Origin of the sequence: Arthrobacter sp. NPDC056493 (assembly GCF_042795115.1) — a bacterium.
Classification (GTDB): Bacteria; Actinomycetota; Actinomycetes; order Actinomycetales; family Micrococcaceae; genus Arthrobacter.
In genome coordinates this window covers 1-56,943 of the sequence record NZ_JBHTSL010000029.1, presented here as the reverse complement: position 1 = coordinate 56,943, position 56,943 = coordinate 1, and the positions used below count along the sequence as shown (strand labels likewise).

The window sequence follows — 56,943 nt, the reverse complement described above, 5'->3', positions numbered from 1 at the left end:
GTCGCCGTGCTGTCCGGGCAGGAGTGGGACACGATCGTGTCGTCACCGCTGGGCCGCGCGGCGGAAACCGCCGAGCTGATCGCGGCGGGCCTGGGGCTCACAGTGGCCAGGCACGTGCCGGAGCTTACCGAGCGCAGCTTCGGACCCGCCGAGGGCCTGCAGGCCGGCCCGGAACTGGAGGGACTGCGCATCCCCGGCGGCTTCCGCGGGGCAGAAAGTGACGACGAGGCGGCCTCCCGTGGCCTGGCCGCCCTGGAGGCACTGGCCGAGGAGTTCCGGGGGCGCCGCGTTTTGGTCGTAGCGCACGGCACGCTCCTCCGCCTGGCCCTCGGCCGTGCCATCGGCAGCACCCTGCAAAGCATCGACAATGCCGTGCTCAACCTGGCCCACCACCACGCCGTCGACGGCTGGCAGCTCGAATACTTCAACGGCGAACGGGTGGTCGAGGCCGCCCACAGCTGACGAATCTGGTGCTGCCTCTGTCCCCGGCGGCCTGACAGGACTACCTTTCTCCTATGGGCCGGGCAAGCAACAGGTGCACCGGGCCGCATAAAGGGTTTCTACTCAACGAGGAGTGGGACGGGCCATGAAGCCAAGAACCATAATAGTGGGGGTCATCATCCTGTTGCTGGTCGCTGGCGGGGCGGCATTTTTTTACTTCAACAACTTGAGAACCAGGGCTGCTGACTACAATCCGCAGATCACCCCGGCGGACTTCAGCACGAAAATAACCAACAAGTACTTTGCGCTTCCCGTCGGCAAGAAGATGACCTACGGGGCCGGCGGTGACAGGATCGAAATCGAAATCCTCAAGGAGACGCGCGTCATTGAGGGCATCGAAACTGTCATCTACCTGGACAAGGAATTCAAGAGCGGGCAGCTCGTCGAGGAGACGAGGGACTACCTGGCCCAGCACAAGAACGGCGACGTGTGGTACTTCGGTGAGGACGTGAATAACTTCAAGGACGGTCAGCTGCAGAACCATTCCGGCAGCTTTATCCACGGGCAGGACGGGGCAAAGGCCGGCATCTGGATGAAGGCCGAACAGCGCGTGGGCGACACCTACCGGCAGGAGTACTACCTTGGCCATGCCGAGGACATGCGGGATACCATCGCCACGGGCCAGACCGTCACCACGAAGATGGGCACCTACACAGAGTGCGTCAAGGTGGACGACTGGACACCGCTGGAGCTCAACTCGCGGGAGCACAAGTACTACTGCCCGCAGGTGGGCTCGATGGTCCTGGTTGAGGAAGCAAGCGGCAAGCGGTCAGAACTCACGAACATCGACCTGCCCTGAGCCCGTGCGGCCGAACCCGGCACTCTGGCCCGGCCGTCACCTGAAGCGTATTCTGGAAGCACGCTTTTTTGGGGTGTGAACCGCACTGATGGTACGCAAAAGCTTGGCATCGCGATCTCACACGGCCTGGGCAAGGTTGCTCGGGTTCGTGGTCCTCAGTTGCGTCTGCGGCGCGTTGGTTGCCGCCTACTTCGTTCCCCAGCTTGCCGCCGCCGGCGCCGCCGTGAACGGATCGCTCAACTTCTATAACGGCCTTCCTTCCGACCTTGCCGTGCGTCCGCCGGCGCAAACAACAAGGATTCTGACCTCGGACGGCCAATTGATCGCCTCGTTCTATGAGGAAAACCGGGTGCGGGTGTCGCTGAAACAGATGTCACCGTACATCAAGGACGCCGTGGTGGCGATCGAGGACAGCCGCTTTTACGAACACAGTGGCGTCGACCCCGTGGGTGTCCTGCGCGCGCTGGTGAGCAACGTCTCCGGCGGGGACCGGCAAGGTGCTTCCACGCTGACCCAGCAGTACGTCACCAACGTGGCCAATGAATCGAAAATTGCCTCCGGGCGCGAGGATGAGGTGGTCCTTAGCGGGGAGAAGACCATTGGCGACAAGGTGCGGGAAATGAAGCTCGCCATCGAGCTCGAGAAGAAATTCACCAAGGACCAAATCCTCGAGGGCTACCTCAACATCGTGTTCTTCAACCGCAGCGCCTACGGGATCGAGGCTGCCGCGCAGCACTTCTACAGCGTTCCGGCCAGCAAGCTCAGCCTCCCCCAGGCGGCAATGCTGGCAGGGCTCGTCAATAGCCCCAGCCTCTTCGACCCCGTGACCAATCCGGAAAACTCGCTCAAGCGGCGCAACCTTGTCCTGGATGCCATGCTGGCCCAACGAAAGATCACCAGAAAACAGCATGACACCGCAGCCGCCGCCGGCCTGGGCCTGAAAGTGCGGGTCTCCAGGCAGGGCTGCGCCGCCGCCGCCATCGCCCCGTACTTCTGCGACTACGTGTCGCATCTGATCCTCAACAACCGGGCCTACGGCGCCGACACGGAAGCCCGGGAGCAGAAGCTGTTCCGCGGCGGCCTGACCATCACCACCACGCTTGACAGCCGGCTGCAGGCAGCGGCCCAGGTCCAGGTAAACTCCACCGCCGGGGCCAACCCGGGCAAGTGGGGTGCTTCGCTGCTGACACTCCAGCCGGGCACCGGGAAAATCCTGTCAATGGCGCAGAACACGGTGTTCCTCCCGCTGCCGGGCAAGTTCGACACCCAGCTGAACTTCAACGTGGACGCCAAGGACGCCAACGGCAACGACCTCAACGGTGCGGGCGGGTTCCAGCCCGGATCCACCATGAAGCCGTTCACGTTCGCTGAGTGGCTGCACCAGGGACGGAAGATCACCGAGGAGGTGGATGCCTCACGGCGGGAGTACCCACTGGGGTTCCGCTGGCGGGACTCGTGCGCCAAGGTGGTTGGCGGCTACAGCAGCCGGCAGCGCGCCGCCGGCCTCGAAACTGCCGACGATCTGCAGAACGCCTCGGAGGGCTACTACCGCAGGATGCCCGCAAACTATGGGCTGTACAACTCCATCAACACGGCCACCTTTGCCGAGGTCGCGCAGCTGGACATCTGCGGCATCCAAAAGATGGTTGACACCCTGGGCCTGCACAGCGGCCTGGACGGGTCAGGGATCAACATGCACCAGCTGGGCAACGTGCTCGGCGGAACCGCCGTGTCACCGCTCAACCTGGCCACCGCCTTCGCCACCTTCGCCGCCGACGGCCGCTACTGCGCGCCGATGGCCATCCAGCGCGTCACCGATTTCACCGGGCGGGCGCTGCCCAGCCAGCAGTCGGCGTGCCGGACCGCTGTGGAGCCCAATATTGCCCGCGGGGTGAATTCTGTCCTGCAGGACGTCCTCAAGAAGGGTTCAGGCATCTACATCAACCCCAAAGTGCAGGGCAAGGTCCCTGTGGCGGCCAAGACCGGCACCAACAACAGCAACGGTGCCACCTGGGTATTGGGCTACACCAGCGGCATCGTCACCGCATCGTTCTTCGGTGACGCACTGAACGGCCAGAAACGGCCGGGCAGGAACATCACCGTCAACGGCACCCACTACGACCGCATTGACGGCTACATGATCGCCGGGCCGCAGTGGGCCAACTACATGCTGAAGGTGGCCAGGATGTATCCGGCCAGACCGTTCCCCAAACCCCCGGCGTCCATGATCGGGCAGGGCGGCAAGTAGCGCCGTAAGGGCAGGCCGGAGACCTACTCGAAGTGTGTCTCCACGCCTGATCCGGAGAGCCTGCCCAGGAGTTCCACGGCCACGTCGCGCAGCTTCTGGTTCCGGTTGCTGGAGACTTTGGCCAGTATGTCCATGGCTTCCTTTTGCGAGCACCGGTTCTGCGCCATGATGACGCCGCAGGCAACATCGATCGCCGTCCGGCTCTGCATGGCGGCCTCAAGGTTCAGCGCCCGCGCCTGGGCGGACCCGATCCGGACGGACAGGTGCAGGGTGCGGCTGGCCAGCTCGCCGAACTCCACCGCCCGGTCGAAGAGCTCGGCAGTGAACAGGCCCGGTGCGGGGCCGAAAAAGTTTATCGCCGCGCTGGCGCCCTCCCCGATGTCCACGGGAATGCCCAGCGTCGAGTACACATCGTGCTTGGCGAGCTGCTTCTGGTATTCCGGCCACCGTTCATCCGTGCGGACGTCGTCGAGAAGTTCGGGGGCCATGGTGAACAGCGCCCGAATACAAGGACCGTCGCCGATTGCCTGCTCGATCTGGTCCAGCTCCACTGCCCGGGGGCTGCTGCCCGCAACGGTGGCGGTGTGCCGGTGCCGCTTCAATGTCACGGCGCATTCAATGCCTGTACCCGCCAGACCGGTGAGCGTAGATGCTGCAAAGGCGGCCAGCCCGTCAAGGAAAGCCTCAACGCTGTCGGCCCCGATCAGGATGTCCTGCAGCTGCAGGACTGCCGAATCCTCGTTCGCTTCAGTCATTCCCCAATGCTAAACGCAAGGGGCCAACATGCACCCGCGTCCTCAGGCTGTCTGCGGCGTTCCGAAGAGTTCTGCGGCAAGGCGCAGCAGGCGCTCCGGGATGCTGGTGTCCTTGCCTTTGGCGTCACGGCCGACGATGACTGCCGGGCCGCGGGCAGCGCCTGCCAGGTCAAGGCCGCAGTCGTGCATGAGTTGGTCGGCGCGGAGGTTCACCGGCAGGTTGGCCGAGGTCCCCTCGGCGTTGAGGTAAAGGTGCCAGTCGCCCCGGGCGACGGACTCGAAGTCGCCCCCGAGCAGGTCTTTCAGGCTGTCCGCCCCTTCCACGGGGACAACCCGGAGGGGTTCGCCCAGGCGGGGCGGGACTATTAAGGCGGTGTGTGTAGTGTTCATTTTGGGTCACTGTTAATAACAAATTCAGGGATGCCGGTGTTCCCGCCGGCCTGCCGGCGGGGCCCCGGGATGCGGTTCTACGCAGAAGCCTGGCGCCCTGCCTGTACCTGGACGAGCTGCACTTGCACGCCAGCCTCCCTGAACAGCGCCACCTGGCCGGGGTGGGCGCCGGAGTCCGTCACCAGGGTCCACGGCAGGGCGAGTTTCGCCCAGGCGTGGAACGGGTGCTTCCCCAGCTTCCCGGAGTCTGCCAGGACATAGACGGCATCGCCGCGCCGGGCCATGAGCTCCTTGAGCCTGGTCTGTGCGTGGTCTGCCTCGCAGAGTCCGTTGTCCGCGGTGACGGCGTCCGCGCCCAGGAACACCCGGTCAAAGCTCATCCGCTCCAGGGCAGCCTCGGCAAGGGGGCCTACGAAGGTCTGGCTCACGCCCCGGAGCCGGCCACCGAGGCAGTCCACCTGGATCCCCGGCGAGTCGGCCAGCTCCTGCAGCGTGTTGATTCCCGGTGTGGTGACGGACAGATTCTCCCGTCCGCGCAGGGCGTGCGCCAGCGCACCGACGGTGGAGCCGCCGTCGAGCAGGATGTTCTCGCCGTTCTTCACCTCGGCGGCAGCCCAGGCCGCAATGGCGTGCTTCTGCTCGTACGCCTCCCCGGTCCGCTGCCGCAGGGACGGTTCGGGGTGGGCGCCCAGCGCCACGGCCCCGCCGTAGGTCCGCGCCAGCTTCCCCTCTTCGTTCAGTTGGGCGAGGTCGCGCCGGATGGTGGAGGCGGTGACCCGGAAATACCGCGACAGTTCCTCCACAGACGCCAGCCCCGTGGTGACGGCGAGGTGGTAGATCTCTTCGCGCCTGGTTTTGGCGGTGGTCATCGGTGGCTCTCCTTTGCTGTCACCATCGTAGGGGTCCGCTCGGCCCGAAGCCTCACAGGGCAGAACGCCTCACAGCGAGGCGCCGCCGCAGATCACGTAGTTCTGACCCGTGATGGACTTGCCGTGCGGCCCGAGCAGGAAACCGGCGAGCGCCGCCACGTCCCCGGGATCCACCAGCCGGCCGAGCGCGGGCAGCTTGGGCGGCGTGGCGGCACGCCCGGGGTCGGCCAGCATGGGCGTATCCGTCGGCCCCGGCGACAGCACGTTCACCGTGATGCCGCGCGGCGCGAGCTCCTGCGCCCACGTCCGTCCCATGCCCATGAGTGCCGCCTTCGTGGCCGCGTACTGGCTCTTGCCGGCCGCGCCCGTGGACGTCCGGCTGCCGATCAGCAGTACCCGGCCGCCGTCGGGCATCTGGGGCACCACCGCGTTGGCCAGCGCACTGGCAGCCCCGACGTGGACGGCGAACATGCCGGCGAGCGCCCCCGGGTCCAGCTCGCCCAACAGCGCGGTGCGCTGGTATCCGGCGGCGTGGACCAGCGCGTCTGCGGGGTCAATTGCCGCTGCCGTTTCCGCCAGCGACGACGGATCGGACAGGTCCGCGTGCAGCCACCGGAAGCCGGGCCCCAGCGAGGTCCCGCTGCGGCTCAGCCCGGTGACCGTCCAGCCGTCGGCCAGCAGCCGCTCGGCTATGGCCTTGCCGATGCCGGAGCTGCAGCCCGTGACAACTGCGTGGCGGGCGCCGGTCACTGCTCGTCGCCGCCCGGTGTCGCGCTGCCGTCATAGGCCCACTGCGGATCCACGCGGACGTACTTGATGGCCTGGCGGAAGTAGGTGTAGGCGATGTTCAGCGCACCGTCGGGGCCCTGGTGGATGGACGGGTAGGAGTACTCCCTGTTCAGGCCGTCGCGGGAGTTGTTGGACAGGCAGTAGCCGTCCCCCACGTCGAGGTTCCGCCGGATGGGCCAGCTGCGGCCCGAATCCTCGGAGATGGCAAGCGTCATGGGCGAGCGCGGCGTTCCCCAGAAGGCGCGCCGTTCGCCGTCGTCGTCGGCAACAGCAGCGCCGGGTACCGGCTCGGCGAGTTGCCCCTGTTCCTCAGCCAGGCCGTCGTCGTCGATCTCGTCGTAGAGCGACAGCCGCCGTTCGGTGTTTTCCTCCGCCCTGGCGTGGTTGTAGACCAGCGCCAGCCGGCCGTCTGCCAGCGCCGTGAACTGGATGGAGGAGTTGTTGTTGGGCAGTTCGGTGGGGACCGGTTCGCTCCAGGTGGTGCCGTCGTCGGTGGAACGTGATTCGTAGATCGAGTCTGCCCAGCGGCTGCGGAACAGCGCGAGCAGCGAGCCGTCGGCCACGGGCTGGATGTTCATGTGGACGCAGCCCAGGCTGCCCGGCAGGATGTGCTCGCTCCAGGTGGCTCCGCCGTCGTCGGAAATCATCACGGCACTGTCATCGCTGTTGCCCACCCATTTCTCCCCGGGCGTGGTGATGCAGCGGAAAATCGGGATGATCACGCGGCCGGACGGCAGCAGTACCGGCAGCTGCCGGACGAAGACGCCGCCCGTCTCGTTCGCGGCAAACAGCGTTTCCACCGGACCCCAGGTGCGGCCGCTGTCCGTGGAAGTACGACGGCGGACCTCCGCCGTGTCCTGGTTGCCCGCCTTCTGCGCGGTGTACAGGAGCCAGAGTGAATCATCCGGGGCGGTGAACAGGATCGGGTTCTGCTCGGAGCGGGTGGAGTCGTCCGACAGCTGCTCCGGGGCTGACCACTGGCTGCTGCCCGGCTCCAGGGTGGAGAACCAGATGGAGATGTCCGGCACGCCCTCCTGGGTGCCGCCGAACCACACGCAGCCCAGGCGTCCGTCGGGCAGGGTCAGGAGGTTGGCGGCGTGGCTCTGCACGGTGGGTGCCGGCAGGTACGCGAAGTCCGCGCCGTCCGCGCGCTTCACGGCGCCGTCGGGCGTGATGGTGCTGTAGCCGGCGTTGGTTGTCTGCATCCCTCAGCCCTCCGACTTGGCAGCAGCCAGGTGCGCCTTGGCAGCCAGCTCCAGGTGGGTCAGGTCCGACGCTACGGTGGTGAACGTGTAGCCCTGCCGCAGCCGCTGGGCGGCGATCTCCCCGGCGGCGGTGTGGATGCCGGCGGCGATGCCTGCGGAGGCGGCGGCGTCTGCGATGGTTTCCAGCGCCGCGTTGAACTCGGCCTCGATGGCGGGATCGCCCGGGAAGGCGCCACCGACGGCGATGGCCAGGTCCGAGGGGCCAACGTAGATGCCGTCCAGGCCGGGCGTCGCGCAGATCTCCTTCACGTTGGCCAGCCCCTCAGGCGTCTCAATCATGGCGAAGACCAGGGTGGCGGCGTTGGCTTCGGCGGGTACCGGGCCGATGCGCAGGGCCGAGCGCATGGGTCCGTAGGACCGCCCACCCAGTGGCGGGTATTTGGCCGCCGCGACGGCCGCGGCGGCGTCCGCCGCGTTGTTGACGAGCGGCACGATCACGCCGACGGCCCCGGCGTCGAGCGCCTTGCCGATCGCGGTGAAGTCGTTGGCCTCCACGCGCACCATGCCGACGGCGGTGTGCCCGGCGTCGATGGCCATCAGGCCGTTCAGCACGCCCGAGTAGCCGAGCAGCCCGTGCTGCGCGTCCAGTGCCACGTAGTCGTAGCCGAGCCTGCTGATGCGTTCCGTTGCCACGGGCGCGTCCAGCACTGCCCAGTAGCCGACGGCCTGCTCACGGGCGCGGACCTTGCGGGCGAATTCGGTAGCGAGTTCAGATGTCATGTGGTGTCTTCTGCCTTCAGTTCGGAAAATCAGCGGGGGTCGGCGGTTGATCAGCGGTTGTAGGCCGGCATGGGTCCGCGGAGGCTGGAGCCGACGGCGTCGCACGCGGCCGCAACGTCTTCGGGCAGCGGCCCCTTGGCCACGGCGGCGATGTTGGCCCGGAGCTGCTCCGCCTTCGAGCCGCCGAGCAGCATCGAACCGACGCCGTTCCGGTAGGCGAGCCAGCGCAGCGACAGCTCGGCGAGGGTGATGCCCGCCCCGTCGGCGATGCCGGCCAGGGCGTTGACGGCCTCGAACAGCTGCTGGTTCCAGTAGCGCTGGGTGTACATGGCAGCCAGCTTGGAATCGCCGAAGCGGCCTTCGGAGGGCTTGGCCTCGAAGCTGTGTTTTCCGGTGAGCAGGCCGCCGCCCAGCGGGTTGTAGACCATGGTGTGGACGTTGTGGGTGGCGGCGAACTCGAGGTATTCCTCCTCAACCCGCCGGGCCACCAGGTTGTAGAGCTGCTGCGCCACGACGGGCTTAGGCGCACCCACCTCGCGGGCAACGTGGATCACGTCGGCGATCTGCCAGGCCGCGAAGTTGGAGACGCCCAGCGCCCCGATCTTCCCTTCCGCGGCGAGGTCCGCCACGGTGCGAAGGGTGTCCTGCAGCGGGGTGGCACGGGCCGGCTGGTGCAGGTAGAACAGGTCGATGCTGTCCACGCCGAGCCGGCGCAGGCTGCCCTCCACGCTGTTGCGCAGCCCTTGCGGGGACAGCGGAGTGTGCTGGCCGTGGTCTGCGTGCGGCATGCCGGCCTTGGAAGCGAGGATGACCTCGTCGCGGCGCCCCTTGAGGAGGCGGGCGAGCATCTCCTCCGTCACACCGCCCACGTAGGCGTTGGCCGTGTCGATGGTGGTGATGCCGGCGTCGAGCGCCTCCTCCACCATGCGTCCGGCGGTGGCCTCATCGGCGGTGTCGCCGAACGTCATGGTGCCGAGGACCAGCCGCGAGATGGGAAGCTTCAGTCCTTCCACCGGGGTACCTTCTGGCTGCTTGCTCATGCGTTGATTCTCCGTGGTTGCAGTGTCGGTGTGATTGCGGTGTCTGTCGGGTCAGGAGCCGGCCTGGCGGGCCGGTTCAGGCGCCCTTCAGGGCCAGCGAGCGGACCACGTGGCGCGGCTTGAGGCCGCGCATGGTGGACGGGTCGAGGGCGGCACGGCGCAGTTTGCGGGTGTAGTCCTCCTTGGGCGCGGTCAGCACGGATGCAGTGCTGCCGGACTCCACGAGCTTGCCGCGCTGCATGACCATGACGCTATCGCTGATCTCCTGCACCACGCCAAGGTTGTGCGAGATGAACACGTAGGTGATGCCGGTTTCGTCCTGGATGGACTTCAGCAGGCGCAGCACCTGGGCCTGTACGGACACGTCCAGGGCGCTCGTGGCTTCGTCGCAGACCAGCAGCTCCGGCTTGGAGGCGAGCGCGCGGGCGATGCCGATGCGCTGCCGCTGGCCGCCGGAGAACTCCGCGGGATGGCGGTCCAGGGACCTGGCAGGCAGGCCCACCTGGTCGATCAGCTTCGCGGCTTCCTTGTGCCGCTCGGCCTTGGACCGGACGCCCTGCAGCTTCAGCGGTTCCGCCACGATCTCCTGGGCGGTGAGGTGCGGGTCCAGGGAGCCGTACGGATCCTGGAAAACCATCTGGAACTTCGAACGGAGCGGACGCAGTTTCGCTTCGCTCATCGAGGCAATGTCCGTTCCGTCCAGTTCGATCCGGCCGCTGGCCGGCGTCACCAGCCGCATCAGCGCCTTGGCGATGGTGGACTTTCCGCAGCCGGATTCACCGACGACGGCGATCGTCTTGCCCTTGTCCACCGAGAAGGAGACGTCATCCACGGCACGGAACGTTCCGCCCGGCACGTGGTAGTCCACCACGAGGTTCTCGACGGAGAGGAACGGCTTAGTCATGCTGGCCTCCGGTGCTGGTCAGGGCGGCGTCGCCGGCCGCGGTTGTAGTGGACTTCGGGTCGATGGTGCCTGCCGGGGTCTCGTCCCACGGCCCCAGGACCGGCACGGCGGCCAGCAGGTTGCGGGTGTACTCGGTAGCCGGGTGCTCGACGACCTGCTGGACGTCGCCGGACTCCACGAAGGAGCCGTCCTTCATGACGTGGATCCGGTCCGAGATGAGCCGGGCCACGCCGAGGTCGTGGGTGATCATCAGGATGCCGATGCCGCGCTGTTCCTGAAGCTCCAGCAGCAGGTCCAGGATGCCGGCCTGCACCGTGACATCCAGCGCCGAGGTGGGTTCGTCGGCCACCAGCAGCTGCGGTTCGCTGGCCAGGGCGATCGCAATCAGCACGCGCTGGAGCATGCCGCCGGAGAGCTGGTGCGGGTACTTCTTCAGCTGCACCTCCGGTGTGGGAATGTGCACCTGTTCCAGCAGCCGGACGGCGCGGGCCCGGACGGCGTCCTTGTCCTTGGAGGCGGCGCCGGCGATCCGGATGGCCTCCGAGAGCTGGCTGCCGATCGAGTGCACGGGGCTGAGCGCGGTCATGGGGTCCTGCGGAATGAGCGCGACGGTCCGGCCGCGGACCTTGTCGATGGCCTTGGGTGCGGCCACCACGTCCGCGCCGTCGATGAGCACGGTGCCGGAAAGTACCGCCAGGTCCTCCGGGAGCAGGCGCAGGATGCCCATCGCCGTCGTCGATTTTCCGGAACCGGATTCACCGATGATGGTGACGGTTTCGCCGCGGTGGATGCTGAAGTTCACCGAATCCACGGCCCGGATGATGCCGGCGTCGGTGATCAGCTCCACCTGGAAGTCGCGGACCTCGAGCAGCGGCTGTTCCTTATTGGCGTTCATGTCAGGCACCCTTCTTCTTGCGGCGGGGACGGTCGCGGAGGCCGTCGCCCAACAGGTTCACGCCCACCACCATCAGCACGATCACCAGGCCGGGCAGGGTGACCATCCACCAGGAGGTGGTGATGTAGTCCTGGCCGTCGGAGATGATGCGTCCCCAGGTGGCGAACGGACGCTGGGGGCCGGCGCCGAGGAAGCTGAGTGCGCTCTCGAGCAGGACGGCCTGGGCCAGGAGCAGCAGCACCACGAGGGTTGCCTGCTTGATGACGTTCGGGATGATGTGCTGGAGGAGGATCTGGACACGGTGCAGGCCCAGGATGCGCGCCGCGGAGACATACGGTTTTTCGCGTTCCACCAGCACCATGGACCTGGTCAGCCTGGCCACTTCCGGCCATTGCGCAATGGCGATGACGAACGTGATCACCGGGATGGACGGGCCGAAGAGCGCCACCACCAGGAGCAGCATCATGAGTAGCGGCAGGGACATCTGGGCTTCGAGGACTCGGGAGACCACCGTATCCACCCAGCCGCCGAAGTAGCCGGCGGCGGCACCGAGGATGATGCCGATGGCGCCGGAGACCACCACGGCCAGGATGCCGATGGTCAGGGACACCTGGCCCCCGTGCAGGACGCGGGAGAGCAGGTCGCGGCCCAGCTGGTCGGTGCCGAACAGGTGGCCGTCCACCAGCGGGGCAAGCCGGCGGGCGGAGAGGTCCTGGTGGTTGGCGTCCGGCAGCGGAAGCACCTGGGCCAGCAGGATGGGAATGATGACCAGCAGCGTGCAGACGGCTCCGATGCGCAGTTTCCACTTGGCGGCGTTGCGGCGGCGGGTGGCCCCCGCCTTGGCGGCGAGTTCCTTGGTGACGGCGCTCGGGGACGGTGTGCGTGTTGCGGTGTCGCTGAGGCTCATGCTGCTGCCGCCTTTCCAAGACGAACGCGGGGATCAAGAAGCGGGTAGGCGAGGTCGATGACGAGCTGGACAGCTACCGCCAGCAGCGACGTCAGCAGGACGGTCGCCTGGATGAGGGGGTAGTCGCGGGTTTCGAGGGCCCGGACAATGAGGGAGCCGACGCCGGGCCAGGCGAACACGACTTCCACCACCACCACGCCGTTGAGCATGGCCGCGAAGCGGGTGCCCAGGGCGGTGAAGACCGGGATGGCGGAGTTGCCCATGGCGTAGCGCCAGGTCAGCGCCGGGCTGCCCACTCCCCTGGACCGCGCCACGGTCAGGTACGGGGCCGCGAAGTTGGCGGTCATCTCACGCCGGACCATCCGCGAAATCAGTGCGATCTGCAGGATGGCGATGGTGAGCGTGGGAAGCACCAGCCCGCCCCAGGTGGCAAAACCGGACGCCGGGAAGATCGGGATCAGGACGGCGAAGCCGGTGAGCAGCATGATGCCGGTCCAGAAGTCCGGCATGGACTGCCCGGCGATGGTGAGGACGTTGACACCGAGTTCCCGGTTGGTGTCCGGGCGGCGGGCCATCCACACGCCCAGCGGGATGGCGATCACGGCGGTGAGGAGGATGGCCGCGGTGGCGAGGGTCAGCGTGTACGGCATCCGCTCGGCCACCACCTGCATGGCCGGCGCCTGGAAGGAGTAGGAGGTGCCGAGGTTGCCGGTGAACAGCTGCTGCAGGAAGATCCAGTACTGCTCCAGCACCGGCCGGTCCAGGCCGAACTGTTCGCGGACCCTGGCCAGTTGCTCGGTGGTGGCCAGCGGACCGGCGTAGGACACGGCCGGATCACCGGGGGCCAGGCGGATCAGGACGAAGACCGTGGAGACCGTCAGGAACACGGTCAGCAGGCCTTGGCCCAGCCGCTTGAGGATGTACGTGGTCATGACTCAGGCCTCCAGCCGGACGTCAACAAGGGGGTAGGAGTTGGTGGGCGCAAGCGCCAGGTCCGCCACGCGCTTCTGGTGGGCGAGCACCGACTTCGGAACGAAGGCCCAGGCACACGGCCAGGTGTCCCAGATGGCCTTCTGCGCGGTGGCGAGCAGCTGCTGCCGGCGTACCGGATCCACCTCGGAGGATGCGGCCTGGATCTTTGCCTGCACGTCCGGGACCACGTAGCCCTGGTACGTGTCGCGGGTCTTTTCCTTTTCCGCGGTTCCGGCGTACATGCCCTGCATCATGGTGATGGCCAGGCCGGTGGGGCTGCTGAAGCCGTTGCCCAGCAGGTCCCAGTCGCCCTGCTTGCCCTGGCGCCAGGCCAGGATGTTGCCGCCGGGTTCGAACTGCTGCAGCTGGGTCTTCACGCCGATGTTGCCGAACATCTCCACCAGCGCCTCCATCACGGAGGTGTCGGAGGCGAACTCGCCGGTTTCCCAGATGATCTTCAGGTTCAGGTCGGCGACGCCGAGGCTCTTCAGCGTGGCCTTGGCCTTTTCGGGATCGTAGGTGTAGTTGCCCGTCTTGGCGAAGCCGGTGAGGCTGGAGGGGACCACGCCCTCGGCTTCGCTGACCGAATCCACCAGGACGTCCTTGACCAGAGCCTCGCCGTCGATGGCCCAGCTGAGGGCCTCGCGGACCTTCGGATCGGCCAGCGGGTGGCCGGCGGGCTTGCGGAAGTTGTAGAAGATCTGGTTCAGCCGGAGGCTGGACGCCTCTGCCAGGACGACGCCGGGAAGTCCGGCCAGCTGCTCGCGCGAGTCAGGCGTAATGGAGTCGATGACGTCCACCTCGCCGCTGCGCAGAGCAATGACGCGGCTGGATTCCTCCGGAAGGAAGCGGACCTCGACGTTGTCCACCTTGGGGGCCGGGCCCCAGTAGTTCTCGTTGCGCTTGAGGCTGTAGGTGCCGGCGCCGCGGTTGAACTTGGTCACCACGTACGGCCCGGTGCCCACGCCCTCCTGGAGCTCCTCCGGCTTGTTCTTGGCTGCCGGGCTGATCAGGATCATGCTCATCAGCGAATCGAGGATGGGAATGGGGTTCTTGGACTCCATCCGGAACGTCCTGTCATCCACCGGGACCACCGTGGGGAATTCCGGGAAGAACCCGGCGACGAAGGAGCCCTGCACCTGCTGGTACATCTTCAGTGCCGTGGCAATGTCCTCGATGGCCACCGGGGTGCCGTCCGAGTAGCGGACGCCTTGGCGGAGGCGCACCGTCCACGCGGTGGGCGAGGTCATCTCAAAGCGGTCCGCGAGGACCAGGATCGGCTTGGTTTCGGGGCCGATGGCGGTCAGTCCCTGCCGCACGGCACGCTGGACGGTGACGGCGGCGTCGAACTGGTTGAGCTTGTTGTCCAGGCTGACGAGGGACCTGTTGAGGGCCAGCGTCAGGGTGCTGGGTCCCGGCAGGCCCGTGGGGCCGGCACACCCGGCCAGGGAGCCTGTGCCCAGGAGAAATCCGGCGGCTGCGCCAAATTGCAGGAGGCGGCGCCGTGAGATCTCACTTCCTTGAGGAAGAACGGTCATCGTTGACCTCTCGGTTGAATGGGACGGCTGGCGGCCGGATGGCCTCGCCGTGTTACGTGCATCACTCTGCCACCTCTGCGCGAAATGCGCAACCGGTCTAGCGCAATTCGCGCAGGCATGCCATCATGGTGCTACTCGATCCACGGAAGCTTGATCCACAGAAGCTTGATTCATAGAAGAAGGGAGGACGACGTGACTGCAGTCCTCATCCAGGCCGATGACTTTTCCGGCGCAGCAGAAGTAGGGCAATGCTTTGCGGCCCAGGGGCTGGACACACGGCTCCTCCTGTCCGCCGCGGAGGCGGGCACGGTTGCTGAACGCACAGACGCCGCCAGCCGCCCCGAGGTTATGGTGGTTGACACGCACTCGCGGGCTGTCGCCCCGGAGTCCGCAGCCACGGTTTCGGCAGCCGTCTTCGGCAGCACCACTGCAGACAGCGCAGGCGTTCTGTTCAAGAAAATCGATTCCCTGTGGCGGGGCAACATAGGCCCGGAACTCGCGGCACTTTCAGCTCTCGGCCACCACGTTGTGGTGGCCGGCGCACTCCCCCAGCTGAACCGGACAGTGGCCGGCGGCCGGCCCTTTGCCGACGGCGTCCGGCTGGACCGCACCGACCTCTGGCGGGCAGAGGCAACCGCCCCGCCCGCGGAGATTGCGCAACTGCTGGGCCCGGGCGCTGCGGTGCGGCTTGCGGGGCTGTCCGCGGTGCGTTCGGGCGGACTGGCGGACTTTCTGACGGAGGCCCTTACCGGTGCAGCTTCGGGGGCCACTCCCGCCGCCGTGATCGTCGACGGCGAGACTCCGGCCGACCTCGAGGCCGTCGCGGACGCGCTGCTGGAACTGGACTTCAGGGCCGGCGGACGGCGCATCGTGCTGGCCGGGACCGGCGGCATGGCCCTGCTCCTAGCGGCGAAACTGGGCAGCAACTCTGCGCGGAACGCGCAAAAACAGGAGTCAGATGGCCTGACGTCGGCGGGCGCACCCCGGCCGGTGCTGGCCGCCGTCGGCTCCGCCTCGGCACAGGCCGCGGCGCAGCTGCGGAACCTGGAAGCCTGCGGCTTCACCGCCCTGCACATTGCTCCGGACGAGCTGAAGCGTCCGGAGGATTTCCGCCCAAGGCTCGGCGAGGCGCAGCTGCTGCTGGCGGCAGGCAAACCCGCAGCCGTTACTGTCAGCGCCGGCGTCGTCAATCCGCAGGAGTCTGGCAGGATCGTGCGGAACCTGGCGGAACTGGTTGCCGCGGCGGCGGCAGGTCCCGGGCCGGCGGCAGACCTGATTCTCACCGGCGGCGAAACGGCCCGCGAGGTACTCGACGCCCTGGGTGTCCGCTCACTTACCCCGCTCGCGTCAGTACAGCACGGCGCCGTGGTGAGCCTCTCCGACGACGGACGGCTGGTAGGCACCAAGCCTGGCAGCTTCGGCGACAACGACGCCCTCGCCCAGCTTTACTCAGTCATCAAAGACCTCCGGTCTTCCAACAGCCCTTCCCATCCCTCCCACACACCTGGAGCACCAATGACATCTGCAGTGAACGCAACCGCACAGGACACCCGGCCCTTCATCGCCGTGACCATGGGCGACGGCGCCGGCGTGGGCCCCGAGGTGACCGTGGGTGCCCTTCTCGACGGGAACGCCTACCGCGACTGCCGCCCGGTGGTCATCGGCGACGTGCACCGGCTGCAGCTGGGCGCCAAGGCGCTGGGCGTGGAGGCGGACATCGTCGAGGTGGAGACCGTGGGTGAGGCTGTCTTCGACGCCGGCCGGATCAACGTGATCGACCCGAAGCTGCTTTCCGCCGACCTGCCCTGGGGCCAGGAGTCCGCCGAGGCCGGCAACGCGGCCTACCACTACATCCGGATCGCGTGCGAGCTGGGCATGGCCGGCCAGGTCCAGGGCATCTGCACGGCGCCCCTGAACAAGGCGGCCCTGCACAAGGCCGGACACATCTACCCGGGCCACACCGAACTGCTCGCGCACTTCATGGGCATCGAGGAAGTGTCCATGATGCTGTCCACGCCCAAGGTCAAGGTCATCCACGTGACCACGCACATCGGCCTCATCGATGCCATCAACAGGATCGAGCCCGGCCTGGTGGAACGGACCGTGCGCCGCGGCCACGAAGCCATGCAGCGTGCCGGCATCGCCAACCCGAAGATCGGCGTGTGCGCCATCAACCCGCACGCCGGCGAGAACGGGCTCTTCGGTTACGGCGAGGAGGCCGAGAAGATCACCCCGGCCGTCGAGAAGCTCCAGGCCGACGGCATCGACGCCCGCGGCCCGCTCCCGGCGGACACGGCGTTCTTCCTGGCCGGGCGCGGCGACTACGACCTCATCGTGGCCATGTACCACGACCAGGGCCACGGACCCATCAAGGTCCTCGGCATCGAGGCCGGCGTCAACATCACCGTGGGCCTGCCCGTCATCCGCACGTCCGTGGACCACGGCACCGCCTTCGACATCGCGGGCAAGGGCATCGTGGACGTGCGCAGCATGATCGAGGCGCTGCGCCAGGCCGCCGAGATGTCGCCCAGCCCCGCGGCAGCCTGAGCCACCCCCAGGCAGGGCACCCAGTCAGCCTCCCCGTCTGGACAACCCGGCAGGGGCAGCCCGTCAGGAGATCTGCAGGCCGCCGTTGATGTCGTAGGTCGCGGCGGTGATGTAGCCGGCGTCCTCCCCCATCAGGAACGCCATGAGGGCGGCGATGTCGCGGACAGTGCCCACGCGGCCCACGAGGATGTCCCGGGACATGTCGGCCTTGCGTTCGTCGGTCAGCGTGCCGCCCATGATATCGGTGTCCACGGGGCCCGGGGCGATGCAGTTGACGGTGATGTTGTGCTGCCCCATCTCCCGCGCGAGCGCCCGGGTGAAGCCGATGATGGCTGCCTTCGACGAACTGTACGCCACCTTGGAGTAGGTGCCGCCGCCGCGCTGCGCGGAGATGGACGAGACGCTGACCACCCGGCCGAGCCTGCGCTCGATCATGCCGCGGAGCACGCGCTGGGTGACCAGGAACGTTCCGGTCATGTTGATCCGGAACACCCGCTCCCAGGCCTCGAGCGTCTCGTCCATGAACTCCGTGGGCGAACTGATGCCGGCCAGGTTCGCGAGCGCCACGATGGGCGGCATGTTGGCCTCCACCTCGTCGATGGCGGCGTTCACGGTGGCCTGGTCGGAGACGTCGGCGCCCACACCCCTGGCCAGGACGCCGTACACGGAGGAGATGTCCTCCGCCGCGCGCCGTGCCGCATCGCCGTCGATATCGAGGATGGCCACGGACCAGCCCCCGCTGGCGAGCATTTCCGCCGTCGCCCGCCCAATGCCCCGTGCGGAAGCGGCCCCGGTCAGCACCGCGGTGCGTTCAGCCGGGAACGTGTCGTGGTGCGTCATCTCGGTGATCCCCTCTAGTGATTGGTGTCGTCGGACTAGTACTTGCTGTCGCCGAACTCGTCGGCCGCCACGGCTTCTTCACCCACGGCCGCATGCGTGCCGGGCTTGACGTGGCCTTCCGGGCGCCGGCGGGCGTACAGGAAGGTGGCGACGGCGGTAACAGCAAGGCAGGCGGCCAGGAAGACCAGGCCGGAACGGTTGTCGCCGGTGGCATCGTTGAGCACACCGACGATGTACGGCGCCACGAAGCCGCCCAGGTTGCCGAGCGAATTCACCATGGCCAGGCCGGCCGCCGCTGCGGCTCCCACCAGCGCGGTGGACGGCATCGCCAGGAACGGGGCGATGGCGGAGTAGATGCCCATCGCCGCCAGGGTCAGGGCGATCAGGGCCAGGATGGCGTTGACCTGCACCAGGCTGCCGGCAGCCACCAGGCCGACGGCGGCCATCACCATGCTGATGCTGGCATGCAGCACGCGGTTGCCGGTACGGTCCGAACGCCGGCCCCAGTAATAAACGAACACAGCGGCGATGGTGTACGGGATGGCGACGATGAAGCCCACCTGGGTGGTGCTGAACTTGCCCAGTGCGGCCACGATGGTGGGCATCCACAGGCCCAGGCCGTAGATTCCGCAGACCAGCCCGAAGTACAGGGCCGAGTAGGCGATGGTGCGGGGATCCTTCAGGCCGGCGAGGAAGTGGTGCGGCTGGCCCTTTTGCTTGTGCGCGAGTTCCTCGTCCATGGTCCGGGTGAGCCATTCCCGTTCGTCCGCGGCCAGCCAGTGCGCGTGGCTTGGCTTGTCCGTCATGAGGAGCGGAGTGAGCAGCCCGAGGAGTATGGCCGGGATGCCTTCGATGATGTACAGCCACTGCCACCCGTGCAGGCCGGCGACGCCTTCCATCTGGAGCAGAAGGCCTGACACCGGGGCGCCGAGGGCGTTGGAGACCGGCTGGGCGAGGATGAAGATGCCCAGCACCAGCACACGCTGCGGGGCGGGGAACCACAGGGTCAGGTAGAAGAGGATGGCGGGGAAGAAGCCGGCCTCGGCCGCGCCGAGCAGGAAGCGGATGACGTAGAAGGTGGTCTCCCCGTTCACCAGTGCCATGGCCGTGGCGAAGATGCCCCAGGAGATCAGGATGCGGGCGATCCACCTCCGTGCGCCGAACCGGTACATGCCGGCATTGCTGGGGATCTCCAGCAGCGCGTAGCCGATGAAGAACATGCCCGCGCCGAGGCCGTAGGCCGCTGCACTGAGGCCGATGTCCGCACTCATGGTCAGCTTGGCGAAACCGACGTTGTTGCGGTCCAGGTACGCCACAAAGTAGAGCAGCACGATGAGCGGCATGAGGCGGCCGCGCACTTTTCTCAGGGTCCGGTGGCCCAGCTCGTCCAGATGGTTCGCCGGATTCATAGCGGTCATGGTGCACCTCGCAAGGAGAGACGGGTCCGCCGGGGTTCCTCGACGGAACAATTAAGGTGTACCACTCCGTTCATGGATAGTCATGATGCTTACTAAATTATTAGCCGGGGCGCTCCGCCGCTAGTTCCTGCTGTTCAGCCACTCCAGGAGCCGGTCCAGCGGCCACGTGGTGATGATCCGTTCGGCCGGAACACCGTTGCGTTCGGCCCGCTCGGCGCCGTACTGCAGGAAGTCGAGCTGGCCCGGGGCGTGGGCGTCGCTGTCGATGCTGAACAGGCAGCCGGCCCCGAGTGCCAGCTGAATCAGGTTGTCCGGCGGATCCTGCCGTTCCGGCCGGGAGTTGATTTCGACGGCGACATTGGCTTCCGCGCAGGCCGCAAAGACCCGCCCGGCATCGAATTCGGACTCGGGCCTGGTCCCGCGGGACCCCTGCAGCAGGCGGCCGGTGCAGTGGCCCAGCACGTTGGTGTGGGGATCGGAGATGCCGCCGAGCATCCGCTCCGTCATGGTGCTCCGGTCCGAGCGGAGCTTGGAGTGCACGCTGGCCACCACCACGTCCAGCCGGTCCAGCATCTCCGGCGTCTGGTCCAGCTCGCCGTTTTCCAGGATGTCCACCTCGATGCCGGACAGCAGCCGGAAGCCGCCGTCGGCGTCGCCGTTCAGCCCTGCCACCACGTCCAGCTGCTCGCTGAGTCGCTCCGCAGTCAGCCCGTTGGCAATCTTGAGGTTCGGTGAGTGGTCCGTCAGGGCAAGGTATTCCCGGCCCAGATGCCGGGCGGCGTCGGCCATCAGCTCCGGTGGCGAACCGCCGTCGGACCAGTCGCTGTGGCTGTGCAGGTCGCCGCGAAGCAGCGGGCGCAGCCCGTCTCCCCCGGCGGCGAGGGGTTTGGCGCCGCCCTGCCGCAGCTTTTCCAGGTAGTCGGGCACGTCGCCGTCCACAGCCTGCCGGATCACGGTGAAGGTGGTGTCCCCGATCCCCTTCGTCCGCTTGAGCCTGCCGTCCCGGGCCCGTTCCGCTACCTCTTCCGGTGTCAGTCCGCTGATGACGCCGGCCGCCTTCCGGAATGCCTGGACCTTGAACGTCGGCGCGGCGGAGCGCTCGAGCCAGAAGGCAATCTCGTTGAGGGCGTCGGCGGCGTCCATGCAGTGCTAGTCCTGGTGCAGCTGGATGTAGTTGCCGCAGCCGTCATCGAACACTGCGGAGATCCCGGAGGGATCCTCCGCGGGCTCGCCACGGAACTGGACGCCGGCGGCGGCCAGTCGCTCATACTCGGCCCTGACGTCCGGTGCGCCGAAGACGATGGCGGGGATCCCGGCGTCGTACAGGCCCTTGCTGTAGGCGGAGGCGATGGGGTTGTCGCTGGGCTCCAGCAGCAGGCCCACGGTGCCGGCCGCTCCCGGGTCTTTGACAATGAAGAGGTTGCGCTCGGGCATGGCCATGAGAGTCTCGAAGCCGAGGGTCTCCGTGTAGAAGGAGTGCGCCCCGGCAGGGTCCTGGACATGGATGCTGCACATTTTGAGTCGCATGGCGCCTACGCTACGCCGCACGGCCGCAGCTGCAAACCGCCGGGCCGCCCGGGCTTCGCCGCATGGGACCTGGCTGCACCCGTTGACCGGGCGCTGCCCATTGACCGGCGCCTCCGCAGGCGATGCAATTTAACTGCGGCCCGAATTGCCGGGCAGCGCCCGTCCTTGGGAGGTGCAGTGGTGCCCGCAGTTTCCGAAGCCGCCCCCTTGGGGCTGCTGCAACTGGTCCTCTGGAGCGCAGTGCTGGTGGCCGCCGTCGCCTGCACGGTTTTCGTGGTGCGCCACCATTTAAGGACGTCCGACGGCGACAGTCCGGACCTGCTGTTCTGGGACCTTTTCGGCGGCGCGGTGGTGATCGCCCCGGCCCTGCTTATTCCCGCGGTGGCTTCGCCACTTGCCGGGCTGGCGCTGGCCGCCGTGGCGGGGGTGAGCGGCGTTGCCGCCTACCGCAGCAGCCCTGCGGTGCTTTCCTGGTACGACTCCCGGCGGCGCCGGCGGGTGGACGGCCCGCGGTGCCGGGTGGCCGCCGGCGTGCATGATGAGATCCTCGGCCGCTGGGCGCGCTATGAACTCGACCCTGCACTGGCCATCAGCTACCCGGACCTGGCGGACGTCCGGCGGCCCGAAACCGCTGCTTTTGTGAAAGCCCTCCGGGAGGCCGAGACGTTGAAGACCCTCGCTGATCCCGGGTATCCACACGCCGTCGAGCGGCTCGGGCTGGCGCTGGACTGCGCGGAAACCGCCGCGGGCGTCCCGGCAGACCTTCGGCCTGCGCCGATTACAGGTACAACGGGGTTCACAGGCACCGCGTCGTTCACAGGCCCAGCACAGCGGCGGTGAAGCCGCATCACACACCGGAATCGGACTATTTTCCCAGGCCGCACCAGCGGCCGGCCCGGTCATCGGCCGGGTCCGGAGAATAGGAGATTCAGAATGGCCAAAATCAACAAGATGACGGCGGGGATAGTCCTTGCTGCCGCCGTCGGGGGCGGGGCGATCGGGGCCGCGGCCCTCCCCGCCATGGCGGACAGCAGCACCGCGTCCTCGACGTCGGCGAACGCGCAGGGCGGCTACGGAGGCGCTGGCTACGGAGATGCCGGTGGCAGCGGCGGCCCCCGCGGCCAGCACCAGGCTAACGGGAAGACCGAGGAAATCCTGACGGGCGACACCGCTGCCAAGGTCGAGGCCGCCGTCAAGGCCGCCCAGCCCGGCGCCACCATCGAGCGGATGGAAACGGACGCCGACGGCGCCACCTACGAAGCCCACATCACCAAGGCGGACGGCACCCGTGCCACCGTCCTGTTGAATGCAAACTTCGCAGTCACCGGCACCGAGGAGGGCTTCGGCGGTCCCGGCGGGCGCGGCGGCCCGCAGGACTCCGGCGACGCCGCCGCCAACAGCTAGCGGCGGCCGCAAAAAACGGCCCGCTGCATCTCCCGGGTTGCAGCGGGCCGGTTTGGGGGCGCGGCCTTAGGATGGGGCCATGTCAACGTACTCAGTCTCGCGCAGCACAGTCATCCCCGCCCCTGCCACGGCCGTGTTTCCGCTGGTCAACAGCTTCCGCGAGTGGCCCAAGTGGTCGCCGTGGGAGGCCGTGGACCCGGACATGAAGCGGACCTACTCCGGCGCGGAATCGGGCGTCGGCGCCAAGTACGCCTGGAGCGGCAACCGCAAGGCAGGTGCCGGCAACATGGAAATCGTTGAGTCGCAGGAACCTGATGTCATTCGGATCCGGCTGGAGTTCACCAAGCCGTTCCCGGGAGTGAACCCCACCATCTTTACGTTCGTTCCGGAGGGCGGCGGCACCCGCGTCACCTGGGCCATGACAGGCGAGCACAAGGGCATTGGCAAGGTTTTTGCACTGTTCATGAACATGGACAAGATGGTGGGCGGCGACTTCGAGAAGGGGCTGGCATCGCTGGCCACTGCCGCCGGCAGCGGTCAGGCCTAGGAGCGCACCGTTCACCAACCGGCAGAGGGGCAAGGCGCATGAAGCCAGCAGCGGCGCCACGGCAGCGTCGCCTCCGGCAGGATTCAATCCGCAACCAGCAGGAACTCGTTGTGGCTGTCGGCGAACTGCTCCGCGAGGACCCGGATTCGGCGACCATGCCCGCCGTGGCTGAACGCGCGGGCCTCTCGCTGGCGACTGCCTACCGGTACTTTCCTACGCTCGATGAGCTTCACCGCAAGTTCATGCTGAGCGTCATCGACGGGCTTTACGAGTCAACGAGGGGTCTGCAAAGCAATGGAATGGACCGCTTCAAAGACACCATGGCGCAATGGCTTAAGGTGGTGGCCGAGTACGGCCCCGCCATGGTTCTGGTCCGCTCCCGCGAAGGGTTCCTGACGAGGCTGCGGGCGGGCGAACCTCACGCCCGCGCCCTTGAACGGGTATGGGGGCCGCCCGTGCGGCAACTGCTCGAGGAAGCCAACATTGACGGGAGCCAGCTTCCTTACGCGCTCTCCCTGTTCAACGCCATGTTCAACTCCAGGGAAATCATGGATTTCCGGGCGGTGGAAAGCATGCCGGACGGGCAGCTCGTGCAGCGGTGCAGCCGCCTCTACTGGAATGCCCTTCAGGGACTGCGCGGCACCAAGGACTGACCCGCCACCCCGGACGGCCGGGTCTCTTCGAACGCGATCCGGCACTAAATAAAACTGTAGTCTTAGATAAGCGCCGACCGGCCGGCGTCGTAATGGCTAGAAAACGATTGAGGACAGCGGCTTGGATGGAGTCTTAAAGGGATTCTTTGTGGTGGGCATGGTCCTGCTTGTCGGCTACATTTTGGCCAGGACGAACGCGCTCGGCCCCCACGGAACCAAGGTGCTGTCCACCCTGACGTTCATGGTGGGGCTGCCGAGCCTGATGTTCTCCACGATCGCTTCACGACACATCTCCGAAGTCCTCAGCCCCACCGGCCTCATCTCGGTCGTCACGGCACTTTGCTGCATGGCGCTGTTCGCGCTCAGCGGGACGGTCGGCAGGTGGGGCGTCCGGCGCACCACGGTCGGCGCGCTGGCCACGGGAATCGTCAATTCCACGAACCTCGGCGTTCCGCTGTCCCTGTACATCCTGGGCAGTGCCACGTTCGTAACCCCCATCATGCTGTTCCAGCTGGCGCTCGTGACCCCGGTGGCGCTGACCATCCTGGACCTGACCGATCCCGAGGGGAAAAGGGCGTCTGTGGGGAGCATCCTGACCACTCCCCTGCGCAACCCCGTCACGGTGGCGGCCATTCTCGGCGTCATCGTCAGCGCGGCCGGGCTTGAACTTCCTGCACTGGTGCTGGATCCGCTGAAGCTGGTTGCCCAGCTGACGGTTCCCTTGATGCTGATCATCTTCGGCATGTCCCTCCACGGCCTGTCACCGCGCCAGGGCACGGTGGACCGCGTCCCCACGCTGTTCGCGGTGATCCTCAAGTCGGGGGTCCAGCCGCTCCTCGCATGGCTGCTGGCCGTGTTTGTGTTCCACCTCGATACGTTCAGCACCTTCGTGGTCACGGCCTGCGCGATCCTTCCCACCGGCCAGAATGTGGTCCTCTACGCGGTCCGGTACGGCGTGGGCCAGAACCTTGCGCAATCGACGGCGGTGATTACGTCTGCCCTTGCCGTCCCGCTGCTGCTCGGGGCTGCCTGGATGTTTGGCTGAGTCCCGTTGGTTTATGTCCCGCCCGCGCTACTGACGGCGGCCACCTTCGCGGAATAGACTCGGCTCCTACGGGCCAGTGTCCCAGGGAGGCCAGCCATGGACTTGCGACGCGATGATGAGTCACCACTGAACCCCTTCCCGCACTACGAGAGGATGCGGGAATCCGCCCCCGTCTTCCATGACGAGCAGTCCGGAACCTGGCATGTGTTCCGGTACGACGACGTCCAGCGGGTTCTGTCAGAACACGGCACCTTCTCGTCAAGAATGGGAGGGGACGATCCGTCCGAAACAGGCCAGCTCTTCGCGGCGAGCCTGATCACGGCCGATCCGCCCAGGCACCGGCAGTTGCGTTCCCTGGTGACCCAGGCGTTCACGCCCAGGGCAGTCGAGGCGCTTGCTCCGCGCATCTCGGCACTGACGGAGGAGCTGCTGGATGGAATTGCCCCGAAAGGATCGGCCGATCTCATCGAGGAGCTGGCCTACCCGCTGCCTGTCATCGTGATCGCGGAGCTCATGGGCATCCCCGCCGAGGACCGCGACCGCTTCAAGACCTGGTCAGATGTCATCGTCAGCCAGACGCAGACCGGAGCCCGGACCGCCGACCACAGCACCACCAACCGGGAAATGACCGAATACTTCCTGGCCCTCATTGAACACCGCAGACGCCAGCCCGGAAATGACCTGATCAGCAACCTGCTGCTGGCCGAGATCGAAGGGCAGAAACTCAGCGTGCCCGAGCTGCTGGGCTTCTGCAGCCTGCTGCTCGTGGCCGGAAATGAGACAACCACCAACCTGATCGGCAACGCCGTCCTCTGTTTCACGGAAGCGCCGGGAGCGATGGAGCGGCTTCGCGCCGAAGCGCCCCTGCTCCCCCAAGCCATCGAAGAAGTGCTGCGCTACCGCTCTCCGGTCCAGTCGATGTACCGGGTGGCTGCGGCTGACACCACGGTGGGCGACACCCGGATTCCGGCCGGTGCGCCGCTGGTGGCCTGGATTGGCTCGGCCAACCGCGACGGGCGCCAATTCGAGCGGCCCGAACAGTTCGACGCCGGCCGGGCACCAAACAGGCACCTCGCCTTCGGCCACGGCATCCACTTCTGCCTGGGTGCCCCGCTGGCCAGGCTCGAAGCCAGGATCGCGCTGCAGGGCATTCTGGACCGGCTCCCGGAACTGAGCCTCACTCCGGGAGCACACCTCGAACGGATGGACAGCACCATCGTTTACGGAGTCAAGGAGCTGCCCGTCAGCTGGCAGGGGGCCGGCAGATGACCACTCTCAGCGACGCAGCCCCCGAAGTCCTGCAGCGCTACTACCGAATCCTGAGCGCAGGAATCGAAGCCTACGATCCGGCCGGCGAGCTTGGAACGCTCCTCGCGGACGACCTGGAGTTTGAAGGTCCGCTGGCCGGCAAGCGCAGAGGGGCCCAAGGCTTCTGCCAGGGCGTCAAGGGCTTCATCGCCAATGTCACGGCGATCGATGTCATCCAGGAAGTCCACGGACCGGACGGATCGGCAACGCTTTACGATGCCGGCATGCCCGGCGGGACAGTGCGTTTCGCCGAATTCTTCAGCATCAGCGACGGCAGGATCACGGCACTGCGGATACACTACGACGCCGCCGACTACACCCGGAAGGGCGGCCGCTGACCGCAGGCCCGGATGCGGGGCCTCTTGACCCGGCCTCCTTCGGCACCGATGCTGGTGCTTCGTTGTGTTGCCGCCAGAGGAAGGCCGATGATGTCCGCTACTCGATCCGTTCTGTCCCGTTTCCGTTGGCTACCGGTGCTGGCCGCCACCGTCCTGCTGCTGCTTCCGGCCGTCCCGGCCCAGGCAGCCGCCGCGGGAGTCGGTAACGATGTTTCCTGGCCCCAGTGCGGCAAGGCCCTGCCGAAGGGGCAGGCCTTCGGCATCGTGGGGGTCAACAACGGCCTCGCAAACACCACGAACCCTTGCCTCGCCACCCAGCTGACGTGGGCCGGGTCCTCGTCGGGCACCACGGGACAGCCCAAGGTGGCGCTGTACGTCAACACCGCAAACCCCGGATTGGCCGGCAGCTGGTGGCCCACCAGCAACACCTATGCCGGAACGGCGGTCTTCAACCCGTACGGCCAGTGCAAAGCGAACGAGGTCGGCCCGGCCTGCTCCTACATGTACGGCTGGGCCAAGGCCTACGACGACGCCTACATCCGCGGCATCAGCAACCCGTCAGGCTATACGTGGTGGCTGGATGTGGAAACCGGCAACTCCTGGTCCGCCGACAAGACGGCCAACCGGGCAGACCTGGAGGGAATGGTCGCCTTCTTCGGCAGCATCAACGCGAAGGCAGGCATCTACTCCACCGCCACCCAGTGGGCCCAGATCGCCGGCACTGTTCCGGCAACCAGCCCGCTGTACACGCTCCCCAGCTGGCTGCCCGGGGCCAGGACCCTGACCGCGGCCAGCCGCAACTGTTCCAGTGCCGCACTGACCGGCGGCGGCAAGGTCTCACTCACGCAGTACGTCTCCGGCGGCTACGACAACGACTACTCCTGCATCTGGCCACCGCCGGTGGCTGCACCCTCGGGCTGACGCTGTTGCGCGAGGTAGCCAAACAGCTGCCGCAGGCCGAAGGTCCACTCCGGCAGCTCCTCGGCCGCGCCCACCCGGTTGATGAGGGCGCCGAGGTGGCGGCTCCGGATGGTCACAACATCGCCGTGCTTGTGCGTAAACCCCTGCCCGGGCTCGTCGCGGTCCTGGGTCGGCGCGAACAGCGTGCCGGTGAACAGGGCGAAGCCGTCAGGGTACTGGTGGTGCCTGCCGCGGGTGGCCGCCACGAGCTCCTCGAACGGCCTGCTGATCCGCGCCAACGTGTTCCGCCCCTCAAGCCGGTAGCCGTCCGGGCCTTCGACGCGGAGCAGGATCTCCTCCTCGCGGAGGGTATCGAGGGTGAAGCCGCCGTCGAACAGCCGGATCAGCGGCCCCAGGGCGCTGGACGCGTTGTTGTCCTTGGCCTTGCCCAGCAGCAGGGCGCTGCGGCCCTCGACGTCGCGCAGGTTGACGTCGTTGCCCAGCGTGGCTCCCACCATCTCGCCGCGGGACGTGGCGATCAGCACCAGTTCCGGTTCCGGGTTGTTCCAGGAGGAGAACTGCGGGATGCCGATCCCGGCACCCAGGCCCACCGAGGACAGCACCGGGGCCTTGGTGAACACCTCCGGGTCCGGCCCGATGCCCACCTCGAGGTACTGCGACCAGAGACCCTCGGCGATCAGGATCCGCTTGGCCTCGGCCGCCTCCGGGGACCCGGGGCGGACCATGGTGATGCTTCCGCCGAGTGCCTGCCCGACCAGCTCGCGCATCCCGGCCGCGCGCCCGGCGTCGCCGGCACACCGTTCCTCGATCACGCGCTCAATCATGCTGTCCACGAACGTCACGCCGCAGGCCTTGATGACCTGCAGGTCCACCGGCGCGAGCAGATGCGGGCGGGCGGTGTCCCCCGCCAGCGAGGCCTCGACGACGTCGGCGGCAACCCACCGCTGTTCGGCCAGCGACGGATCCCGGAGCGCCGCGCGGACGGCGGCGGCGGGATCAGGCAGTTCGAGCAGTTCCGACACTGTGCCGGCCAGGCGGGTCAGGTCGACGGCGAAGTCTCCGCTCAGTGCCACCACACGCGGACCGCCGGTGGCGGGGTCCCAGACCCGGCCAATCAGCAGCGCCTGGTCCGCGTCCTCCGGAAGGACGTCCCGGGCGGCGCTCACAGCGCACCCTCAGGAGCACCCGGTGGCCGGCGCCAGGCGCCGTCCACCCGCTGCGGCACGTTCCACGGGTTGCTGTCCCGCAGCGGCTCCGGCAGCCGGGCCGCAGGGAACGACTGGTATGCCACCGGCCGCAGGAAGCGCCGGATGGCGGCCGTCCCCACGGAGGTGGTGGCCGACGTCGTCGCCGGGTACGGACCCCCGTGGTTCTGCGCGTAACTGACCGTGACTCCGGTGGGCCAGCCGTTCCACAGCACCCGGCCACTGATGTCGGTGAGCCGGGCGGCCAGTTCAGCCACGTCGTCGTCCTCCTCGGCCTGCAGCGTGGTGGTCAGCTGACCCTCGAGCAGTTCGGCCAGAGCGGGAAGTTCATCCTCATCCTCGTATTCGACCACCAGGCTGGCCGGGCCGAACATCTCCTGCCGCAGGATGCCGGGATCGCTGCGCACGGCATCGGCCGTAGTGCGCAGGACCGTGGGCGCTGGCGCCGCGGCGAAGTCTCCCTCGAGCAGCACGTCCACGCCGGCAGTGCCGCTGAGCCGGCGGACGGCGTCAGTGTAGCCGCCATGTAGCCGTTCGCTCAGCAGCTGCGCCGGGCTGAACCCTGCCAGCGCTCCGGCGAGGACGCCGCGCAGCTCCCCGGGCCCTGCGACGGATCCGGCGGCAGGAACGAACAGCAGCCCCGGCTTGGTGCAGAACTGGCCCATGCCGAGGGTGAAGGATCCGGCGTAGCCCGCGAGGATCTCCTCGCGGCGGCCCACCCAGGCCCTCGGCGTGACGAAGACGGCGTTGATGCCGCCCAGTTCGCCAAAGAACGGGATGGGCTCGGACCGCGCGGCGGTGCGGTCCAGCAGCGCCCGGCCACCCGCCGTCGAGCCTGTGAAGCCGATGGCCTTGACCAGCGGGTGGTCCACCAGCGCTTCGGCGGCCCGCCGTCCGGTAACCAGGGAGAACAGGCCCGACGGCGCCCCGGCAGCGTCCAGCGCGGAGGTCACCGTCTCAGCGGTGCGGGCCGCGAGCCCGCGGTGTCCGTCGTGCGCCTTGTGCACAACGGCGCAGCCGGCCGCGAGAGCCGACGCACTGTCCCCGCCCATCACGCTGAACGCGAAGGGAAAATTGGACGCTCCGAAGACGCCTACGACGCCGAGGGGAACGTTGTAGCGCCGCAAGTCCGGCCGCGGCCCCATGCCCCAGTGGGGATCGGCGTGGTCGATCGTGGCGTCGAAGTGCTCGCCCTGCAGGATCTCGGCTGCGAAGAGCCGGAGCTGGAAGACCGCGCGCCTGAGCTCACCCTTCAGGCGGGGAATGCCCAGATGGGTTTCCCGGGCGGCGATCTCCACGAGCGCGGCCGCGTCCTGTTCCAGGCCGATGGCCACGGCCTCAAGCCAGGCCCCCCGCGTAGCCGGATCCGCCGCCCGGGCCTTTTCGAAGGCGGACTGCGCGGACTCCACCGCCGCGTCCAGCTCCACGACGGCGGTGGGCTGCCCGGCGTCGGTACCCGCGCCGGTCATCGGGCGGCCCCCGCGGGAACGAGGTTTGCTCCGGTGACGGCAGCCCGGCTGCCCACTTCCTGCCAGCCGGAGCCTGCCGGGAATTCCCAGCGGGTGCGGGAAGCGCTCAGCATCTCGGCCCCGGTGCCGGGGAGAACCGGGGCGGCATACCGTCCGTTGGTGATCCGGACGGGCTCGGCGAAGTGCTCGTGGAGGTGGTCGACGTATTCGATCATGCGGCCCTCCTGGCTGCGGCTGATGACGGCGTAGTCGAAGAAGGAAAAGTGCTGGACCAGTTCACACAGGCCCACGCCGCCCGCGTGCGGGCAGACCGGAACGCCGAACTTGGCCGCGAGCAGGAGGATGGCGATGTTCTCGTTGACGCCGGCCACGCGGGTGGAATCGAGCTGGAGGACATCGATGGCGCCGGCCTGCAGCAGCTGCTTGAACACGATGCGGCTGGCGACTGCCTCACCGGTGGCCACCCGGACCGGTGCAACGCCTCTCCGGATATCGGCGTGGCCCAGGATGTCGTCGGTGCTGGTGGGCTCTTCGATCCAGTACGGGTTGAATTCCGCCAGCTGGTTGACCCAGCCGACCGCTTCGGACACTTCCCAGCGCTGGTTGGCATCAATCGCGATCGGCAGGTCGCCGACGGCTTCGCGGGCGAGGGCCATGCGGCGGCGGTCATCGCCGATGTCGCCGCCTACCTTCAGCTTGATCATGGAGAATCCGTCCGCGGCGGCCTCTTTGCTCAGCCGCACCAGTTTCTCGTCGCTGTAGCCGAGCCAGCCGGGTGAGGTGGTGTACGCCGGATATCCGCCAGCCGTGAGTTCGGCGATGCGGGCAGCTTTCCCAGCCTGGCCCGCCCGAAGAATCTCCAGCGCCTCCTCGGGGCTGAGGGCGTCCCGGATGTGCGTGAAGTCAACGACGCTCACGAGCTCTTCCGGGCTCATATCGCTGAGCAGGAGCCACAGCGGCTTGTTTTCGCGGCGCGCCCGGATGTCCCACAGGGCACTGACCAGCGCGCCGCAGGCCATCTGCGTCACACCCTTCTCCGGCCCCAGCCAGCGCAGCTGGGAGTCGTGGACCAGGCGCCGGGACGCGCCGCCCAGGTCATGGATCAGTTCGTCGATGTCCAGGCCCACGAGGAGGCGTGCGTAGGCATCGATGGCGGCGGTGAGGATCTCGTTGCCGCGGCCGCAGCTGAAGACGAAGCCGTGGCCCTCGTCGCCCGCGTCGGTGCGGATGACCACGTAGGCGGCGGAGTAGTCCGGGTCAACGTTGACCGCGTCGGAGCCGTCGAGTTCAAGAGACGTGGGGAACCGGACGTCCTGGGTGCTGATAGAGGTGATGGAAGGCATGGTGCTTCTTTCGGATGTTCGGACTGGCAGAGGCTGGACTGGCGATTTCCTATATGAATTTCAGCAATCATATAGGAACTGTGATCCAAATCAATAGCCTTTCCGCCCTCGCGTTCCAGCCACCCCTCCGACCAAGCACGAAAAACCCCGGCGCAGCGGCCGGGGTTTGACTGGCGGCGCCGAAGCATCGGCCCCCCTATTTGATGATCCGCTTCCCGGGCGGCCCGACGTCCTCCAGCGGGGCCAGCTCACCCTCAAACGCCTGGGCGAACCTGTCGAAAGAGTTGCGGATATGCCGGGTCATGGCAGCCTCCGCCGCCTCGGGATCACATGCCTCGATGGCGTCCGTGACGGCGGAATGCTCCGCCACGGTGATGGCGCCGTCCACATCCGCGGGATAAAGCCGGAAGGTATGGAGATGGCAGTGCGTCTGTGCGAAGGCGTGCCGGACCACGGGATTCCCCGAGGCGGCCAGGATGGTGTCGTGGAAGCGGGTGTCGTGCGCCACCAGATCCTGGCGCAGGTCCTTCGTAACGCCCATGGTTTCCCGGAAGACGGCGAGCTCCCTCTCCAAGGCGGACGCCGGATTGGCCAGCCGGTCGACGGCTGCGGCCCGGGCCGCCCAGGGTTCCACGAGGAGCCGGAATTCAAACAGCGAGCGCAGCTCGGCCAGATCCAGCAGCGGCGTGGTGCTGTACCCGCGGCCGGGGCTGTAGACCACCAGATTGTCGCCTTCCAGGCGCTGGAGCACCTCGCGGACCGGCGTCTGGGAAACACCGAGGCTGCGTGAGACCGCGTCGATGTTGATGCGGGCGCCAGGGGCCATGTCCCCCTCAAGAATGGCAGCTCGCATGGACGCATAGACGTCGCTGACGGCCGCCTTTCCGCGGGAAGTATCGGACGGTTGACGTGGTGGCACGCGGTTACCTCGTGATTCTGGACTGGCTGGACTCGCTGGGGGAATCATAAGCCACGCACTCCGGGTCCCCGCGGAAACTTTTTTCGGCCGCTACTTGATCCGCGTCACAAGATCTATATGATTAACCAGATTCCTATATGATTTGGCGCCGATCTCTTCGGCGTCTTTCCCTCCCGCCGGTGCCCACAGCACCCGAAGCCATGTTCACGTCGAAGGAGACCCGCATGACTGCGCTCGGAAGCAAGACCGCCGCCACGTCATCCACAACAGCACCCCGCCAGATAATGACCCGCAAACGCTGGGTCATCATATGGCTCGCCTTTATCGGCCTCAGCATCAACTACCTCGACCGCTCGAGCCTCAGCGTCGCCCTGCCGTTCATGGGCAAGGACTTTGAGCTCAGCGCCACCCAGCAGGGGCTCATCTTTGCCGCCTTCTTCTGGGCCTATGACTTCTGCCAGCTCGCCGCCGGCTGGTACGTGGACAAGGTGGGCCCCCGCCGGTCGTTCTCCCTGGCGGCCATCTGGTGGTCGGTCTTCACCATGGTGACAGCGGCCGCATCCAGCTTTTGGTCGCTCTTCGCGGCCAGGTTCCTCCTGGGTGTCGGTGAGAGCCCGGCCCCCAGCACCGCCGCCAAGGTGGTGGCCACGTGGTTCCCTGTCCGGGAGCGTGCCTTCGCCACTAGCATCTGGGACTCCGGGTCCCGCGTCGGCGCCGTGATCGCACTGCCGATCGTCACCCTGATCGTTGCCCTCACCTCCTGGCACGCGGTATTTATTATCATCGGCGTCGCCGGCGTCATCTGGGCCGCAGCCTGGTGGAAGTACTACCGCAGCCCCGGCGAACACCGGGGAGCCAATGCCGCGGAGGTGGCCTACATCCGGGATGGCGGCGCCCGTGACGAGGCGAGCGATGATGCCGACGCAGCCAGGCTGCCGTGGCGGTCCCTCTTCAAGTACCGCACGGTGCTCAGCATGATGTTCGGCTTCTTCTGCCTGAACAGCGCCATCTACTTCTTCATCACGTTCTTCCCCAGCTACCTGGTGAAGGAACGCGGCTTCGATCTCCTGAAGCTGGGCTTCTTTGGCGCCATCCCGGGCATCTGCGCGGTGCTGTGCGGCTGGCTCGGAGGCTACCTGGCCGATCGCGCGGTCCGGGCGGGCGCCTCCGTGACCAAGGTCCGCAAAACCGCCATCGCCGGCGGCCTGGCCGGCGGCTCAGTCATCATGTTCGCCGCCCTGGTGCCAGAGGCATGGATGGCCCTCGCGCTGCTTTCCGTGGCCTACTCCAGCCTGACCGTCGCCGCCACCGGCATCTGGTCGCTGCCTGCCGATGTGGCCCCAAGCTCCCGGCACGTGGGTTCCATCGGCGGCCTGCAGAACTTCGCGTCCAACCTGGCGGGCATCTTCACTCCGATCCTGATCGGCGTGCTGGTCGACCAGACGGGATCGTTCATCGCCCCGCTGGCCGTGATCGGCGCAGTGTCGCTGATCGGTGCCGCCAACTACCTGTTCATCATGGGCAAGATCGAACCCCTCAAGGTCAGGGAAGCCTAGAAACAGCAACGCGGGGCCACTTAGCGCCGAATCCGCCCCCCGGACCCGGCGCTAAGTGACCCCGCGTTGGAGTTTGGAGCGGGAATTACAGTTCCACGGTCCCGCTCTCGCCGACGTCCATGCGGCTGTGGGTGACCTTCGACTTGACCCACTGCAGGACCGTCGCCGCCGTGCCTCCGGGGCTGGTCCAGTACTCCGCGGAGTCGGAATCCACGCGCAGCAGAACCACCTCGGGCGTGTCCGGACCGTCCGGGAACCAGGCCTCGACGGACTGGTTCCACAGCTCGCGGATCTTGGCCCGGTCACGCACCACTTCAGCAGTCCCCGCCACCGACACCCACTCCGTGCGCTTGCCGAATGACACGTTAACCCTGGCATCGGCGGAGATGTGGGCCACCTGGGAGGTCCCCTCCCCCGTGAAGAACCACATGTCGCCGTCGTCCTTCACGTCCTGGACGGCCAGCGGCCGGCTGACCAGGGCGCCTTGCCCGTCGATCGTGGTGAACATTCCGATATGGGAATCGTTGATGATGTCCGTGACCTTGCTGATGCTTTCCGTGCCGGTCATGCTGTCACCTCGTTCTGCTCGAGTACGTTCTCAGTACGTTCAGTTGAACCGGGTCAGTGCCCTAGTAAGCACCCTATTGGTAAGTGTGCTTAGTTTCCAGTCACAGACCGCGCGCCAGCACCTTGCCCCTGAAGAACTCGGGCCGGATCCGGGCCATTACCAGCATGCTGACCACGCCAAGCAGGATGACGCCCATGCCCAGAATGAACACCATGCCCACGCCGCCCACCGAGGACCCTGAACCGTACGCCGGATCCATCGAGTCGTAGGCCGTTTTGACGAACATCACCAGCAGGATCACGCCGCCCAGCAGCGGAGCCAGGAACTTGAAGAGGAACGCCCGGGCGCCGGTGAAGGCCACCGCGCGGAAGAACCACACGCACGCGAGCGCCGTGATCCCGTAGTAGAAGCAGATCATCATGCCCAGCGCCGTGATGGTGTCCCACAACGCGTTCTCCGACGTGGTCCGGGTGATGATGTAGAACGCCGCCGCGGCAACAGCCGCCGCAATGGTGGCGTAGCTGGGCGACTTGAACGTGGGGCTGACCTTGCCGAACTTATCCGGCAGGGCTTTGTAGTGGCCCATGGCCAGCAGCGTCCGTGCCGGGGAGACGAACGTGGACTGCAGCGAGGCGGCGGAACTGCTCAGAATGGCCAGCGACATGAGGATGGCAAAAGGCCCCATGACCGGCCCGGACAGGACCGCGAAGATGCTGGACTGGTTCTCCGGATTGCCGGTGCCCAGGCCGGCCTCCCCGACGCCGGCGAAGGACAGCGTGGCCAGCGCCGCCAGCATGTAAATGGCCACGATGACGACGACGGTCACGGTGGCCGCCCGTCCGGGGGTCTTCTCCGGGTTCCGGGTCTCCTCGTTCATGGTCAGGGTCACGTCCCAGCCCCAGTAAATGAAGATCGACAGTGACACCCCGGCCGCGAACGCAGAGAAGGAATCGATGGCGAAGGGGTTGAACCAGTCCGGCGAGATGGCGGTGGCGTCGAACGCGGTCCCGTTGGCCACGTGGACGAACGCGGAGACGGCGAACCACCCCAGCACCAGCAGCTGGAATCCCACCAGGACGTACTGGACGCCCTTGGTGGTTTCCATGCCGCGGTAGGAGATCCAGCACGCCGCCGCGATGAACACCAGCGTGGTGGCGATGTTCAGCGGCAGGTTCTTTGACAGCTCAGCGATCGCGGGATTGCCGAGCAGCTGGGCGAGCATCAGGTAGAAGAAGTCGACGGCGACCGCCGCCAGGTTGGACAGCACGATGATGGTGGCGGCGATCAGCCCCCAGCCTCCCATCCAGCCGATCCACGGGCCAAAGGCGCGCGTTGCCCACGTAAAGGAGGTTCCGGCGTCGGGCATTGCGTTGTTGAGTTCCCGGTAGCCGAGCGCCACGAGCAGCATGGGGATGAACCCCACGAGGAAGACCGCCGGCAGGTGCACGCCCACCTCGGACACGGTGGGCCCGAGGGCCGCGGTGAGCGTGTACGCCGGCGCGATGCAGGACACCCCGATCACCACGGCGCCGACCAGCCCGACGGATCCGGCCTTGAGGCCCTTTTCACTCAGACTTTTGTGCGTGTCCTGGGTGACGGGGGTCTTTTGTGCTCATGGGATTGCCTCTCCGGAGTGTCATTCCTCATCGAATGGGGTGCGGCCGCTGCGTGCGGGTGCGGCCAGTGGGTTAGACGACGGCGGCCGTCGCGTTCGCCAGCGCAGGCTCGCCGTGCGCGGCGGCAGCCGCGGCGGCAGCCTTCGCGATGCGGGCCGCCGTGGCCTGGCCCATGCGGACCGCCCCGTCCACGTGCTGGTAGCCTTCGGCGGCGAGGTCGGACGAGCACCAGTAGATGGGGCCGACGGCGGCGTGCTGGTCCCTGCCGTAGCGGTGCAGTCCGCCCAGGTCGTAGCTCGCGGCGTAGGCGCCCCGCGTCCATTCCTCGGAGCCCCAGTCGGATTCGTAGTACACCTCGGGCTCCAGGGCCTTCTCGCCCAGGAAACCGGCGACCGATTCCAGGATGGCGCGGCGGCGATCGTCGGCACCCAGCTCGAAGACGGCGTCGGCCTTTTCATCGGAGACAAAGCCCACGAGCGTTCCGCGGGTGTCGCCGTGGTTGGTGTTGTCGTAGACCTCCTGGACCAGCGAGCCGGCGCCGAACCCGGTGCCGGAGAGGCCCTCCTCGCGCCAGAACGGCGTGCTGTAGACCGCATGGACCTTGATGACCAGGCCCAGCGACTGGTGCTGGTGCATCTGGTGCTGGCGGCGCGGCATCGGCGGGTTGAAGGAGACCCGGGAGTACAGGTTGGGCGGCACCGCCATGATCACGAAGCGCGCGTTGACCGTGGCCCGGTCGGAGACGGCGGTGACCCGGTGGCCGTTTTCGCCGTCGGCCTCCCAGTGGATGGTACGCACGGGGCTATTAAGGACGACGTCGGCACCCAGTTCCGCTGCCTGCAGCAGGGAGACCTGCTGCATCCCGCCGATAACCCGCTTGTCCAGGATGAAGTCCTCATCCGTGAGGTGGGTGAACGAACCTGCGGAGGCGGCCATCAGGACGGCCTGCAGGGCCGAGAAGGCGTGCGCCGGCTTGGTGAGCATGCCGCCGGCGATGAACAGCCCGATGTTGTTGCAGGCTTCCTCGTCCGCGGAATTCCGGCGCAGCCAGTGGTGGAAGGAGACGGTGTCCAACTCCCGCGCCTTGGGGTGCGCCCAGGGTTCGGTGGCGCCGATCTGTGCCGCCAGTTCGTCCAGCAGGGCGGTGAGCTTGTCCATCTCGGCAGCCGTGGTGGCGCTGACCGGGAACGTGTCCCCCGTGTAGCGGACCGGCGCGCCGTCCGCCCCGATGTAGACGGACTCGCCCTCGCGGTAGCGGGAGTAGGTGTCCAGGCCAAGCTCGTCCAGCAGGGCCAGCAGTGCGGTCTGGTCCGGCGATACCCACTGGCCGCCGATCTCGAGCATGGCACCGTCCACCGTGTCGGTCCACGTCCGGCCGCCGACGCGGTCACGGGCTTCGAGTACGGCGACCGTCAGGCCCGCCTTTTTCAGTTCGCGGGCAGCGGTGAGGCCGGAGGGGCCGGCGCCGACGATCACTACGTCGCGGTCAAGATTCAGCATGATGTCCTTTCTCTGTGGCCGCGCGAGTGATGCGAACCACTAAATGAATGCCATTCATTTATAAGAACTATAGAGCCTTTGACGAGGGAGCGGAAGAGGCTGATGGAATAATGCGAAAGGACGTCCAACCGCAGAAAGGTCAGCCATGCCGGCAACACCAGCCGTAGCAACAGCCGGTTCAGCAACGGCTGGCTCAGCAACAGACCGACAGGGCAGCCGGCGCCGCGCCGGGCGCCCCGTGGGAGGCGTGCTGGACAAGGGCGGCATTACGGAAGCCGCGCTGCGGCTTATTGAAAAGAAGGGGTACGACGGCCTCACCATGGCCGCACTGGCCCGCTTACTGAACGTGGCGCCGTCGGCCCTCTACAACCACGTGAAATCCAAGCGGGACGTTCTTCTGCTGGTGGAGGACCACCTGGCATCACTCGTGGACGTCTCGGCCTTCGGCGGCGGACCATGGGAGGACGCCGTGCGGAAGTGGGCGTGGAGCTACCGCGACGTTTTCTCCCAGCACACCCCGCTGATACCGGTCATTGCCGTGCTGCCCGTGACCGACGCGCCGCAGACCCTGGCCATGTACGAGACGGTCAGCGCCGGCTTCCGCGACGCCGGTTTTCCCGAGGAACGGATCGTCTCGTCCATCGTCGCGCTGGAATCCTTCATCTTCGGCTCGGCCTATGACGTCACGGCGCCGGCGGACATCTTCGACCCCGGGACCATGGCGGAAGCGACGCCCAGCTTCACGGGCGCCGTCCGGAGCCTGGCCGAGCAGGGCCACGAACGGCCGGCCGACGTCGCCTTCAGCCTTGGCCTGGAGGCACTGATCAGCGGGCTGGGCGGCCTGCGGGACTGATCAGCGATATGCTCGTGTCCGGATGGCGTCCGCGGGGGGATGCGGCCGCCGCCGTAGGCAAAGGTCTCCGCCGTGGCTGTTCTGAAAGTCCTTGTCGCCGCCCTTCTCGCACTGGCCGTTCCGGCGGGGGCTGTGGCCCTGGCCCCGCGGGCGAACGCGTCAGCGCAGGTCTACAACCCCTGCGCCAGGCTCAGCGCCGGGCAGACGAAATTTTCCGGTTTCGGGGCGAACAGGGTCACGTTCGCCACGGCCACCACGCGCAATACCAGCCTGCTCACCATCACCGGCTGCGTCCGTTCCGGCAGCCGCTACGTCCAGGAGTGGCAGGACTGGGGCTACGGCGGACAGTACGGGTTCGCGGCGCAGAACCGGGAATGGGAGGACACCTACCGGTCCCCCACCGGCTCGTTCAGTTTTACTGAGGCCCTGGGGCGCAGCAATCCCGGCACCGCACTGAAGTACTACAGGATCAACTCCCGGTCCCGCTGGGGCGGTGAATGGAACCGGAACTACAACCAGTACTTTGAAGGCGCCGGCGGCGACGCCGACGAGAACCTCTGGACCTTCATGAACCAGGGCTATTACGAGCAGGCCGCCGTCATCAACTACAACCGGCCGCCGGACTCCAAGACCGTCCTCGGCGCCTCGTACGCTATTTTCTTCCACGCCGGCCGCGCCCCCAGCGCCGGGTGCGTCTCCACGAGCCTGGCCACGGTCACGCGCCTGCTTCGGACCAGCCGGCCGGGAGACCGGATCATCATGGGCGCGGTGGATGACGTGTTCACGCCGTATTCGAGCAACCCGTTCGGCGCCATCACTGCCAAGTACGCCCGGACCGGCGAACCTGCCAGCTGGCTGGGCAACCCAGCCTCCCGGGAGGTGACCGGGCTGCGCAGCGGCGGGGCGTACCAGGTGTTCCGCGGCGGATCCATCTACTGGTCAGCTGCCGGCGGTGCGCACACGATCGGCGGCGCGATCCGCAGCAAATGGTCTGCCGGCGGCGCGCAGGACGGCAGGCTTGGCTACCCGACGTCGGATGAAGGGCGCGGACTCAGGAACGGCGGCGCCTACCAAGGCTTCCAGGGCGGCCGGATCCACTGGTCCCCAGCGACAGGGGCGCACATCACGCAGGGCGGAATCCTCGCCGCCTGGGCCGGGTCAGGCTACGAGCGCGGCGTGCTCGGGTACCCGACGTCGGATGAGTACGCCTTCAGCGGCGGCGCGGCACAGAACTTCCAGGGCGGCACCATCACGTGGACCGCCCAGGCCGGGGCGCGGATTGTTGCCGGCGCCATCGGCGCCAAGTTCAACTCTGCCCGCACCCTTGGGCATGCCACCACAAATGAACTCGCCACCCGGCTCGGCGGGCGCTACCAGGGTTTCCGGAACGGATACCTCGTCTGGTCCCGCGCAACGGGTGCGCACCTCTCCTCCGGTTCACACCGCACCGCCTGGCTGAACAGCGGCGCTGAAGCGGGACCGCTCGGTTTCCCCACTACCGACCCCCTTCCGGCCTCGGCGGGGGGCACCGCAACGGGCACCGTCCAGAACTACCAGCACGGACGGATTGCCATCGCCCCGGACGGTACCGTGACCGTCACACTGGACACCCCGCCGTCGTCCATTCCGTCTGCATCGCCGGCTGCTGGCTGAGCACGTCACGCGGAGGGCAGCCCGCTGTCCAGTCGGGCTGGCGAGAGCCATTCGTCCAGCTCGGCCGCCGGCACGGGGCGAAGGATGTGGAAGCCCTGCGCCTGGTCGCATCCGTAACCACCGAGCTGCTCCAGGGCCGGCCTGTCCTCCACGCCTTCGGCCACGACGATCAGGCCGAGGCTGTGCGCGAGGTTGATGGTGGAGGCCACCAGGGCTGCGGCCCGCGGGCAGTGGGTCATCGGGGCTATGAAGGAGCGGTCCAGTTTCAGCTCGTTGATGGGCAGGTCGCGCAGGTAGGCCAGGGAGCTGTATCCCGTGCCAAAGTCGTCGATGGCAATCTGGATTCCGCTGTCCTGCAGCCGGGACAGGATGTCCCTGGCGCGGCTGCGGTCCGGCATCATGAAGTCCTCGGTGATCTCCACCATCAGGGCGGACTCGGTCAGGTTCCGCGCACTGACCATCGTGGCGATCCGTTCGGGCAGTTCCGCGTCTATCAGCGTGCTGGCTGAGAGGTTGACCGCCACCGTCATCGGACGGCCCTGGCGGTGCCAGCTGGCGGCCTGGTCGAGGGCCAGGGTGAGCACCCTGCTGTTCAGGTCGTTCATGAGCCCCGCTTCCTCGGTGAGCAGAAGGAAGGAGTCGGGTGCGAGCAGCCCGCGCCGGGGGTGGTTCCAGCGGACAAGGGCCTCCACGCCCTTCACGTCGCCTGTCACAGCGTCCACCTTCGGCTGGTAATGCAGCACCAATTGGTCCTCGGCCAGGGCGGCGCGCAACTCCTGCAGCATCCGCAGCCTCTCCTCCCCCGGGTTCTGGTCCTCGCTGGCGTACACGTGGTGCCCACTGCGCGAAGTTTTCGCCCGGTACATGGCCGTGTCCGCCTTGCGCAGCAGCGTCTTCAGGTCCTCGCCCTGTTCCGGGAACAAAGCGATGCCGACGCTGATGCCCACCTGCACGGCAATGCCCTTCAGGGTCAGCGGCTCACTCAGGGCGGCGCGCAGCCGGTCAGCGATCCGGACAGCCTCGTCCTGGCCGGTGTCGAGGAGGAGAATGGCAAACTCGTCTCCGCCCAGCCGGGCAATCAGGTCCCCCGGACGCAGGCAACGGCGGAGCCGTTCACTGACCTGGATCAGCAGCCTGTCGCCCACGTCGTGGCCCAGGCTGTCATTGATCTCCTTGAACCGGTCGGCGTCCAGCAGCAGAAAGGCGCACTCTATTCCCGGCCTTGCGCTGAGCAACTCGGGGGCATCGGCGTACAGCGCGCGCCGGTTCGGCAGCCCCGTCAGCTCGTCCGTCCGCGACTGGCGCCGCACCTCAGCGAGCGTGACAAGCTTGCGGAAGGCCAGCTGGGTGCGGATACCCGCGGACAACAGCGTTGCGGCGGCAAGGGCGACGGCGAGTCCCGGCACGGGAATGCCTGTGCCCACGATCAGCACCCCGGCCCCTGCGGCCGTGGCAACCATCGGAACGGCCGGCGTCCACGAGCCTTCGCTGGCACCCTCGGCCCTTTCCTCCTGCCGGGCGAAACCGTCGGCCCAGGCTGCGATGAGGCAGAGTCCTGCCGTCCATCCTGCATCGAGTGGCGTGCCCAGCTGATAGGTGTCGTTGGCCAGCCTGAAAGCGTAGAAGGCATCGGCCACTGCGAACACGATAAGTCCCAGCATCAGGGTTGCCCCGCTGCGGGCCGTGGCAAGGCCGGGCACCGCTGCCATTCCTGCGGTCACCGCCAGGACGATGAGATCCAACAATGGGTAGGCAATGGCCACTGCCGTCGCCAGCGTGGGAAAGGAACTGGCCGCCGACAGCAACGGGGCGAGCAGGACAACCAGGACCGATGCGGCGCCGAGGGAGCCGACGACGGCGTCCAGCAGCACCGAACTTGCCAGCCTCTGGCGCAGGGAGAGCAGGTAGGCGAACAGTCCGCCAAGCACCAGCGGGTAAAACAGCAGGTAGCTAGCATCCGCAGGAGACGGGAAGGGCAGCGCAGTGCCCTCCGAGAGAGCGATAACGTAGAAGGTGCTCCCGGTTGTGTATGCGGTCAGGGCCATTGCCACCAAAACAAGCGGCAGCCGTGCTTTCGCCCGGAAGGCAGCCAGCCAGGCCACGGCAACCGGAGCCCACCCTGCCGGCACTCCAAGCCAGACGTCGACGCGCGGCAGGAGTCCCTCTTCATGAAGCATCAGGGCCGCCAGATACAGGCCCAACAGCACCCACATGCTCCACAGCAGGCCCCGCGAGCCCTGTCTCCCGCGTGGAAGATCAGCCTTTCGGCTCATGCCTGTCTTCATCCGCCCCCCAGCATCAGATGCGCCCAGCAGCTTGCTTGCCCGTCAATGAACCACAGGGGTCCGCCGGAGGCGAGGCACCGAACTAATTTCTCAATGGCGCTCTGGCCGTTTCGGACACAGAACAACCGCATATGACACGAATCGTACGGCAAATTGAGTATCCATCCGAGAGCGGAATCACCACTCGGGTTCATCCCGGGCTGGGCGAAGGGGCGCAGGTTGTTTATCGAGCCTGTCTCCCGAGGCACAGCCCTCCTATACTCGATGCACCGGCGAATCACTGCAGAAGCAGGGACGGTAGTTTGGAAAGGTCGCGGTCACCGTGGTCAGGAATCCATTCAGGCATGCCTCGCACGGACACGGAGAGGAGCCGAAGCCGGGCGTTCACCGATCTTCCTGGCTCCAGCGCGAAGACGCCGGCATCAGCCACGGCAAGAGCAGCCTGTTCTTTATCGCCCACGAATCGCCGCCGCCGCCAACGGTGACCTGCATCCAGGGACACGAGGTCCTGCCCGGAGAAAGTAGCTGCAGCCATGGCCATCCGGTCGGCTAAGTGATTCCGGACGCCAGACACCGGAGGTTTGGCCACCGAAGCCCGCACCGCCGTTCATGACGGAGGTGCGGGGCTTCCGTATTCAAGTGTTGGTCAGGAGAACCGGGCCGGGCCGGGCCGGCTCACTCGGCGTCGCCGTCGTCGTCCTTCTCGCCCTCCTTCAGGAGCAGCGCCGTGCCCTGATAGGCGCCCAGCTCCAGGAAGAAGCTGTGCAGGTCATCGACCTGCCCCACGGCCTCGCCGCTGAAGAGATCATGGACGCTGCTGCCGGGAACGAGGTGGGTTGACTGGATGCTGCCCGCGATGTCCTGGCCGGAGAAGTTGAGCACGGTGGCCTGGAGGTTCCCGTCCCCCAGCCGGTTGACCATGACCAGCAGGCCGCGCTGGGAAACCTCCGGCACGTCCAGCAGGGCGCTGGTGGCGATCCCGCTCTGTTCCCGCACGGCAAGGATTTTCTGCAGCCGCCGGGCGAAGGAATCCGGGTCCTTGAGCTGGTCCGGCAACGGGCCGTAGAGGCTGCGGGCACGCGGCATGCCGGAGGATGAAGCCGTCGCCTCTGGGCTGGTGCCCATGATGTCGTGTGCGCCGCGGTTGATCCAGCGGGTGTCGCCCTGCGCGGTGAGCTCCCGCACTTTCTGGCGGTCCAGGGCGGCCACGCCGGTGAGGTCCCAGCCGGAGAGGGCAAAGACACCGGGCTGCAGGGCGTTGTACATGGACAGCAGGATGTGGACGTCCAGGACCTGCGCCTGCTGTTCGTCGGTGAGGTTCTCCGGGTCCTGGATGCCGAGGGCCGCCATGATGAAGCTCGCTGTCGTGCAGGCGATGCCGTTGGTGGTGAACAGCGCGTTGTACGGAGTGTCCGGACCCGTCAGCCGCTCCCGCAGGGTTTGCTGGACGTGCTCGGCAAGCTCGGCTCCCGTGAGTTCCTGGCCGTTGAGTTCGAACACGTCGTCCTTGTGGCCCGCGGCGAAATGGACCAGTTCATAGGTCAGTTCGTCGTGGTTCTGGAGGGCGTGGACCAGTGATGCCTGGTCGACGCCGATGTCCATGGCCAGCCGCAGTGTCAGGCGCAGGAATTCGGTATCGGCAGTCACCAGCGCGTAGTGGTACGCCGGCCTGGTCACGAAGTCGTAGGAAAGATCCGGGCCCGCCTCCGACGTGGCCTTGATGTCGTCTATGGTCAGGTTCAGCTCCTGGAACGAGAACCCGCCCACCTTGCGGATCATTGACCCGATCAGCTGGTTGGCCGCCTCGGACAGCGGGTGCCCTTCGGACCAGCCCGGCTGTTCCTCGGCGCTCTTCTCCACACCCAGGAATCCGTTCGCGTCCAGCCGGAGTGCGCCCGTGCCCAGGTCGAGGAGCGAATGTAGGGCGTCGCCGACCACCAGGCGCATACCCGCGAAGGTCGGGTCCAGCCAGTTGATGGACGGCTGGCCGGCCTTGAAGTAGTGCAGGTAGACCCAGCGGCGGGTCTTGCCGGCCGTGTCCACGATGGGCCGGGTGGCGCTCCAGTTGGTCTCCTTGACGCCCGGTTCATAGAAGATCACGCGCTGCAGGCGGCCGATGATGTAGCCGGCCTTTTGCAGCGCCTGCTCGGCGTCCGGGCTGATATTCACCGAATCTTCACCCGCGGGGACGTCGGGCAGCAGGTGCCAGTCCTCTTCCGGGATGTCGATCATGTGGTAGATGCCGGGATAGTCGCGGAAGTTCATCTCGGCGAGCCTGAAGTCGGCCCCCTTGCCGGTGTGGCCAGGAACGATGTCATCGATCACGGTGCCGTCATGGTCGGCGGCCACCTCGCACATCTTGCGGAATTCGTCCTCGGTGCCGAACACCGGGTCGATGGCCATGCTGATGCGGTCGAAGTGCCCGTCCACGCTCGGCGTCTGGGACCAGCCGCTGATGCCGCCGGCGAGCTTGACGGGGCCGGTGTGCAGGCCCCGGATCCCGATCTCCCGGAACGCGTCCCACAACTCAGGATCCCCCAGGGCCGAGAGGAAGGACTGGCCCGGGCGGGTGATGAAGGACAGTGGGTAGGCGGTGAACCAGACGGGTGCGCGTTCCACGGCGGCCCGCGGGTTGGGGTGGGCATACGAGTTCTGCCACATGCTGGCCTGCCCGGAGAGCTGCCGCGCCATCACGTTCGCGTCCCCCAGCATCGCCTGGTTCCGCAGCCACTCGACGTAGGCGGCGTTGCGCCCGTCGAACTCGAGCGATGGGCGGTCGGCGAAGAACTGACGACGGCGGGCGATGGGCCTCAGCGCCTTGGGACGGGCCGGATAGAACTGCTCATCGTATGTGATGTCGCCTGCTTCGGAAACTTCCGGCGTTTCGCTGACTTCCTCCGCGGGCCCCTCGTCCGCTGAACCGGTGGTTTCGGAGGCTGAGCCCGTCGCTTCGACGGCGGAGGAGCCGGTCAGGCCGGCCGGGGCCGGATCGAATCCGTCGGGCGCCACGGCCAGATCGTCGTCTGCTGAAACGCTCTTGTTGAAGCTTGCTTCCCGCACAGATTGCTCCTTTATCGGTGGTTCCTGCGTGGCACCTTCCCGAGGTGTTCTTCAGTCTTCCCGTACCCCGGCGCCTTGAGAGTATTCATTTGTCGGCTTAGCCCACCGTATGTCGAGTGCCGCAGGAATAGCGACTATTTGACATCGCGGTTCTCCCCCGCGGGCGGGGCGGGCAGCACCTACTGGGGCGCCTGAGGCGCCGGCGTGCGGAAACGGCCCCGGACTCTGCGCCGCCTATGCGCTGAGGCTCCAGTGGACCCGGATTGCCTCTGCAATTGGGCCGGCGGTGACGTCCACGCGGAAAGCAACGGGCGCCGTCCCTGTCTCTTCGACTATCGCGTCGCGGTACACGCGGCCGCAGGCGGGACAGAGGGTGTGGAGGTCCTCATCCGCTGGCCACTCCGCCAGGCCGGCGGGGACGGCGGTGTTCGCTCCGGCGTGAACGGGGACGCCCTCTGAGTTTGCCTGGATCAGTCCGTCCTGGCTGACGGTATTGCCACACACGCAGGTGATGGTGGTGACATCATGACCGGTGACGACGGCGGTTTCAGCGTCCACAATGAGCTCCCCGGTACTGGAGGCGACTTTCTGCTATTAGCATATGCCCGCCGAAACGTACGGTCGCCTACATGTTGACCGGCTGTTCGTGCGGTTGGGTTTCAACCATTTCGCCGGAATGGCAATATTCCGCATTATCAAACTGGCATGCACGGTCATTCATGGGCTGGGAGGAGTCCTGCGCCAAAACGGCGGGACGGGTAGGGCGCCGCGGAAAGGTGCCCTACCCAGGCGCCATCAAGGCCGTCAGCGGGCGCCAGCGGTGTCCGCAAATCCGTCCTCGCCACCGGTTACGGAATCAGCCGGGAAACGGTGTACCAGTACCTCCGCCAAGTCCGGCTTTCCTGGAGACTCAGGCCGCCAATTCCTTCGGCCAGCCTGCCGGCCAAGCCAGAGCAACGCGCCATCAAGGATCAGCCACGCGGCAGGCTAATTGTGGCCAGAATTCAGGCTAAATTAAGGCATGAAGACGGTGCCGCTCAGCGAAGCGAAGGACAAGCTTTCCGCGCTTGTGGAGGAAGCGGACAAGACACACGAGATCATCCAGATCACCCGGCACGGGCGCCCCTCGGCCGTGCTGATGTCCGCCGATGACCTGGAATCCCTGCAGGGAACCATCCACTGGCTGTCGCAGCCGGGCATCTGTGAAGACCTGGCCCAGGCCGGGCGAGTTATCGCCGAGGGAAACACGACCAGCGGCGATGATCTCCGCCGCGAATTCGGGCTGCCGCCCCGGTGAGTGATGCACAACCTGCCGGCCAGGCGCCCTGGAAGGTGGAAGTCACCAGCCCGGCGCTGAAGGGCTTCCGGCGGTTGCGGGAGAAAGCAGCAGCCGCCATCGTCGAGTTCGTCACCGGGGTCCTGTCCGAGAACCCGTACCGGCTGAGCAAGCCCCTCACAAATGGACTACTCGGGCTGCGCACCGCCCCCCCGCGGAGACTACAAAGTGCTGTTTACCCTCGACGTTGAAGCCCACATCCTGTACGTCCACCGCATCGAACACCGCTCGGACGCCTACAAGCCCCGATAAAACCCGGGCGGTACCCGCCGCGCGTTAGCTTGGCGGAATATCGATTATCGATCCTCACAGGCGTTTAAGTAGGACGAGTCGGCGGTCACTGGATGAGAGTTTCGCGCATCGGGCGCTGACTTCGTTGCCCCTCAGTGGCGTCTATGTCGGTGCCAGATGAGGCAGGCGAAACTCCCGGCGTCAGAGGCTCTTGCCTGCGGAGCCGAGCGCCATGGCGCCGGTTCCGAGTCATTGAAACGAGACACCAAATTCTGCATGGAGATCTAACCGGACGTCTCGTCTGCTGCGTTCTCGCAACCCTCGCCTTGCGAGACATGCCAGGCACAGCTGACAGTGGCCGCGGTTGGGATAGGACTCCGCTGTGCCTGCCCCGCTTGTCTCCGTCTGGAAGGAGCCAGGTTTCAGTCCGACTACGTAATAGCCCGTCGACCCGATAAGCGGCCTGGAGCACCATTGACACCCCGGAATAGAGTGCTAGCAGCGGTTAACACGCCGCTGGATTGTTGTCGCTGTCACGCAAGCTCAGACCTCCCCGTTCCTCGCCCGCCCTCTGCACGACTCGGAGAGGGCGGACGAAGCTCGGTTGTTGTTCTTGGCCATTTTCCTGACAGGAATTACAAAGAGCTTGGATGCTGAATTCGGATTGCTTCAGCAGGTCTGGAGATTGCCCTCCGGGCCCATGAAGTGGATAAACCCGGCCCAGTTGAAGTCGATGTATATACCTTCGGACCCCATGCGTTTGTTGATTAGCCATTTGTGAGCGGCGATGGCTACCTTGACTATAGTTCGCCAGGGTTCAGGTATCGCGTCCAAGAGCCTTTCAAACTCGGGGTGGCCCATGCTTGCCCAACACCCGGCCTCGCGATTAAGGGACAGACGGGCCCCCCACCAGTGAAACTTCAGGGAAACCGGCGGTTTATTGGCCAACAACTGCGCGGTCGGGACGGCGTCGTACTTGGTAGTTCCGGATTGGGCGAAGATGCCGCCCAGACTAGCGGTACTGGCTGGCACAGCGAGGGTTGCCGCCGACGCGGGAACAGCGACGCCCGTTAATGTCACTCCGGCCGCGAGAATCGCGGCTATGCCTGCAGTGCGAAACGGATTTGTGTGCATTGAAATCCTCCGATCATTCGATAATTGTGAGCAGCTTTGATTGCAGAAATTGTTCTCTTATGCACGGGGCCAGACATTAAGGATGTAATCGGCCGTGTTGCAATGGCGAAAGCCGCGGACGCCGACCGCCTGTCACCAGCGGTTGGGGATGACCCTGTACGTGAGCTGATAGTTCGCTCCGTCCTGCGTAAACGAGGCGTATTGTTCGCCGCTGTTGACCTGACTGGCCGACGCTGTAACCTCGCCGAGGAAATCATCGTTGTCGAAGATCCCGGTGTCGGCATCGTAGAGGCGGATCTTGGCGGTTGAACTGAAGGGGACGCTGCGGTTGATGTCGAGCGAGTCTCCGTCGTTCATGCTCTGCGGGCCCCAGACCGTAACGCCATGCACACGGAGGTAGGCTTCATCGGCTCCTAGCCAGTCTTCGGTTTCCCTGCAGTCCAGGGAGACGAGAACCAGACGGTAGGAGCTACTCGATGAGGCCGCTGGCACAGTGGCGGAGGCGGCTTGAGTGCCGGTCAGGAGTGCGGCTAGAGCGAGGGTGGATCCGGCCAGAGTGACTCCAAGCCGGGGGATGCGTGACTGCATTTTCTTCTTCTTTCCCTGAGGGCGGTTCCGCTTTTCGGAGCCAGGGTTGCCCTGCAGCTCAAGAATGAGCCGAATGAGTCAGGGAATCGTCGGCCTAAAAGGGTACTTCCGGCCTGCTGCATTTGATGCATTTTAGGGAGCCAGTAAGGCAGGAATCTGATGCCTCACGCGTGGGGTGAAGTTCGGAGATGAGGGGCGCCGGGAAGCGGGGCTCTGCGGGAGCGGGGTGACTAGCGTCTTCTGCTGAGCAGGTTATTGGCCCCGTCCCGCGGTCACCGCTGGTCTCGGCATCGCTTACGGCGTCCAAAGGACTGGCGTTTCAAACTCAAGCGCGCGCCTTCGCGTGCTTGAGTGAGTAAGAACGGTTCTAGCCTGGGCGAGGGGGCGGTTGCCGCCATTTCGCCAGAGCGCACGCGGTGGTAGATCGGCCTATACACCAAAGTCCGGTTAAGACCTCGGTGGAAGGGGATCGTCGGAAGCGACCAGTCCGGTACGGTATGCCGTAGCAACGGCGCCGGCTCGGTCGTGTAGTCCCATCTTCATCAACAGTCGGCTGATATGAGTTTTGACGGTGGCCTCGGAAATGAATAAGTGGTCCGCGATTGCCCTGTTGGGCAGCCCGTGGGCGAGAAGTATCAGGACTTCACGTTCTCGATGTGTAAGGCAAGCAATCTGTTCTGAGTTGGGCAGCGGGGACTCCGGCCGACCCTTAAAATCGGCCAACAGGCGTTTCGCCACGGCTGGATCGAGCCAGGCCTCTCCGTTGGCAACGGCATGTATGGCTGCAACAAGTTCCGCTGGTGCGGCATCCTTGAGCACGAACCCAGACGCCCCCGCACGTAGAGAGCTCCGGACTGCCTCGTCAACGTGGTACGTCGTTAGCACGAGGACTGCAGGCACTGAATGACCGGTGGGATTTGATCCGATAATCCGCTTGGTGGCCTCGACGCCGTCCATCACGGGCATGCGAACGTCCATTACCACCACGTCCGGTTTCAGCCCGTCTACGCTGGTGACGGCTGCACTGCCGTCGTCTACGACGGCTACAACCTCAATGTCAGGCTCGGCGTCAAGGATCATGGCTATGCCCGTACGCATCAAGACTTCGTCATCGGCGAGCAGCACGCGGATCATGATGGAACGGCCGTCGGCAGAGTGGCATGTACCCGGTACCCGCCTTCGTCGCGGGGGCCGACGGATAGTTCGCCGCCCATGAGCTTCACCCGTTCGCGTAGCCCGACCAGGCCGTATCCGCTGCTGAGTTCCGTGGTTACGGATGGGACCGATCCGGCCTGATCGTTGTCTACATCGATGGCAAGGCTTTCTTCGTGTTTGAACAGCACTACATCGGCATGGGACCCCGGGCCTGCGTGGCGAGTTACATTGGTCAGTGCCTCCTGCACGACGCGGTAGGCAGCCATCTCGATACTCGGGTCGAGCTGGCCGGCTAGTCCACGCATGGAGAGGTTTACACTTACTCCGGCAGCCTCGGTCTGTTTGACCAGCGTTTCAAGATTCTGCAGCGTCTCCGGTGTCCCGGCCCCGGGAGCATCCCTGTCGGCGACTGACCGTAGAACTTCGAGTAGCCGGCGCAGTTCCCCCATTGCTTGTTTGCCGACGACCTCGACGGACTGAAGAGCAGCCTCGGCAAGTTCCGGGTCTCGTGTAAGTTGCCGTCTAGCGCCTGCTGCCTGCAGAACCATTACTGTCACTGCGTGGGCCACAATATCGTGCAGCTCGCGCGCTATCCGTAACCGTTCTGAGGCCACGGCATCCGCGGCCATAGCAGCCCACGTCTCGACCAGTTCCCGTGCACGGCGGCTCGTTGCGGCAGCCGACCTCCCGAAAAACCAAACCGCAAGGTCCATCATCGAAAAAATGGCAGCTACTCCGATGACAGAAGCCCAGCTGCTCAACGCGGCCGAGCTTTCATAGAGGGCAATGAGCGAGTGCGTCCCCAGGGTTGCCGCCAGACACCATCCGCATTGCTGCAAAGGCCGCAGCGCCGCCGCGGTGTAGAGCGCGACGAACAGGCTCAGTAAGGGACGTGATCCCACACTAAGAGTAAGAGTGGCTGCGAAAGCGCATAGCCCGAGACTAATAGCGACAGGTGCGTGACGGCGAAGAGCCAAGAGAGGCAGGATTGTCAGGTTGAGGAGGGCAACCATCGCGGAGGACCCATCAAATGCGGACCAACCCCTGTTCCCAGCAGTTTCCATCAACGACGTGAAGAAGACGGTGTCGAGTCCTACGGCCACTGACGCGACCGCGAAATCACGATACGAAATGGCAGGCATCCGCACTTGAAATTCAATCCCAGTGCAAGATGTGTTGGCAAACAAAATCACCAGGCGTGATGCCAGCAACGTTTACGGGTGGGGACCATTCGGGCATCGCGACTGTTTTTGGAATAAGTTTCCGATTTGGCAGCGAACCGTCGAGTTTGGCGAGCCTTTCGAGGTTATCGCCTATGGATGCCCTCACTGCATCCCATCGGGACGCGTTCGGCTGCGCCAATGCCTCATCGAACTTTGCTTTCGAGGCTACCCCGGGGGTCCGGGTGGGAACTGATGTTGCTGTGAAGCTAACAACGCCCAAAGTGCCTCCCTGGGTGTCGACGCCCTCGATTATCTGGACTTTGGCCGGGGCCAGCCACTGGGCCGGTGTCCCTTTGTAGGCCGGGACGTAGACGCCGAATTCCTTGCCGGTGATGGACTTCGGCCACGGTCTAAACACCGCGGACGGGCCGGCCTGTCCGTGCATTAATACGCCTCTTGCCAAAGGTGATCCCAGAGCAGGTGCGAAAAGCGATATGACAGGAGCAACTGCCGGGTCACCGTTCACGGTCTTGCCTCCTCCTAGACGGCAGTGTCGGGGATTCGCTGCGCTGTGTTCTCAGTGTGCTCCGGGCATCAACTTGGAGCAAGACGGCCAGCTCCGCTGATCAGGGTGGCGTTACGTCAGGCAATGCTGTCGATGCTCTACTCCTTGTTCGCAAGGTTCCGGAGTACCTCTGCCCTCGACTTTTCGATGGTGGATAACGAAACCTGATTAGCCACATTGATTGCCACCAGCAGGGGTCAGCGGGAGCAGGGCTGACAATAGAGTTTGGCTGCGTAGTGCATGGGAGCTAGTTCGTTGCGGCAGCCAAAACGCGGCCACGACGGGCATCAGTCATATCAGCCGGGAGGGCTTCACGCACGGAAAGGCCGAGGAGAAGTGGAGCCAACTCTCACCGACGCAGCGAATCGCGTCTTGGCAGGCTCCCGGCCGTCCGAGGATCCCGAGCCGGACCTCGGCTAACGCAAATTGTGTACTGTCTCATGATCGTCGTCCCGTCCAGGATGTACCGATGAAATCAGCCGCTAGCGAGACGCGAGTCAGTGGCTCCCCTGCCATTCTGGGAGTGCCGGTACAGGAAGGAAACTAAGAAAGGAAAGAAATGACACGCGAAGAAGCCTTCGCGAGGTGCACCCCGGACTCGTACGTCGAGTTCTACGGCGGCCTGTGGCTCGTCGTGCCGCTCGCCCAAGTGGACCAGCCGCCGTTCTTCGTCTGCACACCCCAATCGGCCAGCAGTCACTAAACCTGCGCCGGACGTTAGTTCAAGCCCAAAGGCGCCACCGTCACCAGCGCAACGCACACGTCTCGCCGACGGCGTCACCGCCATCACCAATCAGGTCCCTCCCACCACCCCTGGAACACGGTGCCACCAGGAGACCCCGCCAATGCACCGGCGACGCATTCTGCTTCCCGAAGTCCCCGCCAACACAGCATCCCTATTGGGTGCTCCCGGGCTTCCCTTCGTCAGATTTCCATTAGGGCAAGTGTGACTGTGTGGAAAGCCCTTCCGCCAACGACTACCCCATGTAGCCCAGTCTCAGCGCAGGCGCGTTCGCGCAACCGTCGCCGGATCAAATAGGCCGGGGTCATCGTGAGGTCCACCCGGGAACTTGCCGGACGTCTGCTTGAACTACACCCCAACCTGACGCGCGCCGGCAGTAGGAAGTTTGTAACCGGGTGGCACTTTGCGGTCCTCTGTGCAGGGCTCTACATCTCTGGCGGAATGTTTCACGCCGATTTGCGAAAGTAAGGCTACTGTCTATATGTTCGGTTCAGCACTTTCGCGTTGCCCCCAATACACGGAAGTGTTCGGACCACCGAGAAGAACCCCGCGCAACTGACCCGTTCCGCGGGGTTCTTCTTTACAGGGAGTGTGTCTAGGAGGTCAGGCACTCCGCGAGAGCTACAGTTCCTCCCGGCATGGGGACCAGCCGACTTAGCTGCGTGACGTGGCGTGGTTCGAGTTCGTGGCGGTTCAAAGTACTGATCCCTTCTGAGAACCGGGGTTGTCCGACGATACGGTAACCGGGGGCACGTCCGAACCTTCGCGGTGCGCGACGCGCTTGATAAAGAAGGAAGCCACAATTGAAATCGCTGCGCAGCCGGCGACATACGCTGCGATGGGCCACCACTGCCCGCCGCTGATTTCGAAGAGCCATGCCGCGATGATCGGAGCGGTGCCGCCGAAGATCGCTGCACCGAGTTGGTAGCCGAGCGAGGCGCCAGTGTAGCGGACCTCGGGAGCGAAGTTCTCTGCGATCAACGTACCCAGAATCGCGTTGACACTGCCCCACAGAAGGCCGAAACCGACAATGGTGGCGACGAACAGCGCCCAGGTCGCGCCAGTGTTAAGCACGAAGTAGTAGGGCACAACTAAAATGAGTGTTGCCGTAGCCGACCAGCGGTAAAGCACCGCACGCGAAAACTTGTCGGAGATACGCCCGAAGACCGGCATCCAGATTGTTGCCACCAGCGCAGCCGCGGCAACTGCGAGGAGAACGACATTCCCGCGTGCTCCCAGAACGTTAGTGGCGTAAGCAATGACGTAGGTGCCGAAGATGTAGAACGGGCCCGTCTCCGCGGCCTTCGCACCGATCGACACGAGCACGGCACCCCAATGCTTGGTGACGACCTCTTTGATGGGCAGACGCAGTTGCGCTCCCGCCTCTCGAATGCGCTTGAACTCGGGGGTCTCGTCCAGGCCGTTACGAATCCAGAGGCCGATGAAGACGAGCACAACGCTGGCTATGAATGGAACGCGCCAGCCCCAGACAAGGAACTGTCCATCCGGAAGGAGAGTAAGGAGACCAACAACGCCGGCAGCGAGCAGCATGCCCAGGCTGATGCCCATCTGCGGCACGGCACCGTAAAGGCCGCGCCGGTTTTTTGGCGCGTACTCGTACGCGAGAAGGAGTGCCCCGCCCCATTCGCCGCCGATGCCAAGACCTTGAAGGATGCGGCACAGGATGAGCAGGATCGGGGCAGCGATGCCGATTGCGGCGTAGTCAGGCAGTAGCCCGATCGCGACCGTTCCGCCTCCCATAAGCATGAGGGTGATGAAGAGAGTTTTCTTTCGGCCGATGCGATCGCCGATGTGAGAGAAAATGATGCCGCCCAAAGGACGGAAGAAGAAGGTAAGCGAGAACGAGATGTAGGCAAGCAAAGTCGACACGAAGGCGTTGTCGCTCGGGAAGAAGAGCTTGTTGAAGACCAGGGCGGCAACGGTGCCGTACACAAGGAAGTCGAACCACTCGATGACGCTGCCGCTGAGGCTGCCCAAGAGTACCCGGTAGTTCAGCTTCTCGGTGCTCTTTGTCTCTTCTGAGGATGTACTGACCGTCAAGGATCTTTCCTTTGGAATCGGAGGAGGTGTGGCCCTACCACATGGTCCGACCACACGAAACTGTAGACTGTGACTATCAACACGTCAAGATTCGACTGCTTTCAATGGAGCAGGCTCCCAGCGATGCCCAAGGTAACTCACTGTTTAGGCGATGGGGGAGGTTACGATCGCTCCGCACCCGCGCACTGCGATGCGATGCGCGAGATAAAGCCGGTCTGGGTGCTTCCGGACAGCGACGGTCTAGTTTGCGGTCTCAATGTAATACCCGCGGATGTGCTGGCGTACGAGTTCCGCAGCCGCCGCGCTATCACCCCGGCGAAGGGCGTCCAAGATTGCATAGTGTTCGGAACGCAGGCGTGTGGCGGTCCTCTCCCAGTCCGGAAGCGCTTGGGCGCGGGCAAGCGTGTGATCCGCGATGGAAGTGCGCAGGGCATCCATGAGCGTGCTGATAAGGGGATTTCCCGCGGCGCGCGAAACCGCTACGTGAAACTCGGCGTCGAGATGAAGGAAATCAGGGACAGGAGTACCGGAGCCGTCCATAAGCTTAAGCAGCCGCTCAGCAGCGTCCCAGTCTCCTCGGCCAGGATCTGCGTGCTCGGCGGCCCATGTCTCAAGCAGCAGACGCACCTCATATACGTGTGAGTGCTCGACGTGGCTCGTCGCCAACTGCAGGTTGAGCGCCAGTGCTAACGCCTGCTCGGGTGCCGCAGTCACGACCGTGCCCGAACGCGGCCCGGAACCAGTGGTCGCTTGGATAGTTCCAAGTGCTTCAAGAACCTTCAGCGCCTCACGCAACGAGCTCCGAGAGACTTGCAGCGTCTCAGCTAGTGTCCGTTCACTCGGAAGGTGGTCGCCGATTCGCAGACGACCGCTCGAGAGCTCTCGGGTCACCCAGTTGATTACTGCCTCGTGCGCTTTCATCTCCACCGATTATTGCAGGTCAGGCGGGCGTGCCGTTTTCCAATTGCTCCAGCACTCGCGCGGGACTTTCAGTCCCCGCGTGGTACCCACTCGCAACAGAGTTACCAGTGACTCCGACCTCAGAACCAATCGGTGTGGACCCAGCAGGTCCTCGCGTTCGAACGTGATGTTCAGCGAAGCTACATATAGTCCGTGGCCAAGGCGCGGCCACTCGCTAGCCTGCCCGGCGGCACGAACCGTTCTTAGGCCGCCTCGCACCCTTAGGGTCGGCCGCCAGACAGAACAACGGGAGCGCGGGCGGCACCGTCTCCCACTCCTCATCTGTCACATTTTGTAGGTCAGCCGGCTACTCGCGGCCCGTTCCACGGGCGGGGCCGAGCCTGCCGGGCATCCTGGATGAGTCAGTGCCCCTCGACACCCTTACTAAGGGTGCTTAGTATTGAGCCTCGACCAGTTCCTCTTTTGCAGACAGGCAGGCGGGGCTTTTTCCCGGACACCCTGCCGTCTGAACCCCTCGGCCCCCCGACCCATTGGGCCGGTTCAGGGCTACAATCCCTGTTCCCCATTTCCTCGCCAGCTCCAATACGCGTATTCGGGTGATAACTCCATCCCCCTTTTCCGTGCCACCGTCCTGCAGGCGCCTGACCCTGCAACGCGCCCGGAAGCTACGACTTCTGGGCCCCGGTCAGGATGGGATAAAAGAAAAGAGCGAAAAAGTGAAGGCAGTAGTTTACAAAGGACCGAACGATGTCAGCGTCGAGGAGATCCCCGACGCCAAAATAGAGCACCCCGCTGACGTGCTGGTTCGCATAACCTCAGCGAACATTTGCGGCTCGGACCTGCACATGTACGAGGGCCGCACCAGTTTTGAACCCGGACGCTCCTTCGGACACGAAAACCTCGGCGAGGTGGTGGAGACTGGCCCCGCGGTGAGCAAAGTGAAAGTGGGCGATCGTGTGGTGCTGCCGTTCAACATCGCCTGCGGATTCTGCAAAAACTGCGATCGTGGCTTCACGAACTACTGTCTGACCATGCAGCCTGAACCCCAGCTCGCAGGCGCAGCCTACGGGTTCGCGGACATGGGCCCGTACCAGGGCGGACAGGCCGAGTACCTGCGCGTGCCGTACGCGGATTTCAACTGCCTGCGCCTGGGCGAGGACTCCGTGGAGAAAGAACTCGACTACGTCATGGTCGCCGATATCTTCCCCACCGGCTGGCATGCCACCGAGCTGGCCGGGGTGTACCCGGGGGACTCCGTGGTCATCTACGGTGCAGGACCGGTCGGACTCATGGCCGCCTACTCAGCGATTATCAAAGGCGCTGGAAAGGTCATGGTGGTGGACCGCCAGAATGACCGCCTGAAGCTGGCGGAACAGATCGGTGCCATCCCCGTGAATGACTCGGAGGTCGACCCGGTGGAGTTCGTCAAGGACCAGACCATGGGATTCGGCGCAGACCGCGGCTGCGAATGCGTCGGCTACCAGGCGCACGATCCAGGCGGTAACGAACATCCCAACATGACCCTGAACCGGCTCGTGGACTCCGTCCGTTTCGTCGGTGGCCTGGGCGTGGTTGGTGTCTTCCTGCCCCAGGACCCCGGAGCCCCCGACAAACTCGCCCAGCAGGGCCAGGTCGCCTTCGACTACGGAAACTACTGGTTCAAAGGACAAACGATGGGCTCAGGCCAATGCCCGGTCAAGAAGTACAACCGCGCCCTGCGCGATCTCATCGCCGGCGGAAAGGCCAGCCCCTCCTTCATCGTCAGCCACGAGCTGCCGCTGGATGAGGCCCCCGACGGCTACAGGAACTTCGACAACCGCGAAGACGGATGGACAAAAGTCGTCCTCCACCCGGCCGGGGTCTGAGCGAGCCCGGAGAGG

51 protein-coding genes (1 of these 51 only partly in view) are annotated in these 56,943 nt (G+C 65.8%); 18 read left to right on the top strand and 33 right to left on the bottom strand.

What is annotated here, in order from left to right:
* The 3 genes from ACFQ50_RS13255 to ACFQ50_RS13245 all read left to right on the top strand — a co-directional run.
* Positions 1-462, top strand: partial view of a histidine phosphatase family protein gene (locus tag ACFQ50_RS13255; RefSeq protein ID WP_377996008.1) — the 3' portion only. 123 nt of this gene lie to the left of the window's left edge; the window shows 462 of its 585 coding nt (coding positions 124-585); its start codon lies off the left edge, out of view; the stop codon is at positions 460-462.
* Positions 463-586: 124 nt separating this feature from the next.
* Complete coding sequence (locus ACFQ50_RS13250; RefSeq protein WP_377996007.1) at positions 587-1,300, top strand: hypothetical protein; 714 nt, start codon at positions 587-589, stop codon at positions 1,298-1,300.
* A gap of 88 nt (positions 1,301-1,388) precedes the next feature.
* On the top strand, positions 1,389-3,548 hold the full coding sequence (locus ACFQ50_RS13245) for a transglycosylase domain-containing protein (RefSeq protein WP_377996006.1): 2,160 nt from the start codon (positions 1,389-1,391) through the stop codon (positions 3,546-3,548).
* 23 nt (positions 3,549-3,571) lie between these two features.
* Here the strand turns inward: ACFQ50_RS13245 and ACFQ50_RS13240 are convergent, their stop codons facing one another.
* From ACFQ50_RS13240 to ACFQ50_RS13185, 12 genes are all read right to left on the bottom strand, one after another.
* A complete protein-coding gene (locus tag ACFQ50_RS13240) occupies positions 3,572-4,303 on the bottom strand; it encodes a GAF and ANTAR domain-containing protein (RefSeq protein ID WP_377996005.1) in 732 nt (243 codons plus the stop codon).
* A gap of 42 nt (positions 4,304-4,345) precedes the next feature.
* Entirely contained in the window at positions 4,346-4,693 is a 348-nt protein-coding gene (locus ACFQ50_RS13235; protein ID WP_377996004.1) for a hypothetical protein, read from the bottom strand.
* 77 nt (positions 4,694-4,770) lie between these two features.
* On the bottom strand, positions 4,771-5,562 hold the full coding sequence (locus tag ACFQ50_RS13230) for a DeoR/GlpR family DNA-binding transcription regulator (RefSeq protein ID WP_377996003.1): 792 nt from the start codon (positions 5,560-5,562) through the stop codon (positions 4,771-4,773).
* Between the two features lie 69 nt (positions 5,563-5,631).
* Entirely contained in the window at positions 5,632-6,312 is a 681-nt protein-coding gene (locus ACFQ50_RS13225) for an SDR family NAD(P)-dependent oxidoreductase (protein ID WP_377996002.1), read from the bottom strand.
* Positions 6,309-7,556 carry an exo-alpha-sialidase gene (locus tag ACFQ50_RS13220; protein ID WP_377996001.1) on the bottom strand — a complete coding sequence of 416 codons (1,248 nt, stop codon included), beginning with the start codon at positions 7,554-7,556 and terminating at the stop codon, positions 6,309-6,311. The genes ACFQ50_RS13225 and ACFQ50_RS13220 overlap by 4 nt, the downstream gene beginning before the upstream one ends.
* A 3-nt stretch (positions 7,557-7,559) precedes the next feature.
* Complete coding sequence (locus ACFQ50_RS13215; RefSeq protein ID WP_377996000.1) at positions 7,560-8,336, bottom strand: HpcH/HpaI aldolase/citrate lyase family protein; 777 nt, start codon at positions 8,334-8,336, stop codon at positions 7,560-7,562.
* A gap of 50 nt (positions 8,337-8,386) precedes the next feature.
* Positions 8,387-9,376, bottom strand: a complete 990-nt coding sequence (locus ACFQ50_RS13210; protein WP_377995999.1) for an aldo/keto reductase — start codon at positions 9,374-9,376, stop codon at positions 8,387-8,389.
* Positions 9,377-9,452: 76 nt separating this feature from the next.
* On the bottom strand, positions 9,453-10,280 hold the full coding sequence (locus tag ACFQ50_RS13205; protein ID WP_377995998.1) for an ATP-binding cassette domain-containing protein: 828 nt from the start codon (positions 10,278-10,280) through the stop codon (positions 9,453-9,455).
* Entirely contained in the window at positions 10,273-11,175 is a 903-nt protein-coding gene (locus ACFQ50_RS13200) for an ABC transporter ATP-binding protein (RefSeq protein WP_377995997.1), read from the bottom strand. Before ACFQ50_RS13200 ends, ACFQ50_RS13205 begins: the two co-directional genes overlap by 8 nt.
* 1 nt (position 11,176) lies before the next feature.
* A complete protein-coding gene (locus ACFQ50_RS13195; protein WP_377995996.1) occupies positions 11,177-12,082 on the bottom strand; it encodes an ABC transporter permease in 906 nt (301 codons plus the stop codon).
* Positions 12,079-13,014: an ABC transporter permease gene (locus ACFQ50_RS13190; protein ID WP_377995995.1), complete on the bottom strand. Its 936-nt coding sequence runs from the start codon at positions 13,012-13,014 to the stop codon at positions 12,079-12,081. The genes ACFQ50_RS13195 and ACFQ50_RS13190 overlap by 4 nt, the downstream gene beginning before the upstream one ends.
* A gap of 3 nt (positions 13,015-13,017) precedes the next feature.
* Positions 13,018-14,592: an ABC transporter substrate-binding protein gene (locus tag ACFQ50_RS13185; RefSeq protein ID WP_377995994.1), complete on the bottom strand. Its 1,575-nt coding sequence runs from the start codon at positions 14,590-14,592 to the stop codon at positions 13,018-13,020.
* Between the two features lie 192 nt (positions 14,593-14,784).
* Between ACFQ50_RS13185 and pdxA the strand changes: the two genes are divergently transcribed.
* Positions 14,785-17,139, top strand: a complete 2,355-nt coding sequence (gene pdxA, locus ACFQ50_RS13180; protein ID WP_377995993.1) for a 4-hydroxythreonine-4-phosphate dehydrogenase PdxA — start codon at positions 14,785-14,787, stop codon at positions 17,137-17,139.
* Positions 17,140-17,202: 63 nt separating this feature from the next.
* On the opposite strand, the gene ACFQ50_RS13175 is transcribed toward pdxA, so the two are convergent.
* From ACFQ50_RS13175 to ACFQ50_RS13160, 4 genes are all read right to left on the bottom strand, one after another.
* Entirely contained in the window at positions 17,203-17,979 is a 777-nt protein-coding gene (locus ACFQ50_RS13175) for an SDR family NAD(P)-dependent oxidoreductase (protein WP_377995992.1), read from the bottom strand.
* A 35-nt stretch (positions 17,980-18,014) separates the two neighbouring features.
* A complete protein-coding gene (locus ACFQ50_RS13170) occupies positions 18,015-19,397 on the bottom strand; it encodes an MFS transporter (RefSeq protein ID WP_377995991.1) in 1,383 nt (460 codons plus the stop codon).
* A gap of 120 nt (positions 19,398-19,517) precedes the next feature.
* A complete protein-coding gene (locus ACFQ50_RS13165) occupies positions 19,518-20,540 on the bottom strand; it encodes a PHP domain-containing protein (protein WP_377995990.1) in 1,023 nt (340 codons plus the stop codon).
* Between the two features lie 6 nt (positions 20,541-20,546).
* A complete protein-coding gene (locus ACFQ50_RS13160; RefSeq protein ID WP_377995989.1) occupies positions 20,547-20,924 on the bottom strand; it encodes a VOC family protein in 378 nt (125 codons plus the stop codon).
* 180 nt (positions 20,925-21,104) lie between these two features.
* On the opposite strand from ACFQ50_RS13160, the gene ACFQ50_RS13155 reads away from it, so the two are divergent.
* The 8 genes from ACFQ50_RS13155 (at position 21,105) to ACFQ50_RS13120 (ending at position 27,140) form a co-directional block, all read left to right on the top strand.
* Positions 21,105-21,764 carry a hypothetical protein gene (locus tag ACFQ50_RS13155; RefSeq protein WP_377995988.1) on the top strand — a complete coding sequence of 220 codons (660 nt, stop codon included), beginning with the start codon at positions 21,105-21,107 and terminating at the stop codon, positions 21,762-21,764.
* A 93-nt stretch (positions 21,765-21,857) separates the two neighbouring features.
* Complete coding sequence (locus ACFQ50_RS13150; protein WP_377995987.1) at positions 21,858-22,328, top strand: hypothetical protein; 471 nt, start codon at positions 21,858-21,860, stop codon at positions 22,326-22,328.
* A 79-nt stretch (positions 22,329-22,407) separates the two neighbouring features.
* Entirely contained in the window at positions 22,408-22,875 is a 468-nt protein-coding gene (locus ACFQ50_RS13145; RefSeq protein WP_377995986.1) for an SRPBCC family protein, read from the top strand.
* Positions 22,876-22,913: 38 nt separating this feature from the next.
* Complete coding sequence (locus ACFQ50_RS13140) at positions 22,914-23,528, top strand: TetR/AcrR family transcriptional regulator (RefSeq protein WP_377995985.1); 615 nt, start codon at positions 22,914-22,916, stop codon at positions 23,526-23,528.
* Positions 23,529-23,649: 121 nt separating this feature from the next.
* Complete coding sequence (locus tag ACFQ50_RS13135; RefSeq protein WP_377995984.1) at positions 23,650-24,573, top strand: AEC family transporter; 924 nt, start codon at positions 23,650-23,652, stop codon at positions 24,571-24,573.
* Positions 24,574-24,669: 96 nt separating this feature from the next.
* A complete protein-coding gene (locus ACFQ50_RS13130) occupies positions 24,670-25,842 on the top strand; it encodes a cytochrome P450 (RefSeq protein ID WP_377995983.1) in 1,173 nt (390 codons plus the stop codon).
* Positions 25,839-26,219, top strand: coding sequence for a nuclear transport factor 2 family protein (locus ACFQ50_RS13125; RefSeq protein WP_377995982.1), 381 nt, complete (start codon positions 25,839-25,841; stop codon positions 26,217-26,219). Before ACFQ50_RS13130 ends, ACFQ50_RS13125 begins: the two co-directional genes overlap by 4 nt.
* Positions 26,220-26,306: 87 nt before the next feature.
* Entirely contained in the window at positions 26,307-27,140 is an 834-nt protein-coding gene (locus tag ACFQ50_RS13120; protein ID WP_377995981.1) for a hypothetical protein, read from the top strand.
* On the opposite strand, the gene ACFQ50_RS13115 is transcribed toward ACFQ50_RS13120, so the two are convergent.
* From ACFQ50_RS13115 to ACFQ50_RS13100, 4 genes are all read right to left on the bottom strand, one after another.
* Complete coding sequence (locus tag ACFQ50_RS13115; RefSeq protein ID WP_377995980.1) at positions 27,095-28,306, bottom strand: fumarylacetoacetate hydrolase family protein; 1,212 nt, start codon at positions 28,304-28,306, stop codon at positions 27,095-27,097. The genes ACFQ50_RS13120 and ACFQ50_RS13115 overlap by 46 nt on opposite strands.
* The gene (locus ACFQ50_RS13110) at positions 28,303-29,814 is read right to left on the bottom strand and encodes an aldehyde dehydrogenase (NADP(+)) (protein ID WP_377995979.1); all 1,512 of its coding nucleotides are present in this window, start codon (positions 29,812-29,814) and stop codon (positions 28,303-28,305) included. Before ACFQ50_RS13110 ends, ACFQ50_RS13115 begins: the two co-directional genes overlap by 4 nt.
* Positions 29,811-31,157: an L-fuconate dehydratase gene (locus tag ACFQ50_RS13105; protein ID WP_377995978.1), complete on the bottom strand. Its 1,347-nt coding sequence runs from the start codon at positions 31,155-31,157 to the stop codon at positions 29,811-29,813. The genes ACFQ50_RS13110 and ACFQ50_RS13105 overlap by 4 nt, the downstream gene beginning before the upstream one ends.
* A gap of 196 nt (positions 31,158-31,353) precedes the next feature.
* The gene (locus tag ACFQ50_RS13100) at positions 31,354-32,076 is read right to left on the bottom strand and encodes a GntR family transcriptional regulator (protein ID WP_377995977.1); all 723 of its coding nucleotides are present in this window, start codon (positions 32,074-32,076) and stop codon (positions 31,354-31,356) included.
* Between the two features lie 224 nt (positions 32,077-32,300).
* Here ACFQ50_RS13100 and ACFQ50_RS13095 point away from each other — a divergent pair, with 224 nt between their 5' ends.
* The gene (locus ACFQ50_RS13095; protein WP_377995976.1) at positions 32,301-33,632 is read left to right on the top strand and encodes an MFS transporter; all 1,332 of its coding nucleotides are present in this window, start codon (positions 32,301-32,303) and stop codon (positions 33,630-33,632) included.
* A gap of 85 nt (positions 33,633-33,717) precedes the next feature.
* Here the strand turns inward: ACFQ50_RS13095 and ACFQ50_RS13090 are convergent, their stop codons facing one another.
* The 3 genes from ACFQ50_RS13090 to ACFQ50_RS13080 all read right to left on the bottom strand — a co-directional run bounded on the left by ACFQ50_RS13090 (position 33,718) and on the right by ACFQ50_RS13080 (position 37,316).
* A complete protein-coding gene (locus ACFQ50_RS13090) occupies positions 33,718-34,200 on the bottom strand; it encodes a pyridoxamine 5'-phosphate oxidase family protein (RefSeq protein ID WP_377995975.1) in 483 nt (160 codons plus the stop codon).
* Between the two features lie 100 nt (positions 34,201-34,300).
* A complete protein-coding gene (locus ACFQ50_RS13085; RefSeq protein WP_377996012.1) occupies positions 34,301-35,773 on the bottom strand; it encodes an APC family permease in 1,473 nt (490 codons plus the stop codon).
* Positions 35,774-35,888: 115 nt separating this feature from the next.
* Positions 35,889-37,316 (bottom strand): flavin monoamine oxidase family protein, encoded by a 1,428-nt coding sequence (locus ACFQ50_RS13080; RefSeq protein WP_377995974.1) that lies wholly within the window; start codon positions 37,314-37,316, stop codon positions 35,889-35,891.
* 145 nt (positions 37,317-37,461) lie between these two features.
* Here ACFQ50_RS13080 and ACFQ50_RS13075 point away from each other — a divergent pair, with 145 nt between their 5' ends.
* Positions 37,462-38,169, top strand: a complete 708-nt coding sequence (locus ACFQ50_RS13075; RefSeq protein WP_377995973.1) for a TetR/AcrR family transcriptional regulator — start codon at positions 37,462-37,464, stop codon at positions 38,167-38,169.
* A gap of 72 nt (positions 38,170-38,241) precedes the next feature.
* Positions 38,242-39,822 carry a hypothetical protein gene (locus tag ACFQ50_RS13070; RefSeq protein WP_377995972.1) on the top strand — a complete coding sequence of 527 codons (1,581 nt, stop codon included), beginning with the start codon at positions 38,242-38,244 and terminating at the stop codon, positions 39,820-39,822.
* Positions 39,823-39,827: 5 nt separating this feature from the next.
* Here the strand turns inward: ACFQ50_RS13070 and ACFQ50_RS13065 are convergent, their stop codons facing one another.
* The 3 genes from ACFQ50_RS13065 to ACFQ50_RS13055 all read right to left on the bottom strand — a co-directional run bounded on the left by ACFQ50_RS13065 (position 39,828) and on the right by ACFQ50_RS13055 (position 45,725).
* A complete protein-coding gene (locus ACFQ50_RS13065; RefSeq protein WP_377995971.1) occupies positions 39,828-42,095 on the bottom strand; it encodes a putative bifunctional diguanylate cyclase/phosphodiesterase in 2,268 nt (755 codons plus the stop codon).
* Positions 42,096-42,782: 687 nt separating this feature from the next.
* On the bottom strand, positions 42,783-45,167 hold the full coding sequence (gene treS, locus ACFQ50_RS13060; RefSeq protein WP_377995970.1) for a maltose alpha-D-glucosyltransferase: 2,385 nt from the start codon (positions 45,165-45,167) through the stop codon (positions 42,783-42,785).
* A 234-nt stretch (positions 45,168-45,401) separates the two neighbouring features.
* Positions 45,402-45,725, bottom strand: coding sequence for a hypothetical protein (locus tag ACFQ50_RS13055; RefSeq protein WP_377995969.1), 324 nt, complete (start codon positions 45,723-45,725; stop codon positions 45,402-45,404).
* A gap of 463 nt (positions 45,726-46,188) precedes the next feature.
* Between ACFQ50_RS13055 and ACFQ50_RS13050 the strand changes: the two genes are divergently transcribed.
* Positions 46,189-46,464 carry a type II toxin-antitoxin system Phd/YefM family antitoxin gene (locus tag ACFQ50_RS13050; protein ID WP_377995968.1) on the top strand — a complete coding sequence of 92 codons (276 nt, stop codon included), beginning with the start codon at positions 46,189-46,191 and terminating at the stop codon, positions 46,462-46,464.
* 939 nt (positions 46,465-47,403) lie between these two features.
* Here the strand turns inward: ACFQ50_RS13050 and ACFQ50_RS13045 are convergent.
* The 5 genes from ACFQ50_RS13045 to ACFQ50_RS13025 form a co-directional block, all read right to left on the bottom strand.
* On the bottom strand, positions 47,404-47,868 hold the full coding sequence (locus ACFQ50_RS13045) for a hypothetical protein (RefSeq protein ID WP_377995967.1): 465 nt from the start codon (positions 47,866-47,868) through the stop codon (positions 47,404-47,406).
* Between the two features lie 132 nt (positions 47,869-48,000).
* Positions 48,001-48,456, bottom strand: coding sequence for a hypothetical protein (locus ACFQ50_RS13040; RefSeq protein WP_377995966.1), 456 nt, complete (start codon positions 48,454-48,456; stop codon positions 48,001-48,003).
* A gap of 447 nt (positions 48,457-48,903) precedes the next feature.
* Positions 48,904-49,590, bottom strand: a complete 687-nt coding sequence (locus ACFQ50_RS13035) for a response regulator (protein ID WP_377995965.1) — start codon at positions 49,588-49,590, stop codon at positions 48,904-48,906.
* Positions 49,587-50,513 carry a sensor histidine kinase gene (locus ACFQ50_RS13030; protein ID WP_377995964.1) on the bottom strand — a complete coding sequence of 309 codons (927 nt, stop codon included), beginning with the start codon at positions 50,511-50,513 and terminating at the stop codon, positions 49,587-49,589. Before ACFQ50_RS13030 ends, ACFQ50_RS13035 begins: the two co-directional genes overlap by 4 nt.
* Positions 50,514-50,766: 253 nt before the next feature.
* Positions 50,767-51,300 carry a hypothetical protein gene (locus tag ACFQ50_RS13025; RefSeq protein WP_377995963.1) on the bottom strand — a complete coding sequence of 178 codons (534 nt, stop codon included), beginning with the start codon at positions 51,298-51,300 and terminating at the stop codon, positions 50,767-50,769.
* A gap of 598 nt (positions 51,301-51,898) precedes the next feature.
* Between ACFQ50_RS13025 and ACFQ50_RS13020 the strand changes: the two genes are divergently transcribed.
* Positions 51,899-52,042 (top strand): hypothetical protein, encoded by a 144-nt coding sequence (locus tag ACFQ50_RS13020; protein WP_377995962.1) that lies wholly within the window; start codon positions 51,899-51,901, stop codon positions 52,040-52,042.
* 732 nt (positions 52,043-52,774) lie between these two features.
* On the opposite strand, the gene ACFQ50_RS13015 is transcribed toward ACFQ50_RS13020, so the two are convergent.
* Both ACFQ50_RS13015 and ACFQ50_RS13010 read right to left on the bottom strand, forming a co-directional pair.
* Positions 52,775-54,142 (bottom strand): MFS transporter, encoded by a 1,368-nt coding sequence (locus tag ACFQ50_RS13015; protein ID WP_377995961.1) that lies wholly within the window; start codon positions 54,140-54,142, stop codon positions 52,775-52,777.
* A gap of 240 nt (positions 54,143-54,382) precedes the next feature.
* Positions 54,383-55,063, bottom strand: a complete 681-nt coding sequence (locus tag ACFQ50_RS13010; protein ID WP_377995960.1) for a FadR/GntR family transcriptional regulator — start codon at positions 55,061-55,063, stop codon at positions 54,383-54,385.
* Positions 55,064-55,779: 716 nt separating this feature from the next.
* On the opposite strand from ACFQ50_RS13010, the gene ACFQ50_RS13005 reads away from it, so the two are divergent.
* The gene (locus ACFQ50_RS13005) at positions 55,780-56,928 is read left to right on the top strand and encodes a glutathione-independent formaldehyde dehydrogenase (RefSeq protein WP_377995959.1); all 1,149 of its coding nucleotides are present in this window, start codon (positions 55,780-55,782) and stop codon (positions 56,926-56,928) included.
* The last annotated feature ends 15 nt before the right edge of the window (positions 56,929-56,943 follow it).

Excerpts from the sequence above, each read along its gene's own strand:
- ACFQ50_RS13250 (WP_377996007.1), top strand. The coding sequence starts at position 587 with ATGAAGCCAAGAACCATAATAGTGGGGGTCATCATCCTGTTGCTGGTC.
- ACFQ50_RS13245 (WP_377996006.1), top strand. The coding sequence starts at position 1,389 with ATGGTACGCAAAAGCTTGGCATCGCGATCTCACACGGCCTGGGCAAGG.
- ACFQ50_RS13240 (WP_377996005.1), bottom strand. The coding sequence starts at position 4,303 with ATGACTGAAGCGAACGAGGATTCGGCAGTCCTGCAGCTGCAGGACATC.
- ACFQ50_RS13235 (WP_377996004.1), bottom strand. The coding sequence starts at position 4,693 with ATGAACACTACACACACCGCCTTAATAGTCCCGCCCCGCCTGGGCGAA.
- ACFQ50_RS13230 (WP_377996003.1), bottom strand. The coding sequence starts at position 5,562 with ATGACCACCGCCAAAACCAGGCGCGAAGAGATCTACCACCTCGCCGTC.
- ACFQ50_RS13220 (WP_377996001.1), bottom strand. The coding sequence starts at position 7,556 with ATGCAGACAACCAACGCCGGCTACAGCACCATCACGCCCGACGGCGCC.
- ACFQ50_RS13215 (WP_377996000.1), bottom strand. The coding sequence starts at position 8,336 with ATGACATCTGAACTCGCTACCGAATTCGCCCGCAAGGTCCGCGCCCGT.
- ACFQ50_RS13210 (WP_377995999.1), bottom strand. The coding sequence starts at position 9,376 with ATGAGCAAGCAGCCAGAAGGTACCCCGGTGGAAGGACTGAAGCTTCCC.
- ACFQ50_RS13205 (WP_377995998.1), bottom strand. The coding sequence starts at position 10,280 with ATGACTAAGCCGTTCCTCTCCGTCGAGAACCTCGTGGTGGACTACCAC.
- ACFQ50_RS13200 (WP_377995997.1), bottom strand. The coding sequence starts at position 11,175 with ATGAACGCCAATAAGGAACAGCCGCTGCTCGAGGTCCGCGACTTCCAG.
- ACFQ50_RS13195 (WP_377995996.1), bottom strand. The coding sequence starts at position 12,082 with ATGAGCCTCAGCGACACCGCAACACGCACACCGTCCCCGAGCGCCGTC.
- ACFQ50_RS13190 (WP_377995995.1), bottom strand. The coding sequence starts at position 13,014 with ATGACCACGTACATCCTCAAGCGGCTGGGCCAAGGCCTGCTGACCGTG.
- ACFQ50_RS13185 (WP_377995994.1), bottom strand. The coding sequence starts at position 14,592 with ATGACCGTTCTTCCTCAAGGAAGTGAGATCTCACGGCGCCGCCTCCTG.
- ACFQ50_RS13175 (WP_377995992.1), bottom strand. The coding sequence starts at position 17,979 with ATGACGCACCACGACACGTTCCCGGCTGAACGCACCGCGGTGCTGACC.
- ACFQ50_RS13170 (WP_377995991.1), bottom strand. The coding sequence starts at position 19,397 with ATGACCGCTATGAATCCGGCGAACCATCTGGACGAGCTGGGCCACCGG.
- ACFQ50_RS13165 (WP_377995990.1), bottom strand. The coding sequence starts at position 20,540 with ATGGACGCCGCCGACGCCCTCAACGAGATTGCCTTCTGGCTCGAGCGC.
- ACFQ50_RS13160 (WP_377995989.1), bottom strand. The coding sequence starts at position 20,924 with ATGCGACTCAAAATGTGCAGCATCCATGTCCAGGACCCTGCCGGGGCG.
- ACFQ50_RS13150 (WP_377995987.1), top strand. The coding sequence starts at position 21,858 with ATGGCCAAAATCAACAAGATGACGGCGGGGATAGTCCTTGCTGCCGCC.
- ACFQ50_RS13145 (WP_377995986.1), top strand. The coding sequence starts at position 22,408 with ATGTCAACGTACTCAGTCTCGCGCAGCACAGTCATCCCCGCCCCTGCC.
- ACFQ50_RS13140 (WP_377995985.1), top strand. The coding sequence starts at position 22,914 with ATGAAGCCAGCAGCGGCGCCACGGCAGCGTCGCCTCCGGCAGGATTCA.
- ACFQ50_RS13130 (WP_377995983.1), top strand. The coding sequence starts at position 24,670 with ATGGACTTGCGACGCGATGATGAGTCACCACTGAACCCCTTCCCGCAC.
- ACFQ50_RS13125 (WP_377995982.1), top strand. The coding sequence starts at position 25,839 with ATGACCACTCTCAGCGACGCAGCCCCCGAAGTCCTGCAGCGCTACTAC.
- ACFQ50_RS13120 (WP_377995981.1), top strand. The coding sequence starts at position 26,307 with ATGATGTCCGCTACTCGATCCGTTCTGTCCCGTTTCCGTTGGCTACCG.
- ACFQ50_RS13110 (WP_377995979.1), bottom strand. The coding sequence starts at position 29,814 with ATGACCGGCGCGGGTACCGACGCCGGGCAGCCCACCGCCGTCGTGGAG.
- ACFQ50_RS13105 (WP_377995978.1), bottom strand. The coding sequence starts at position 31,157 with ATGCCTTCCATCACCTCTATCAGCACCCAGGACGTCCGGTTCCCCACG.
- ACFQ50_RS13095 (WP_377995976.1), top strand. The coding sequence starts at position 32,301 with ATGACTGCGCTCGGAAGCAAGACCGCCGCCACGTCATCCACAACAGCA.
- ACFQ50_RS13090 (WP_377995975.1), bottom strand. The coding sequence starts at position 34,200 with ATGACCGGCACGGAAAGCATCAGCAAGGTCACGGACATCATCAACGAT.
- ACFQ50_RS13080 (WP_377995974.1), bottom strand. The coding sequence starts at position 37,316 with ATGCTGAATCTTGACCGCGACGTAGTGATCGTCGGCGCCGGCCCCTCC.
- ACFQ50_RS13075 (WP_377995973.1), top strand. The coding sequence starts at position 37,462 with ATGCCGGCAACACCAGCCGTAGCAACAGCCGGTTCAGCAACGGCTGGC.
- ACFQ50_RS13065 (WP_377995971.1), bottom strand. The coding sequence starts at position 42,095 with ATGAGCCGAAAGGCTGATCTTCCACGCGGGAGACAGGGCTCGCGGGGC.
- ACFQ50_RS13050 (WP_377995968.1), top strand. The coding sequence starts at position 46,189 with ATGAAGACGGTGCCGCTCAGCGAAGCGAAGGACAAGCTTTCCGCGCTT.
- ACFQ50_RS13045 (WP_377995967.1), bottom strand. The coding sequence starts at position 47,868 with ATGCACACAAATCCGTTTCGCACTGCAGGCATAGCCGCGATTCTCGCG.
- ACFQ50_RS13040 (WP_377995966.1), bottom strand. The coding sequence starts at position 48,456 with ATGCAGTCACGCATCCCCCGGCTTGGAGTCACTCTGGCCGGATCCACC.
- ACFQ50_RS13035 (WP_377995965.1), bottom strand. The coding sequence starts at position 49,590 with ATGATCCGCGTGCTGCTCGCCGATGACGAAGTCTTGATGCGTACGGGC.
- ACFQ50_RS13020 (WP_377995962.1), top strand. The coding sequence starts at position 51,899 with ATGACACGCGAAGAAGCCTTCGCGAGGTGCACCCCGGACTCGTACGTC.
- ACFQ50_RS13010 (WP_377995960.1), bottom strand. The coding sequence starts at position 55,063 with ATGAAAGCGCACGAGGCAGTAATCAACTGGGTGACCCGAGAGCTCTCG.